Source organism: Calidifontimicrobium sp. SYSU G02091 (assembly GCF_022631395.1).
GTDB classification, from domain to species: domain Bacteria; phylum Pseudomonadota; class Gammaproteobacteria; order Burkholderiales; family Burkholderiaceae_C; genus Calidifontimicrobium; species Calidifontimicrobium sediminis.
The window spans coordinates 1-45,366 of record NZ_JALBGB010000027.1; the positions used below are offsets into that span (position 1 = coordinate 1).

Consider the following 45,366-nt stretch of genomic DNA (forward strand, 5'->3'; position numbering starts at 1 on the left):
CATGCGCGAGATCGAGGCGCACACCCGAGAAGGCGCGCTCTACTACACCGACGAGTGGCAGGCCTATGCCACGCTGAAGCTGCGCGGCGAATACGTGATGATCCGCAAGGAGAAGGGTCGGCCTGCCGGGCGAGATCACATCAACGGCATCGAGGGCTTCTGGAGCTACGCCAAGAACTGGCTGTACATGTATCGTGGCGTGCCCCGGCAATACTTCCACCTGTACCTGGCCGAAGTTTGCTACCGGTTCAATCATCGGTACGAGAACCTGCAACCCTTGCTGTACAAGCTTCTCAAGCAGATCTCCATCCAGGACCTACGTCCAATTCTGGTCCGGAAAGGTTAGGAATTACCAAAAAGAAAAGAGCCCTGCATCTCTGCAGGGCTCTCTGTGACGCCGGGACGGTGCTCGGAGGCTTACTCAGCCGTCCCGCCCTTGCGCCGACGGGCAAGCCCGAGCGCCAAGGCACCGAACCCGAGCAGAGCGAGCGTCCCCGGCTCCGGAATGACCTTCACGTTGAAATCCGCGGAGCCCGTGCCTTCGATCGACGTCAACTGCATCGTCGTCTTGAAGAAGTCGAGCACGTTCACAGTCGTGTCATTCGGATTCACGCCAGCGCCAATCGCCGCAAGCAGCACCGAATTGGCAAACGCGCTTGCTGCTGTTGGGGTCGACGATCCGTTGAGGAAGTAGTTGACGAGACTCGTCGAGCCCGTCACGTCGACCATGCCAAACACAGGCGGCGGGCCAAGGGAGACCAGAACCGCAAGTGCGTTCGTGTCGAAGTACGGTGCCGCTGCGCCACCGGTGACGTCGAGTGCGGTGAAGCCCGAGAGCAGATTCGCGGACAAGGTGCCACCGACGGTCGTGTTCACGATGTCGATGAAGAACGACCCCGCCAGCGTCAGGAACGGCATTGCAAACTCGCTGTCCGTCGCCGTGGCGCCATTGTTGATGTTGAAGTTCGGCGTACCGTCCGAGTAGAGCGTCACGGTGCCGCCCGTGAAGATCAGGCGGTTGATCGAACTGTTCGGCTCGTCGAGAAAGAAGCCGCTGAAGCTGTAGGTCAGCTCTCGTCCCGCCGGGATGAGGATTGTGTTGTTGTTGAAGCTCGAAACGAGCCCGAACCCAGTCAACTCCCCGGTGTTCAGGTTGAGATTCTGCCGGAACGACCCCGAATCCACCTCGATGATGGCGTCGGTGACCGGAATGCCCTGAACGACGGCCGCACTTGCCGGTGCAAGTGCGGCCACGGCGAGGGATACCCCCGCAAGTACTGCTTTGAACGTGCTCATCGCGCTCTCCTTGAGGCCGACAGACGGGTGGCCGATCCCCGATACGCCCTCAATGGAGCAGATCCTGTGCCAGCATTAAGAAGACTCGATAAATCAAAGGGTTAGCTTCTTTCCAGGGGCGCTGGCGTTGCTCGCGGAAGTCGAGTGTAAATTCTGCCGACGGGCCTCCCTGGGGTGGCCAGCTCCCTCCCGGCCGCACTAAGGAGCAAGGAGTGGGAATTGCTGTCCGCTGGCCAGTCGGCAAGAGACCGATGGACATCGGCAGGCAGAGCGAGTTCAGCAAGGAACCGATCATCGGGCTCCGCAGGCAAGCCGAGGCCGGCATTGCGGGTGCCCGAGATCTGCCGCAACGGGCGGCTTCAGCGACGCGACGCTCAACAAGTGGCGCTCGAAGTTCGACGGCATCGAGGCGTCCGACGCGCGCAGCGCCCGCGTGTGCTAGAGGCGGAGAACGCCAAGCTCAGGCGGCTGCTGACCGAGGTGCACTTGGCCATCCGCGCGCTCATGAGCGTCCTCGGGGTAAAGCCTGTGCATCGACTTGGCGCGCAATCGCCAGAAGGTGCGCCGCTCGTCGGCCGCCGAGCGCGTGCCGCGGCAGGTGGCGCGCGCCGTTAAAGAGGTCGCGAGCATGGATTGCCGCAGCGACAGCCGGGCCAACGGCCGCCGGCTGAAGTGCCTGACCTTGTTGGCCGAACACTTCAGCCACCAGTGCGCGGGTCTCACGGTGGACTACGGCATCTCGGGCGAGTACGTCATGCGGCTGCTAAAGCGCGTCGCGATCTTCTGCGGCCAGCCGGCGGCCGTGCGCACCGCGAGGGGCAGTGGTCAACCAGCCGGGCCCTTATCGCCTGAGGGCAATCAGGCAGCACGCCCAACTCCCGATCATCGAGCCGGGCAAGCCCGTGCAGAGCGGCTACATCGAAGGCCTTGACGGCAAGTTCCGCTCCGAATGTCTGAACAAGTACTGGTTCCAGACCCTGCAGCAGGCCCGCGAGACCATCGCCCACCCGTGGCGCGACGATGGCTGTGCAAAGCCGCACAGCGGCAGAGGGCAGACTCCGCCTTTGCGTGCTTCCCCTGGCAGCAGGGTCAAGATAACGAAAAAGGCCCGCAACAGCGGGCCTTCGAACGTCAATACCAGCCTCAGGGCGAAAAGTGGGTGCCTCAGTCCCGACGAACTGCCGCGCGCCGACGCGCCAAGCCCGCGCCAAGCAGCGCTAGACCTGCCAGCGCCAGCGTGCCAGGCTCCGGAATCTCGAGCCGCTCCGTGGAGATCGTGAACCCGAACGACAGCGGGTTGGACTGCCCCTCGACGGTCGTGAACCCCAGGCAGCCCGTGGTTGTGATCACGCCTGCCGCCGCGCAGATGGCGTTGTCGAGCAGCCCCAGCGCACCGCCGGCGATCGGGAAGATGTTGATGAAATACAGCTGCGAAGCATCCGGGTACGGGAGCACGGCGTTCAGCAGCCCGGTCTTCAAAACGAAGATGTCGTTGCAGGGGTTGCCCGGTGGGCTGGGCGCGACGCACGTTCCCGCTTGGTTGGGCGTCTCGGTGAACGCGATGTCGAAGGTCAGCGAGGGCAATGCGCCGGGTTGCGTGCCGGGCACGTTGGGGTCGTCGAGCGTCAGCGTGGAGCGCAGCACCGCGCCGGTGATCCCGCTGCCCGACGGGATCGGGAAGTTGTTGTGCGTCAGCGTGTTGCCGGTGCCGAGGAACGGTGCCACCGTCGGCGGCGTGCCGCCGCCGATGTAGGTGTCCAGCGAACCGGCGGACGGGCTGTTGCTGATGACCAGCGAGCTGCGCACGCCGCCGCTTGCCACCGTGTTGCCCCAGCTCAAGCTCAGCGGCGTCAGCACGACGTTCTGACCCCCGGTCACGGACAGCCACTCGCTCGACACGCTGTAGTTCCACGTATTCACGATAGCTGCGTGGGCCGATGAAGCGGCCGCAAGCACGATTGCCGCCAGCGTTGTCTTCCAGTGTCTTGCCATGGTCTATCTCCGAATCGTTACATCGCGCAACGTCTGGACATAGACTAAGCAAATTGCGCGCCAATCACGTCGCGGCCGTAAAATCCTCTACGGATCAAATACTTGCCTTACACAGGAGGCGTTGCTGCCGTTGTCGGCCCCGCTTGTGTAAGCAAATCCGACGCGCGTGGCGTCGCGCCTACCGGGCGTAACGAGCTGGTGAGATCAAGCGCTTCGGGTCGATCGCCTGGCGCAGCAGGTCGCTGAACCGCTCCGACGCCGTCATCTCGGCAGCGAGGTGACCCATCGAGTCGATGCCGACCCGGTATGGAGCAAACCCCTCGGCCAGCGCTTGCTCGAGGAGCGCCTCGAGGCAGGCTTGCGCCTTGGCGGCTTGACCGGCCGCCCCGCGGTCGAAGAGGATGGGTACGGTGCTGTCCAGGACGCGGTCGTTGAGCGACGTCAGCGTGAGCAGCGGCTCGATGCCGTGCGCCCGGGTCAGCGCCGCGACCATGTCGACGAGCTTTCGCGCCGATTTGCCTCGCATCGGCACCAGGGGGGCGAACCAGAGAATGCCGCAGCCGTCCCGCGCTGGATCCAGTACGCCTTGGGTCGGCCTTTGCCCACTGCGCCAGTAGGCGAGCGGCAAGGCGGTCTCGTTGGGCCGCCCGCCCACAAGATCGAGCGACCGCGCCAGCGTGCCCGCCGTGCGGGCAAGGCGCTGCCCCCAGCGGCCCGGCAGCCAGCGCACGGCGCGCGACAGTGTCCGCGCGCGTTGCGGCGTGAAGAACAGCATGCGGCTCGCGATGCCGCGGAAGGCGGCGCGCAGTTCGTGCCGGGCCGCACGCGCGGTACGCCGGGTGCCGTACACCGTCGCGAAACCGGTCCACGGTGCCACCTGGTACTGCCGGCCCATCGCCTCGATGACGGCGGGGCGGATGAGCCCGTCGGCGCCGACCGCCTCGGCGGGGTACGGTGCAGCCATCGCGAGCACGCGGTGGCGGTTCATCAGGTTGATGCCGCCGACGGTGCCGGGCAGCGTCGCCAGCGCGTGCCGCACGCGGTCCACGGCGGGTTCGAGCAGGCTGTCGTCGGCCAGCGAGAAGATGCAAGACATCACGCACTCGGGCCGCCGCGCCAGCGCGATCGACATCCGCGTGACGATGCCGAAGCCGCTTTGGGTGAACAGGCCTGCGGTGTACGGGCCGATGCCCCATTTGAACAGCCGTGCGACCTCCTCGCCGCCCAATTCGCGCAGTGCCGTGCGGTAGACGGTGCCGTCGCCGAGCACGGCCTCGAGGTCCGTCACCGCGCCGAAGTGATCGGTGTAGGGGGTGATGCCGTAGCCGCGCTCGAGCGCGTTGGCGAGCAGGCTGCACGACGGGCCGGCGCCGGTGGTGGGCACCATGTAGGGGTGGCCGCCGGCGTCGAGGAACTCGGCCAGCATGCCCTGCGTGACACCCGGCTCCACCGTTACCACGCCGAGCTCGGCGTCGAAATGCAGGATCCGGCGCAGGCCGGACAGGTCGACGATCGTGCAGCCGTCCTGCGCCGGCAAGGCCGTGCCGTAGCCCCAGTTGTGCCCGGTGCTGATCGGATAGAGCGGGGTGCCGTGCCGCTGGGCGATGCGCACCACCTCGGGCAGGTCGCCGCTGTCGGTGATCTTCAGCGCCGCTGGGATGACGCGCTTGGCGCCACCGGTATCGGCGCCGTAGGCCGCTTGGGCCTCGGCGGCTGTAAGCACGCACCGCGCACCCAGCAAGGCCCGCCATTCGCCAATCGCGCCCTCGATGTTCATGGCGTGGCCGCCGTGCTGTGAATTATTGGCTGGCGTACCCCCTCACTCGGATGGTTGCCCGGGACGGGTGCTGCGGTGGCGTGTGACATCATTCAGCGGTATGTTCTTCGGCGACGCAGGATCATTGGCACCTCTGAATCGTAACTGCCGGCCGGGCGCAGTCGCGGGGGTGAGCCGCTGCTTCGCGGTCACGCTCCCGTGTCAGGCACCTTGTGCGGCCAGAAAAAGGAACGACGTATGAATCATCGATTGGGCTTCACGGGGCGCAGCGCACGTTGGCTGCTGGTTTTCGCAGCGGTCGGTCTGTTGGTCGCGTGCAGCAGCACCCCCGACTTCCCCCCCGCCCCGCGCACTGCCGCCACCCCCGACTACCGCTACATCATCGGCGCCGGCGACAGCGTGACGGTGTTCGTCTGGCGCAACCCCGAGGTGACGACGACGGTGCCCGTGCGGCCCGACGGGCGCATCGCCGCGCCGCTGATCGACGAGATCATGGCGCAGGGCAAGACGCCGAAGGAACTCGCGCGCGAGGTCGAGAAGGAGCTCTCGAAGTACATCGTCGACCCGCAGGTCACGATCCTGGTCGGCGGCTTCGTCGGGCCTTACAGCGAGCAGATCCGCGTCGTCGGCGAGGCCGCACGGCCGCAGTTCCTGTCGTACAAGCAGAACATGACGCTGCTCGACGTGATGATCGCCGTCGGCGGCCTGACCGATTTCGCCGACGGTAATAAGGCCACGATTCTGCGCACGTCGGAGGGCAACAAGCAGTATTCGGTGCGCCTGCGCGACCTGCTCAAGCGCGGCGACGTGTCGGCCAACGTCGATGTCAAGCCGGGCGACATCCTGATCATCCCCGAGAGCTGGTTCTGACGCCCAACACGCTCTGACGCGGCCGGCCCCGTTGCGCCGCCGCCTTTGGTACCACCGGATCACGCGATGGAAGAACTCCTGAAACAGCTGCAGACCGTGCTGCGCGGGATGTGGAAATACCGCTGGCCGGCGCTGATCGTGTCGTGGGTCGTCACGGCCATCGGCGTGGCGGTGGTGCTGAAGATTCCCGACCAGTACGAAGCCTCGGCGCGCATCTACGTCGACACGCAGTCGATCCTCAAGCCGCTGATGTCGGGGCTGGCGATCCAGCCCAACGTCGAGCAGCAGGTGTCGCTGCTCAGCCGCACGCTGATCAGCCGGCCCAACGTCGAGAAGCTGATCCGCATGGCCGACCTCGACCTGAACGCCAAGACGAAGGCGCAGCAGGAGGAACTGATCACCGACCTGATGAAGGACCTGAAGATCAGCCAGGCGCGCGGCGACAACCTGTACAACCTGTCGTACCGTAACGAAGACCGCGACAAGGCGCAGCGCGTGATCCAGTCGCTGGTGTCGATCTTCGTCGAGTCGAGCCTGGGCCAGACGCGGCGCGACTCCGACGTCGCCAAGGCCTTCATCAACGAGCAGATCAAGCAATACGAGCAGCGCCTCGAGGAAGCCGAGGCGAGGCTGAAGGAGTTCCGCCTGCGCAATATCGACCGCCAGCTCGTGGCGGGCGGCGAGGATTCGCTCGCGCGCGTCAACGCGCTGGCCACGCAGCTCGACCAGGCGCGCATGCAGCTGCGCGAGGCCGAGAACGCGCGCGACGCGGCCAAGGCGCAGCTCGAGGCGCTCAAGAAGGGCGAGGGCGCTGCGCCGGTCGGCGGCGGCCTGCTGCAAAGCCCCGCGTTGGCGGTGGCCACGCCCGAGATCGACGCGCGCATCGACGCGACCAAGCGCAACCTGGATGGCCTGCTGCTGCGCTACACCGAGCAGCATCCCGATGTGGTGAGCGCGCGCCGGCTGCTCAAGGACCTCGAGGAGCAGAAGGCCCGGGAGATCGCGCGGCTGCAGGAAGAGGCCAAGGCCGCGGCCGCGAACGCACCGGCGGCTGACGGTGCGATGGGTGGTGGCTCGTTCATGGCGCAGCAGCTCGGCCAGATGGTCGCTTCGGCCGAGGTCCAGGTGGCGTCGCTGCGCGCGCGCGTGAACGAAATCGCCGCGCGCCACCAGCAGGCGATCGCGAACCTGCGCACCGCGCCGGCGCTCGAGGCCGAGCTCGCGCAGCTCAACCGCGACTACGCGATCCACAAGAAGAACTACGACGACCTCGTCGCGCGGCGCGAGTCGGCCGCGATGTCGGGCGAGCTCGAGGTGGCCGCGGGTGTCGCCGAGTTCCGCCTGATCGACCCGCCGCGCGTCAACCCGAAGCCGGTGGCGCCGAACCGGCTGCTGCTGATGCCGCTGGCGCTGGTGGCGGGGCTGGGCATCGCGGTGTTCCTGGCCTTCGCGGCGAGCCAGCTGCGGCCGGTGTTCCACGACGGCGGCGAGCTGCGGCTGAAGACGCAGCTGCCGCTGATCGGCGTCGTCTCGGCGGTGATGAGCGATGCGGCGCGCCGGCGCCAGAAGCTCGAGCTCGTCAAGTTCTGGTCGGCCTCGGGCAGCCTCGTGCTGCTGTTCATGGCCGGCATGGCGGTGATGGCCTTCATGGCCCAGCGTGCGGTGTGAGGCCCCTATGAGCAGCCTGATCGAACAAGCGGCGCAGCGTCTGGCGCAATTGCGCGCGGCCGGCGTCGAGGTGCCCGAACCGGCGCCGACCGCGGCGGCGGGCGCCGCGGCCGTCGCTGCGCCGCCGCCGGCCGCTCCTGCCGTCACGTCGCGCCGCGTCGAGCTCGACCTCGACCTGCTCGCGCGCAACGGCATCGTCACGCCGAACGCGCCGCGCTCGCGGCTGGGTGACCAGTTCCGCGTCATCAAGCGCCCGCTGCTGCAGAACGCCAGCGGCAAGGGCGCGTCGACGATCAACCACGCGAACCTGATCATGATCACGAGCGCCTTGCCCGGCGAGGGCAAGACGTTCACCGCGCTGAACCTGGCGATGAGCATCGCCACCGAGCTCGACCACACGGTGATGCTCGTCGACGCCGACGTCGCGCGCCCGGCCGTGCTGAAGAACCTCGGCCTGCCCGAGGGGCCGGGCCTGCTCGACCTCATCGACGGCTCGGTGCCGATGCACGAGGCGCTGCTGCGGACCAACGTCGACAAGCTCACCCTGCTGCCCAGCGGCACGCCGCACCAGCGCGCCACCGAGATGTTGGCCAGCGAGGGCATGCGCCGCCTGCTCGACGACATCGCCAACCGCTACCCGGACCGCATCGTCATCTTCGACTCGCCGCCGCTGCTGCTGACGACCGAGTCGCGCGTGCTGGCGACCAACATGGGCCAGATCGTCATCGTCGTGCAGGCCGGGCGCACGAAGCAGAGCGACGTGCAGGCCGCGCTCGACACGATCGAGGCGTGCCCGGTGCGGCTGATGCTGCTCAACCAGGTGCGCAGCGAGCCCGAGGCGGCGTATGGCTACGGGTATGGCTACGGTTACGGCCACGGCCGCGGCGGCGAGCCGAAGCCGGCGACGTGACGATGGCCTCGCGCCGCCGCCCGGCCGCGACGGCCTGTGCGCCCGAGCCGGCGCGCTTCTCGCGCGCCGCGCTTGCGCCGCTGTGGCGCCCCGGCAGCGTGGCGCTCGCGGCGCTGACGGCACTCGGCGTGCACGCGCAGACCGCCGGTGACCTGAAGTATTACGTCCAGCCGAGCATCAGCGTCTCGCAGACGCTGACCGACAACGGCCGCCTCGACAAGGACGGCCAGGCCGAGGCGATCACGCAGGTCACGCCCGCGGTGCGCATCAGCGCGCGCGGGCCGCGTGTGCAGGGTTCGATCGACTACGCGCTCAACGGCGTCGTCTACGCGCGCGAGAGCGACCGCAGCACGATCCAGAACCGGCTGAGCCTGAGAGGTAGCGGGGAGCTGGTCGAGAACCATCTCTATCTCGACGCCAGCGCGCAGGCGTCGCAGCAGCTGACGACGGCGTTCGGCCAGCCAACGCCCGGCGGCCTGCCGGGCGGCGACACGACGCAGGTCTACACCTACACGCTGTCGCCGTACCTGGTCGGCCGGCTGGGCAGCGTCGCGAACCTCACGGCGCGCGTGACGCACTCGCAGACGATCACGCCCGACGCGTCGCGGTTCGGCGCGACGACCGACTCGGCGCAGCTCGCGCTCAACAGCGGCTCGAGCTTCAGCCGCCTGGGCTGGGGGCTGGTGGCCACGCGCACCGTCAGCGACTACGACGCCAGCCGCCGCACCGAGGCCGATAGCGTGCTCGGCACCCTGTCGTACCGCGTGACGCCCGAGTTCGTCGTGCGCGCCAGCGCCGGCGCCGACTGGAACGACTACCGCACGGTCGACAAGACGCGCTACGACCGCTACGGTGTCGGCTTCGACTGGCGGCCCACCGTGCGCACGACCCTGTCGGCGCAGGTCGACGACCGCTACTTCGGCACCGGCTACAACGTCACGTTCCAGCACCGCACGCCGCGCACCGTGTGGACGCTGCGCGCCAGCCGCGACGCGAGCGAGATCAACGGCCGCGGCAACGCGGCGGTGGCGACCGTGTTCGACCTCCTGTACGCGCAGTTCGCGTCGATCGAGCCCGACCCGCTCAAGCGCGAGCAGCTCGTGCTCGCGTTCCTGCAGGCCAACGGCATCGCGCCCGGCACGCTGGTGTTCACCAATTTCCTGTTCGGTGCCGCATCGCTGCAGGAGACGCAGTCGCTGTCGTTCGCGCTGCTCGGCCGGCGCACGACGGTGACGCTGACGCTGACCAACTCACGGACCAGCCGCCTCGACACGCTGGCCACCGGCATCGGCGACGACTTCGCGAACACCGACTTCGTGCGGCAGCAGGGCGTCAGCGTCAACCTCGCGCACCGGCTGTCGCCGGTGTCGTCGGCGAGTCTGGCGCTGTCGCAGCAGCGCAACGAGGGCGAGCTCGACACCCAACGCACGCGCCAGCGCACCGTGACGCTGACGTGGACGACGCAGACCGGGCGGCGCAGCAATCTGTCGCTGGCGGCGCGCCACGTCTCGTTCGACAGCGACACCCGCCCCTACACCGAGAACGCGCTCGTCGGCACGTTCAGCTACCGCTTCAACTGAGCCCATGTACGAACAGTTCTACGGGCTTGCGAGCAAGCCGTTCCAGCTGAACCCGGATCCGGCGTTCTACTTCGGCAGCAAGCAGCACAGCCGTGCGAAGGCGTACCTCGAGTACGGCATCTCGCGTAACGAGGGCTTCATCGTCGTCACCGGCGAGATCGGCGCCGGCAAGACGACGCTGCTGCGCACGCTGATCGACAGCCTGCACGGCTCCAACGTGACGATCGGCAACCTCGTGACGACGCAGCTCGGCGCCGAGGACACGCTGCGCATGGTGGGTGCCGCGTTCGGCTTCAAGGTCAAGGACGTGCCGAAGTCGGAGCTGCTGATCACGCTCGAGGCCTTTTTGCTCAGCCAGACGACGCAGGGCAAGAAGTGCCTGCTGATCGTCGACGAGGCGCAGAACCTGTCGCCGAAGGCCGTCGAGGAACTGCGCATGCTGTCGAACTTCCAGTTCGGCAACCAGGCGCTGCTGCAGAGCTTCCTCGTCGGCCAGCCCGAGTTCCGCGAGATTCTGCAGCGCCCCGAGATGGAGCAGTTCCGCCAGCGCGTCGCGGCGAGCTGCCACATCGGTCCGCTCGACCGCGACGAGACGCAGCGCTACATCGAGCACCGGCTGAAGAAGGCCGGCTCGAAGGGCAAGCCCAGCTTCGACGCCGCGGCGTTCGACGCGATCCACCGCGTCAGCGGCGGCATCCCGCGGCGCATCAACTCGGTGTGCGACCGGCTGCTGCTGCTCGGCTTCCTGGCCAACAAGACGGCGCTCAACGCCGACGACGTCGCCGAGGTGGCCAAGGAGTTCGAGCAGGAGGCGTACGTGCCGCCCAAGCCCGCGGCGCCCGCCGCCGTTGCGCTGGCTGCGGGCGGCGCGCAGGCCGCCGCCGATCTCGACGTCGACCTGACGACGCTCGAGCTCGACCCCGAGCTCGCGCAGAGCCTGCAGCAGCAGCTCGCGCAGCTGAGCGCCGAGCAGAAGCTCGACCAGATGCAGCGGCTCGAGCGCAGCCTGCTGCGGCTCGAGCGGCTGCACGTGCAGACGCTCGCGCTGCTGAAGAAGCTGGTCGATGCGGCCGCGAAGCCGCGCGGGGAGGACAAGCCATGACAGGTGCGGCGCCGGCCATCGCCGACGCCGGCATCGGCAGCACGGCGGGGCTCGGGCCCGTGCTGTGCGTCGTCGGTGCGCGGCCCAACTTCATGAAGATGGCGCCGATCCTGCGCGCGCTAGCCAGCCACCGGCCGCCCATCCCGGCGCTGCTGGTGCACACCGGCCAGCACTACGACGCCGAGATGAACGACCGGCTGTTCGACGACCTGCGGCTGCCGCGGCCCGACGTCAACCTCGAGGTCGGTTCGGGCACGCACGCGGTGCAGACGGCCGAGGTGATGAAGCGCTTCGAGCCCGTCGTCGACCAGCACCGGCCGTCGTGCGTCGTCGTGGTCGGCGACGTCAACTCGACGCTGGCGTGCACGCTGGTCGCGGTCAAGAAGCACGTGCCGGTCGTTCACGTCGAGGCGGGGCTGCGCAGCCACGACCGGCGCATGCCCGAAGAGATCAACCGCGTGCTGACCGACCAGGTCGCCGACCGCCTGTACACGACCGAGCGCAGCGCCCTCGTGCACCTGCAGCGCGAAGGCGTGCCTGCCGAGCGCGTGGTCTTCGTCGGCAACGTGATGATCGACTCGCTGCTGCACCACCGCGAGCTCGCGCGCGCGCCGGCAGCGACGCTGCGCGCGCACGGGCTCGACCCCGCGCTGCTCGACCACCGCCACGGCTACGGCGTGGTCACGCTGCACCGGCCGTCGAACGTCGACGACGCGGCCACGCTCGCCGACGTGCTCGGCACGCTGGCCGCGGTCGCGTCGCAGCTGCCGCTGGTGTTCGCGATGCACCCGCGCACGCGCGCCAACATCGAGCGCTTCGGGCTGCAGCACCTCATCGATGCGCAGCGCATCGCCGTGCTGCCGCCGCAGGGCTACCTCGAGATGCTCGGCCTGATGGCCGGTGCCACCGTCGTGCTGACCGACTCGGGCGGGCTGCAGGAGGAGACGACCGCGCTGGGCGTGCCGTGCCTGACGATGCGCGAGAATACCGAGCGGCCGATCACGATCGAGCAGGGCACGAACACGCTCGTCGGCCGCGACCGCGACGCGATCCTCGGCGCGGTGGCCGAGATCCTGCTCGGCCGCGGCAAGCGCGGCCGCGTGCCCGAGCTGTGGGACGGCCATGCCGCCGAGCGCATCGCCGCCGACCTGTGGGGCTGGCTGCACGCCGGTCACGAAGCGACGCCACGATAACGGACGATGGTGCCCGCTGCGATCACCAACGCGCTGACGATCGACGTCGAGGACTACTTCCAGGTCTCGGCGTTCGCGCCCTACATCGCGCGCGACGACTGGGACCGGCGCGAGTGCCGCGTCGAGCGCAACGTCGACCGCATCCTGCAGCTGCTGGCCGACCACGGCACGCAGGCCACGTTCTTCACGCTCGGCTGGGTCGCCGAGCGCTACCCGCAGCTCGTGCGCCGCATCGTCGACGGCGGCCACGAGCTCGCCAGCCACGGCTACGGCCACGAGCGCGCGAGCGACCTCACGCGCGACGCGTTCATGCACGACGTCACGCGCGCCAAGGGGCTGCTCGAGGACGTCTCGGGCCAGGCGGTGCACGGCTACCGCGCGCCGAGCTTCTCGATCGGGCGGCGCAACCTGTGGGCCTTCGAGTGCCTCGCGCGCGCCGGCCACCGCTACAGCTCGAGCATCTACCCGATCCGCCACGACCACTACGGCATGCCCGACGCACCGCGCTTCGCGCACCGCGTGCACGGCGACCTGCTCGAGGTGCCGGCCACGACGCTGCGCCTGTTCGAGCGCAACCTGCCGTGCAGCGGCGGCGGCTATTTCCGCCTGCTGCCGTACCCGGTGTCGCGCTGGATGATCCGCCGCGTCAACGCCGCCGACGGGCAGGCCGCGGTGTTCTATTTCCACCCGTGGGAGATCGATGCGCAGCAGCCGCGCATCGACGGCATCGACGCGAAGACGCGCTTTCGCCACTACGTCAACATCCCGCGCGTCGAGCGGCGTCTCGCTCAGCTGCTGCGCGACTTCCGCTGGGGGCGCATGGACCACATCTTCCTGCGCGGTGGCGCGACGGCGCCGCTGAAGCAGGCCGCCTGAGGTGCGTGGCACGGCGATGCCGACGATCCACCGCCTCGACCCCCGCGATGCCGCCACGGCGCGGCGGTGGGACGAATTCGTCTTCGCGTGCCCGAAGGCGACGTTCTTCCACCGCAGCGCGTGGCAACGGCTGATGCGCAGCGTCTTCCGCCACGAGACGCACTTCCTGTTCAGCGAGTCGGGCGGGCGCATCGACGGCGTGCTGCCGCTGGCGCGCGTCAGGAGCCTGCTGTTCGGCCATGCGCTCGTCAGCCTGCCGTTCGCCGTCTACGGCGGCGTCGCGGCCGACCACGAGCCGGCCGCGCAGGCGCTCGAGCACGAGGCGCAGCAGCTCGCGCAGCGGCTGGGCGTCGAGCACCTCGAGCTGCGCCAGCTCGAGCCCCGCCACCCCGACTGGCCGCGGCAGGACCTGTACGTCACGTTCCGCAAGCCGATCGCGCCCGACGAGGAGGCCAACCTGCTCGCGATCCCGCGCAAGCAGCGTGCGATGGTGCGCAAGGGCATCCAGCGCGGGCTGCAGGCCCACCTCGACGACGGCGTCGAGCGCTTCTTCGCGCTGTACGCCGACAACGTCCACCGCCACGGCACGCCGGCGCTGCCCAAGCGCTACTTCCAGGCGTTGCGCGACACCTTCGGCCCCGACTGCGACGTGCTCACCGTGACCACCGCCGAGGGTCGGCCAGTGAGCAGCGTGCTGAGCTTCTACTTCCGCGACGAGGTGCTGCCGTACTACGCCGGCGACGCCGAGGCCGCGCGCGAGCTCGCGGCCAACGACTTCAAGTACTGGGAGCTGATGCGCCGCGCGTGCGCGAAGGGCCTGAAGACCTTCGACTACGGCCGCAGCAAGCAGGGCACCGGCAGCTACGCGTTCAAGAAGAACTGGGGCTTCGAGCCGCAGCCGCTGCACTACGAGTACCGCCTCTACAAGCGCGACGCGGTGCCGCAGAACAACCCGGCCAACGCCAAGTTCCGGCTGATGATCGAGGCATGGCGGCGTCTGCCGCTGGCGGTGGCGAACTGGCTCGGCCCGCACATCGTGCGCAACCTCGGGTGACGAGGTGAACCTGCTCTACCTCGTCCATCGCCTGCCGTACCCGCCCAACAAGGGCGACAAGGTGCGCTCGTACCACCTGCTGCGCCACCTCGCGGCGCGGCACCGCGTGTTCCTCGGCAGCTTCGTCGACGACCCCGACGACGAGGCGCACGCCGACACGCTGCGCCAGTGGTGCGCCGACCTGCACCTGGCGCGGCTGCACCCGAGGAGCGCGAAGATCCAGAGCCTGCCGGCGCTGCTCGGCGACGAGCCGCTGACGCTGCGCTACTACCGCGACGCCGGGCTCGCGCAGTGGGTGCGGGCGGTGGCCGCGCGCGAGCGGCTCGATGCGGTGGTCGTGTTCTCGTCGTCGATGGCGCAGTACGCCGAGGGCCTTGGGTTGCCGGTGCTCGTCGACTTCGTCGACGTCGACTCGGCGAAGTGGGCGCAGTACGCCGAGCACCACCGCTGGCCGCTGTCGTGGGTCTACCGGCGCGAGGGCGAGCGGCTGCTCGCGGTCGAGCGCGCGGTGGCGTCGCGCGCCGTGCGCGCGTTCTTCGTGACCGACGCCGAGGCGGCGCTGTTTCGCCGGCTCGCGCCCGAGTGCGCGGCGCGCGTCGTCACCTCGGGCAACGGCGTCGACGCCGACCACTTCGCGCCCGACGCCGCGCGGGGGGCGCCCTTCGCGGCCGGCGAGGTGCCGATCGTGTTCACCGGCGCGATGGACTACTGGCCCAACGTCGACGCGGTGACCTGGTTCGCGCGCGAGGCGCTGCCCGCGCTGCGCGAGCGCTGGCCGGCGCTGCGTTTCCACGTCGTCGGCCGCTCGCCGGCGCCGGCGGTACAGGCCCTGGCGGGCGACGCGGTCCACGTCACCGGCACCGTGCCCGACGTGCGGCCGTACCTGCAGTACGCCGCCGTCGTCGTCGCGCCGCTGCGCGTGGCGCGCGGCATCCAGAACAAGGTGCTCGAGGCGATGGCGATGGCGCGGCCCGTCGTCGCGGCCGCGGGCTGTGCGCAGCCGATCGGTGCACGCCTCGGCGACGAACTGATCGCCGCCGCCGACGCCCCGGGCTTCGTGCGCGAAGTCGACGCGCTGCTGCGCGATCCGGCGCGTGCGGCGGCCGTCGGCGCGGCGGGGCGCCGCCGCGTCGTCGATCACCACAGCTGGCCGGCGCAGCTCGCGCCGATCGACGCGGCGCTCGATGCGCTGCGCACGGCGCAGCCGCTGGCCGCCTGAACGCCCGCCCACGAAGGCCGCACGCATGAGCGCGATCCCCGCCGACCTGCGACTCGCCTCGCCCTGGCGCAGCGCGCTGCCCGCCGTCGTCGGGCTCGTCGTCGCGATCGCGCTGATGTACCGCGACACGCTGATGGCGATGGTCGACGTGTGGTCGCGTTCCGACACGTTCGCGCACGGCTGGGTCGTCGCGCCGATCAGCCTGTGGCTGATCTGGCGTCAGCGCGAGCGGCTCGCGGCGCTGACGCCGAAGCCCGCGCCGTGGGTGCTGCTGCCGATGGCCGCGCTCGCGCTCGCGTGGTTCGCGGCCGACCTCGTCGTCGTCAACGCGCCGGCGCAGTTCGCGTTCGTCGGGCTGCTGATCCTCGCGGTGCCGGCGGTGCTCGGCGTCGAGGTGACGCGTGCGATCCTGTTCCCGCTGCTGTTCCTGCTGTTCGCGGTGCCGTTCGGCGAGTTCACGGTGCAGCCGATGATGGAGTGGACGGCCGACTTCGTCGTCCTGGCGCTGCAGTGGACCGGCGTGCCGGTGTACCGTACCGGGCTGCACTTCGTGATTCCGAGCGGCAGCTGGTCGGTGATCGACGAGTGCAGCGGGGTGCGCTACCTGATGGCGTCGTTCATGGTGGGCTCGCTGTTCGCCTACCTGAACTACCGCTCGTACCGCAAGCGCGCCGTGTTCATGGCGTTCTCGCTGGTGGTGCCCATCGTCGCCAACTGGCTGCGCGCGTACATGATCGTGATGCTCGGGCACCTGTCGGGCAACCGGATCGCCGTCGGCGTCGACCACATCCTGTACGGCTGGGTCTTCTTCGGCATCGTGATCTTCGTCATGTTCGTCGTCGGGATGCGCTGGGCCGACCCTGACGAGCCGCCGGCCGGCGCGCCGGCGCCGGGGCTCGGTGCCGCGGCGTCGCAAGCCGCGACGCAGCGCGCGCTCGCGGTGCTGGCCGGCGCGGCGATCGTGGCGCTGGCCCCGCATGCGGCACTGTGGGGGATGCAGGCGTCGGAGCGCGCGCAGGCGGCGCCGCAGCTGCAGCTGCCGGCATCGTTCGCGGCCTGGAGTGCCGTCGAGGCGCCGGCCATCGGCTGGTCGCCGCACTTCGTGAACCCGTCGCTCGCGGTGACGCGCAGCTACAGCGGCCCCCCCGGCACCGTCACCGCGCACGTCTTCTACTACCGCGCGCAGAACGCCGAGCGCAAGCTCGTCAATTCGCTCAACGGGCTGGTCAGCCACAACGAGCGTCAGTGGACGGTCAAGCGCCCGGGCACCGTCACGGTGGACCTGGGCGGCCAAGCCGTCACGCTGCGCTCGGCCGAAGTCGTCGGGCCCGAGCGCGGCAGCGCGCTGCCGCGCGAGCACCTCGTCGTCTGGCACGGCTACTGGGTCGACGGTCGCTTCCTCGTCGGCGACCTGCAGGCCAAGCTCGCCGGCGCGGCCTCGCGCCTGCGCGGCCACGGCGACGACGGCGCCGTGATCGTGCTGCAGGCCGCCGCAGCGACGCCCGAAGCGTCGACGGCCGCGCTGCAGGCCTTCGCGCGCGACGCCCTCGGGGAACTGGCAGCCGCGTTGGAGCGTACGCAGGCCGGGCGCTGAGCGCGGCCGCGACAGAACGAATCGTCATCGAAAAGGGAGTCCTCATGAACACGGTCGCCGTCATCGGTCTGGGCTACGTGGGCCTGCCGCTCGTCGTCGAGTTCGGCAAGCACATGCGCACGATCGGTTTCGACATCGCGCAGCACAAGGTCGACGCGTGCCGGCGCGGCACCGACCCGTCGCGCGAGCTCAGCGACGAGGAGATGGCGCAGGCGCGCCACGCCGTCTACACGAGTGATCCGGCGATGCTCGGCGAGGCCGACATCATCATCGTCGCGGTGCCCACGCCGGTCGACGACGCGAAGATCCCCGACTTCCGCCCGCTGGTGGGCGCCAGCACGAGCGCCGGCCGCCACATGAAGAAGGGCGCGATCGTCGTCTACGAGAGCACGGTGTATCCCGGCGCGACCGAGGAGGTCTGCATCCCGGTGCTCGAGCGCGAGAGCGGGATGAAGTGGAAGCAGGATTTCTTCGTCGGCTACAGCCCCGAGCGCATCAACCCCGGCGACAAGGAGCACACGCTGACGAAGATCCTGAAGATCGTCAGCGGCGACACGCCCGAGACGCTGGACAAGGTCGCGAAGCTGTACGAGACGATCGTCGAGCCCGGCGTGCACCGCGCCAGCAGCATCAAGGTCGCCGAGGCGGCCAAGGTCATCGAGAACACGCAGCGCGACCTCAACATCGCGCTGATGAACGAGCTGGCGATCATCTTCGACAAACTCGGCATCGACACCAGCGAGGTGCTCGAGGCCGCCGGCACCAAGTGGAACTTCCTCAAGTTCAAGCCGGGCCTGGTCGGCGGCCACTGCATCGGCGTCGACCCGTACTACCTGACGCACAAGGCCGACATGATCGGCTACCACCCGCAGGTGATCCTGGCCGGGCGGCGCATCAACGACGGCATGGGCAAGTTCGTCGCCGAACAGACCGTCAAGCACATGATCGCCGCGGGCAGCTACATCAAGGGCGCCAAGGTCAACGTGCTCGGCCTGACCTTCAAGGAGAACTGCGGCGACCTGCGCAACAGCAAGGTCATCGACATCATCCGCGAGCTGCAGAGCTACGGCGTCGAGGTGCACGTGACCGACCCGCTGGCCGCGCCCGACGAGGCGATGCACGAGTACGGCGTCAAGCTCGAGCGCTTCGAGGACCTGCCGCGGGCGGATGCGATCGTCGCCGCGGTGGCGCACCGCGACTACATGAGCCTCGGCCTCGAGGACTTCAGCCGCAAGATGGTCAAGGGCGGCGCGTTCATCGACGTGAAGGCGGCATTCGATCCGAAGGCGTTCGAGGCGGCGGGGTACAAGGTGTGGCGTCTGTGAGCGCCGCCGTGGCATGAGTGTCAATCCTCGGCCGCTGATCGCCCACGTCGTCTACCGCTTCGACACCGGCGGCCTCGAGAACGGCGTCGTCAACCTGATCAACCACCTGCCGGACGACGCGTACCGGCACGTCGTCGTCGCGCTGACCGAGGTCACCGACTTCGCCCGGCGCATCCGTCGCGCCGACGTGCGCTGCATCGCGCTGCACAAGCGCCCGGGGCAGACCTGGTGGCTGTACCCGCAGCTGCTGAAGCTGTTTCGCGCGCTGCGCCCGGCCATCGTGCACACGCGCAACCTCGCCGCGCTCGAGGTGCAGCCCGCGGCGTGGCTCGCCGGCGTGCCGGTGCGCATCCACGGCGAGCACGGGCGCGACGTCGGTGATGTCGACGGCAGCAACCGCACCTACCAGCGCGTGCGGCGGCTGTACCGGCCGTTCGTGCAGCACTACGTGGCGCTGTCGCGCGACCTGCAGCAGTACCTGGTGGACAAGGTGCACGTGCCGCCGCAGCGCATCACGCAAATCTACAACGGCGTCGACACGCAGCGTTTCCATCCTTCCGCTGCGGGGCCCGAGCCGATCGAGGGCTGCCCGTTCGACCCCGCGCGGCACTGGCTCGTCGGCACCGTCGGCCGGATGCAGACGGTCAAGGACCAGCCGACGCTCGCGCGCGCCTTCGTGCGTGCGCTCGAGCTGCAGCCCGCGCTGCGCGAGCGGCTGCGGCTCGTGATGGTGGGCGACGGGCCGCTGCGGGCGCCCTGCGAGGCCGTGCTCACCGACGCCGGCGTGCGCGAGCTGGCGTGGCTGCCCGGCGAGCGCACCGACGTGCCGGCCGTGATGCGCGGGCTGCACGCGTTCGCGCTGCCGTCGCTGGCCGAGGGCATCTCGAACACGATCCTCGAGGCGATGGCCAGCGGCTTGCCGGTGCTCGCCACGAACGTGGGCGGCAATGCTGACCTCGTCGACGAGGGCGCGACCGGCTGGCTCGTGCCGGCGGCCGACGTCGAGGCGATGGCGCAGGCGCTGGTGCGGCTGGCGCAGGATCCGGCGCACGCCGCCGCGATGGGGCGTGCCGGCCGCGCCGCGGTCGAGGCCCGGTTCAGCCTGCAGGCGATGGTCGAGGCCTACCAGCGCGTCTATGCCGATGGCCTCGCTGCCGCCGGCGTGCTGCCGCCGCCATCGAAGGCCGATGCCACCATGGTGCCGCTGCGAACCCCATCCATCGTTAGACCTGGCGTCCACCGAGAGGAGCGCAACGAGCGATGAGGCCTGCTGCGATCCCCCAAGGCTTGCAGTGCTAGACTTGTCCAATTAAAAGGACAGGTCTCATGCGTGTCGTCACCTTCTCCGAGGCTCGGAATCGTCTGAAGCAGGTCATCGACCAAGTGGTGGACGATGCCGACGTCACCGTCATCGCTCGGCGTGACGCGCCTGATGCGGTCGTGATGTCGCTGGACACCTACAACAGCTGGATGGAGACGGTGCACCTGCTGAAGTCCCCGGCCAACGCGGCGCACCTCGCCAAGTCCATCGCCGAGCTCCGCGCCGGCGAAGCGCAGGAGCGCGGACTCGCCGATGCCTGAGCGGGTCGTCTGGACCGCGTCAGCCTGGGGCGACTACCTGTACTGGCAGAGCCAGGACCGCAAGACGCTCAAGCGCATCACCGCGTTGATCCAGGACGCGATGCGCCACCCCTTCGAAGGCATCGGCAAGCCCGAGCCTTTGCGGGAGAACCTTGCAGGCTTCTGGTCGCGACGCATCGACGATACCCATCGCCTCGTCTACACGGTCGAGGGCGACATGCTGGCCGTCGTCGCCTGTCGGTATCACTACGACTGACCCCGGCGGGGGAGGGCGCATCCAGGCCCCTCGTTCAAGGGGTCCGTGCCGTGTGTCGGAAATCATGACACCGGGCGGTGGAGGCGAAATGCGGTCACGAGTGTCATGGGCCTCGCCTACCATTGCCGCTGCGCAGGTTGCGGCACCGGACGGTGCGGCGGCGCGAATCGGGTCCCCAACTCCCCATGTGCGGCATCACCGGCATCTTCGACACCCGCGGCACGCGTGACATCGACCGCGCGGTGCTGCAGCGCATGAACGACGCGCAGTTCCACCGCGGGCCCGACGAGGGCAGCGTGCACGTCGAGCCGGGGCTGGGGCTGGGCCACCGGCGGCTGTCGATCATCGACATCGCCACCGGCCAGCAGCCGCTGTTCAACGAAGACGGCTCGGTCGTCGTCGTCTTCAACGGCGAGATCTACAACTACCAGCAGCTGATCCCCGAGCTGCAGGCCGCGGGGCACACCTTCCGCACGAAGAGCGACACCGAGGTCATCGTCCACGCGTGGGAGCAGTGGGGCGAGGCCTGCGTCGAGCGCTTTCGCGGCATGTTCGCGTTCGCGCTGTGGGACCGCGGCCGCCAGACGCTCTTCCTCGCGCGCGACCGGCTGGGCGTCAAGCCGCTGTACTACGCGCTGCTCGACGACGGCCGCCTGCTGTTCGGCAGCGAGCTCAAGAGCCTGCTCGCCCACGGGGGCCTGAAGCGCGAGCTCGACCCGCTGGCGGTCGAGGAGTACTTTGCGCTCGGCTACGTCGCCGAGCCGCGCACGATCTTCAGGCAGGCCCGCAAGCTGCCGCCCGCGCACACGCTCGCGATCCGTCGCGGGGCGCCGCTGCCCGAGCCGCGCGAGTACTGGGACGTGCGCTTCACGCTCGACAACCCGATCGCCCTCGACGAGGCCTGCGCCGAACTGCAGCACCGGCTGCAGGAGTCGGTGCGGCTGCGCATGATCTCGGAAGTGCCGCTGGGGGCGTTCCTGTCCGGCGGCGTCGACTCGAGCGCGGTGGTCGCGACGATGGCGGGGCTGTCGGCTGGGCCGGTCAACACCTGCAGCATCGCGTTCGACGACCCGAAGTACAACGAGAGCGAGTTCGCGCAGAAAGTCGCGAGCCGCTACCGCACGAACCACCGTGTCGAGACCGTCAAGTCCGACGACTTCGACCTCATCGACACGCTGGCCACGCTGTACGACGAGCCCTACGCCGACAGCTCGGCGATCCCGACCTACCGCGTGTGCCAGCTCGCGCGCAAGCACGTCACGGTGGCGCTGTCGGGCGACGGCGGCGACGAGAACTTCGCCGGCTACCGCCGCTACCGCCTGCACCTGATGGAAGAGCGGCTGCGCAGTGCGCTGCCGCTGTCGGTGCGCCAGCCGGTGTTCGGCTTTCTCGGGCGCGTCTACCCGAAGGCCGACTGGGCGCCGCGCGTGCTGCGCGCCAAGACCACGTTCGAGGGCATGGCGCGCACGTCGGTCGAGGCGTACTTCCACTCGGTGTCGCTGCTGCGCGGGCCGATGCGCGCGCAGCTGTTCAGCCCGGCGTTCAAGGCGCTGCTCGGCGGCTACGACGCGCGGCAGGTCTTCGAGCGCCACGCCGCGCGCGCCGGCACCGACGACCCGCTCGCGCTCGTGCAGTACCTGGACCTGAAGACGTACCTGGTCGGCGACATCAACACCAAGGTCGACCGCGCGAGCATGGCGCACAGCCTCGAGGTGCGCGAGCCGCTGATGGACCACCCGCTCGTCGAGTGGCTGGCCACGCTGCCGAACCACCTGAAGGTGCGCGGCCACGAGGGCAAGGTGCTGCTGAAGAAGGCGATGGAGCCCCTGCTGCCGCACGACGTGCTGTACCGGCCGAAGATGGGCTTCGCGGTGCCGCTCGAGCGCTGGTTCCGCGGCCCGCTGAAACAGCGCGTGAAGGACGCCGTGCTGGGCGAGCGGCTCGCGGCCACCGGCTGGTTCGACCGCAAGTATCTCGAGCACCTGGTGCACGCGCACCACAGCGGTGTGCGCGACTACAGCGCGCCGCTGTGGTCGCTGCTGATGTTCGATGCGTTCCTGCGCCAGGTGGTCGACGGCGGGAAGGCCGCGCCGGCGGCGCGCGTCCATGAAGAGGCGACCCCGGCATGAGCTTGCGCATCCTGCACGTCCTCGACCACTCGATCCCGCTGCACAGCGGCTACACGTTCCGCACGCTCGCGATCCTGCGCGAGCAGCGCAAGCTCGGCTGGCAGACCTTCCACGTCACGAGCCCCAAGCACACCGCCACGCGCGACAGCGAGGAGACGGTCGACGGCTGGCACTTCTACCGCACGCTGGTGCCCGCCAGCGGCAAGAAGCTGCCGGGCCTGGGCGAGGTGGAGCTGATGCGGCAGTTCGAGCGCCGCCTGCGCGCCGTGGCGCAAATGGTGGAGCCCGAGATCATCCACGCCCACTCGCCGGTGCTCAACGCCATTCCGGCGCTTCGGGTGGGCAAGGAGCTTGGCATTCCAGTCGTCTACGAGGTGCGTGCGTTCTGGGAAGACGCAGCCGTCGACCACGGCACGACCACCGAGGGCAGCCTGCGTTACCGCTTGTCGCAAGGCATGGAAACCTACGCGCTGCGCCGCGCGGCGCACGTCTTCACGATCTGCGAAGGGCTGCGCGGCGACATCGTGGGCCGCGGCATCGCACCCGACAAGGTCACCGTCATCCCCAACGCGGTCGACATCGAGAAGTTCGAGCCCAGCGGCACGCCCGACGAGGCGCTGAAGGCGCAGCTCGGTCTGCGCGGAGCCACCGTGCTGGGCTTCATCGGCAGTTTCTACGCTTACGAGGGTCTCGACCTGCTGCTGGCCGCACTGCCGCAGATGCTGGCCCAGCGCCCCGACGTACGCGTGCTGCTCGTGGGCGGCGGCCCGCAGGAGGCGGCGCTGAAGGCACAGGCGAAGCAACTGGGGCTGGCCGATCGGGTCGTCTTCACCGGTCGCGTGCCGCACGAGGAGGTGGGGCGCTATTACGACCTCGTCGACGTCCTTTGCTACCCGCGGCACAGCATGCGCCTGACCGAGCTCGTCACGCCGCTCAAGCCGCTGGAGGCGATGGCCCAGGGCCGCCTGCTGGTGGCCAGCGATGTCGGCGGTCACCGGGAACTGATCCGCCACGGCGAGACGGGCGTGCTGTTCCGCGCCGGCAGTGCCGAGGCGCTCGCGCAGGCCCTGCTCGAACTGCTCGCGCAGCGCGAGCGCTGGCCTCGGCTGCGTGCCGAGGGGCGCCGCTTCGTCGAGGCCGAGCGCAACTGGGCGCGGAGCGTGGCGCGCTATGACGCTCCGTACCAGTCGCTGATGCGCCACCCGATCGCCGCATGAATGCGCTGGCTGGCATGCGCATTTGCCTTGTTGGTCCAATGCCGCCACCCAACGGCGGTATGGCAATGCAGACGCGCCAGCTCGCCGAACTACTACGGTCCGAGCAGGTCGTCGTGGAGTTGGTGCCGACGAATCTGCCTTATCGTCCGGCGTGGGTCGGCGGAATGAAAGGGGTACGCGCCCTTTTTCGGCTCGTTCCCTACGTGACGCGACTGTGGCGTGCGGCCGGGCGGAACGATCTCATGCACGTGATGGCCAATTCAGGCTGGTCGTGGCACTTGTTCGCGGCGCCAGCGGTTTGGGTGGGGCGCGTGCGGCGCGTGCCGGTCGTCGTGAACTACCGTGGCGGCGAGGCAGCAGCGTTCTTGGATCGTGCCGGGAGGGCTGTGGCGACCACCATGCGCCGCGCGTCACGCTTGGTCGTGCCGTCGGGATTCCTGCAGGAAGTGTTTGCCTTGCACGGCATGGGAGCGGAGGTAGTGCCGAACATCGTCGACCGCAGCCTCTTCTTTCCCGGCGAACCCACTGTGCCTCCCCAAATTATCGTCGCCCGAAATCTAGAGCCGATATACGACAACGCCACAGCATTGAGGGCATTCGCCATTGTTCGAACTCGCAGACCCGATGTTCGTTTACTAATTGCCGGTACTGGACCCGAAGCAGGCTCGCTGCATCGGCTCGCCAGTGAACTTGGGATTCAGGCCGCGGTGGAGTTTGCCGGCCGCTTGGAGCGGGAGGTCATGGCACAGCGGTTGCGGGCGAGCGTGGTGTCATTAAATCCCAGTCGCGTGGACAACATGCCCAACTCCGTGCTGGAAGCCCTTGCTAGCGGGGTCCCCGTCGTCAGCACGGACGTCGGTGGCGTTCCCTACATCGTCAAGCACGGTGAAACAGCGCTGCTCGTCCCACCGGGGAATCCGACGCGCATGGCTGAAGCCATCCTGTCCCTGCTGGAGGACGCGTCGCTTGCGCAGCAGCTGCGTTCGGCCGGGCTGGCGAGCGTCGCAGCCTACACGTGGGATTCTGTCGGTCCTCGGTGGGGTCACATCTATCGGGACGCCTACCAATGTGCCTCCGCAGTTTGAGGGCTGGAGGGCTCGGCCATGCGTGACCTTTTCCTGGCCTGCGTCGTCTTCGGTGCGCTGCCGTTCATCCTCAAGCGCCCCTTCTGGGGCATCCTGATGCTGGCGTGGCTCGGCTACATGAACCCCCACCGACTGACTTGGGGTTTCATGTTCTCGATGCCGGTTGTGCAGATCGTCGCGATCGTCACGCTGATCGGCATGCTGGTCTCGAAAGAGACCAAGCGCATGGTGTGGAGTCGCGAAATCGCCGTGCTCGTGCTCTTCATCGTGTGGATGGGCATCACGACGACGACGGCCTTCTACCAGAACCTCGCGATCCAGCAGTACGAGAAGGTGATCAAGATCCAGATCCTGACCTTCATGACGCTGTTGATGCTGACCTCCGAGCGCAAGGTCCACCTGTTCATCTGGACGATCGCGCTGTCGCTCGGTTTCTACGGGGTCAAGGGCGGGCTGTTCACGATCGTCAACGGCGGTGTCTACCGGGTCCAGGGGCCTGAAGGGACGTTCATTGGTGGAAACAACGAACTGGCACTGGCGCTGGTGATGACGATCCCGCTGATGCGTTACTTGTACCTTCATGAGAAACAAAAGTTGATCAAGCTCGGCCTCGCGGCGGCAATGGTCCTGACCGCCATCGCCGCGTTCGGCACGCAGTCGCGGGGGGCGCTGGTGGCGCTCGTCCTCACCGGTGGCATCTTCTGGCTGAAGAGCCGGCACAAGTTCGTCACGGCCATTCTCATCGCCACGGCGGCTGGTGTTGCGCTATCCGTGATGCCGGCCGAGTGGTACGAGCGGATGAGCACCATCAAGACCTACCAGGAAGACGGCTCGGCACAGGGACGGATCAACCAGTGGGGCAATGCGATCAACATTGCCAACGACCGCATCACCGGCGGTGGCTTCGAAACCTGGCAGCGGCCCGTGTGCGAGCGCTACGCGCCCAACCCCAACGACTGCCGGGACGTGCACAGCATCTACTTCGAGGTGCTCGGCGAGCACGGCTGGATCGGGTTGGCCATCTTCCTGACCCTGCTGGGCATGACATGGCTGAAGTGCAGCTCGATCATCCGCCGCACGAAGAAGGATCCTGCGCTGCTGTGGGCGCGCGACCTCGCCGCGATGGTCCAGGTCAGCATGGTGGCTTACCTCAGCGCGGGGGCCTTCCTCGGGCTGGCCTACTTCGACTACATCTACCACCTGGTGGCAGTGGTCGTCGTGACGAACCATCTGGTGGGTCAGGCGACCAAGTCGGCGCCCAGCGCGGTCGGTGCCGGTCTGCCAGCCCGGCGCGATGAGGGCCTGCAGGCATCGCCGCCCGCCCGCATCTAGCGGGATCTGCGGAGGATGGTCGGCGTGTTCGCAAAGGCTTTGGCTCGCACCGTCTACCGCACGCAGGAGCGCGCGGTGCGTCGGCCCACGTTCGACTATCTGGCCGATCTGGAGCGCAGCCAGTGGCTCGATCGGGTGGACATCGAGGCGCTGCAACTGGCCAAACTGCGCGAACTGCTTGGCGTGGCCTGGTTGCATTCACCCTGGCACCGCCGCCGCCTTGAGGCGGCGGGCTTGTCACCCGGCGCTCTGACCCACCTGCACGACCTGCGACGGCTGCCCTGCATGACGAAGCAGGACGCCGCCGCGCACCACGAGGAAATGGTTTGGCACGGCGTTCCCGGTGGCGCCTTCAAGTACAACACTGGCGGCTCCAGCGGCACGCCGCTCATCTTCCACTTTGGCCGCTGGCGTCAGGCGTCGGATGCTGCGGGCCGCATGCGTGCGCGGCGCTGGTGGGGCGTCGAGCCGGGAGATCCGGAGGCTTACCTGTGGGGTGCGCCCGTCGAACTCAGCAAGACCGACTGGGTCAAGACGGTGCGCGACCGGCTGATCAATCAGCTCGTCCTCAACGCGTTCGCGATGTCGCCCGCGCGCATGGACGGCTACCTCGACGCGCTCGAACGCTTCTCACCGTGCTGCCTCTACGGCTACGCCAGCTCGGTCGCGCTGCTGGCCGCGCACGCGAAGGAGCGCGGACGGCGGCCGCGCCTGCCGCGGCTGAAGGTCGTCTGCACCACCGGCGAGCCGCTGTACCCGCATCAGCGCACGCTGATCGGCGAGGTCTTCGGTGCACCGGTCGCCAACGAGTTCGGCAGCCGCGACATCGGCTTCACCGCGCACGAGAGTCCCGACAATCCAGCCGGTGCGATGTTGCTGATGAGCGAGAGCATCATCCTCGAGGTGCTCGATGCGCAGGGCCAACCCGTGGCGCCCGGCGAGCTGGGCGAGGCGGTGATGACCGGTCTGTGCTCCGATGCCCAACCCTTCATCCGCTACCGCACCGGCGACATGGTGCGCCTTAGCGCTGATCCTGACGGCGGCGGCCGCGGCCTGCACGTGATCGCCGAGGTCGTCGGCCGACGCACCGATTTCCTGGTGCGCCCCGACGGCACCATCATGCACGCCCTCGCGGGCATCTACGTGCTGCGCGCGACCGAAGGCGTGGGCGAGTTCAAGCTCGTCCAGCACGCCGTGCGCGACCTCGAGGTGCTCGTCGTTCCCGGCCCCGGCTGGGTGGCTGAGCGTGTGCCGGCGATCGAGGCCGGGCTGCGCCAGCGTCTGGGCGACGACGTGCGCGTCAACGTGCGTGTCGTCGACGCCATCGCGCCCGAGGCCTCTGGCAAGCACCGCTACGTGGTCAGTCACGTGCCGCTGCAGGGCGAGCTGGCGCAGGCCGCCGCCATACACTGAGTCACGACCAGAACACGACCATGAACGTGATCGACCTCGTGCGCCTGCCCGCGCGCTACAAGCCCTGGCGAGCGCGCCACCTGAGTCTGGTGTGGGACAGCGTGCGCGGCACCACGGCGCCCCAGCAGCCGCACGCCGTGCACCTGGCCGCCGCCATCGACTGGCTGTGCCGCGCGCAGGACGTGCGCGATGGCCACGCCGACGCCGGCGGCGTCTCCGCCGGCTGGAGCTTCGAAGACGGCTGGCTGCCCAGCTATCCCGAGACCACCGGCTACATCATCGAGACGATGCTCGCCGCAGCCAACGCGCTCGACCGCCCCGAGCTCGTCGCGCGCGCGCAGCGCATGATCGACTGGGAGCTCTCGATCCAGCTGCCCGATGGCGCCTTTCCGGGCCACTTCGGCGAGCCGGGCAGCCGGCCGGTGATCTTCAACACCGGGCAGATCATGCACGGGATGATCGCCGGCTACACGCAGCTGCGGCGCGACGAGTGCCTGGCGGCCGCCGTGCGCGCGGGCCACTGGCTGGCCGACCAGCAGGACGACGACGGATGCTGGCGCAGGTTCGAGCACCACGACACCCCGCACGTGTACAACACCCGCGCGACCTGGCCGCTGCTGGCCACCGGTCTGATCGCGAACGAGCCCCGTCTGGTGCAGGCGGCGCGCAGGAACCTCGACTGGGCGCTAACCCAACAGACCGCCAGCGGCTGGTTCGCCACCAACGCCTTCGTGCCATGGAAGTCGCCGTTCACGCACACCATCGCGTACGCCATCCGCGGCTTCCTCGAGTCGGGCGTGCTGCTCGGCGACGAGCGCTACCTGAACGCGGCGCTGAAGGCCGGGCGCGGCATCGCCGCCGTGCAGCGCGCCGACGGCTGGCTCGCCGGCACCTACCGCGACGGCTGGGTGGCCGATGCGTCGTACGCCTGCCTCACCGGCGTGGCACAGATGAGCCTCAATTGGACGCGTCTCGCACAGGCCACCGGCGCCGATGAACTGCGCACCAACGCCCGATCGGCGCTGGCGTACCTCAAGACGACGCACCGGCTCGATCACCCCGATCCGGCGGTACGCGGCGGCATTGCCGGTTCGGCGCCGATCTGGGGCGATTACTCGCGTTTCGAGTACCCCAACTGGGCGGCGAAGTTTTTCGCCGACGCGCTGATGATGGACATGCTCGACGTGTCGGTGCCACCGGTGCCCGCGTTGGCCGCAGTGCCGACGCGGCCTGCGCCCCATGGCTGACGCGGCCTCTGCGATGCCGGGCGAGGCTGCGCGTCTGAAGGTGCTCGTGCTGTGTGGCCGCAGCCCGCGGCACCTGTACGTGGCCAACGCGCTGTGCCGCGCGGGCGACGTGCAGGCCATCGTGCAGGAGACGGGTTCGGAGTTCTCGTGGAAGAAGCTGCTCAGGCAGCTGCGGCCCGACAACTTCTTGCGCAAGGGCTGGCGCTGGCTGCGCGACCGGCGGCGCTATACCGGCGGCGGCGAGGCGAAGTTTTTCTTCGGCGACCAGCCACCGCGGCTGGATCGGCCGGAGCTGGTGCGCGAGGTGCCGCACATCAACCACCCCGACGTGGTCGCCTTGGCGCGCGAGCTGCAGCCCGACTTGATCGCCGTTTTCGGCACCTCGCTGATCCGTGGCGAGCTGCTGACCATGGGACGGCTGGGCATCGCGAACCTGCACGGCGGTCTGTCGCCCGAGTACCGGGGTGCCGACTGCACGTTCTGGGCTTTGTACAACGGCGAGCCCGAGAAGGTGGGCTGCACACTGCACTGGATCGACGCCGGCATCGACACCGGCGGCCTCATTGCCCACGTGAGCCCCGAGGTGCGGCCCGATGACGATGAACTGCGGCTGTTCTGGCGGGCGGTTCAGACGAGCGCGCAGGTGTATGCCGAGTTGCTGCGCCGTCTGGCCGCTGGCGAACGCTTCGGGCAGGTACAGCCACACAAGGGGCATCTGTACCAGGTGAAGCAGCGTGGACTGAGGCATGAGCGAGTCGTCGACCGCCGGTTGGCGCAGGGGCTGCTGCGGGGGCTCGACCTCGGCGTGCGCGTACGCTGGTACCCGGCTGCCGGCAGCCGATCCTGAGGCACGATCCGTGTCGTGGTCGTGGAACCTGCTAGCTGCAGGCGTCATGCTGGTCTTGGGCGCAGCAGTGGCCGCGGTTCTGTTGGCGTGTCGTGGCGCGATCGGCCGCGCCTGCCGTGCGCCGGTGTTCCGACGACCGATCCTCGTGCTCGAAAGCGACGACTGGGGCGCGGGCCCGCTGCAGCAGGCGCAGGCGCTGCAGGACATCGCGGCCACCTTGGCCCGGCATCGAGACGGTGCAGGAAGGCATCCGGTGATGAGCCTGGCGCTGGTGCTGGCGGTGCCGGGCGGCCCAGCCATCGCGGCCAGCGGGGCCTACCGTCGCGTCGAGCTCGACGCATCGATGCTCGCGTCCGTCCTGGCAGCCCTGAAGGGCGGGGTGGCCCGCCACGTGTTCAGCTTGCAGTTGCACGGCCACGAGCACTTTTGGCCGCCCGCGCTCACCGCCAGCACCGACCCGGCAGTGGTGGGCTGGCTGCGGCAGGCACCGCCCGCGGTCACCGAGCAGTTGCCCTCGCACCTGCAGAGCCGCTGGGTCGATGCGTCGCGACTGCCATCGGCGCCGCTGCCGGCCGCCGACGTGCGTTCCGCCGTCGATGCCGAGGTGGCGGCGTACCGCCGCATCGTCGGCGAGGCACCGGCCGTCGTCGTGCCGCCCACCTTCGTCTGGACGCGTGACGTCGAACGCGCCTGGGCCGCGGCCGGCGTCGAGTTCGTCGTCACGCCGGGCTGGCGCTCGACGCAGCGCAACGCCAAGGGCCTGCCCGATGGTGACGAGGGCCCAATCGTCAACGGCGACCGTGCCGACGGGCTGACCTACCTCGTGCGCACCGACTACTTCGAGCCTGCCCGTGGGCGCGACGCTGCGTATGCGTTGCGCGCCCTGGCCAAGGCCGTGGCCGAGGGTCAGCCGTGCATTCTCGAGAACCACCGCGACAACTTCATCGTTGACGCCGAGCAATGCCGCCGCAGTCTGGAAGAACTCGATGCGCTGTGCACGGGTGCCCTGCGCCAGCATCCCGACCTGCGGTTCCTGTCGACTGTCGAACTGGGACGCATCCTGCGCAGTGGCGACCCGCAGTGGATCGTGCAGTCTTGGCGCGAGCGACTGCCCTTCTTCTGGCAGCGTCTGCGCCACAGCGGGCGGCTTTGGAAGCTGATGCGGCTCACCGGGCTGGCGGCGCTCGGCACCGTGCTGGTCGCGACACTCGGCCGTCAGACCGCTCCCTCCGCGGCTGGCACGGCCTCATGACGTCACCAGCCGCCGGATCAACTCCACCCGCCGCTGCGGCGTGAAACCGGCCAGAATGCGCTGGCGCCCCGCCTCGCCGAGCCGCTGAGCCAGCGCCGGATCCAGCAGCAGCTGCGCGAGGCCCGCTTCCACGGCTGCCACGCTCGCGCCGTCCACGCGCAGCCCGTTCAGCCCGTCCACCACCGCCGAGCCGGTGCCGCCCGCGATACCGGCCACCGCCGGCTTGGCACAGGCGTTGGCTTCGAGGTAGACGATGCCGAAGCCCTCGGTGTCGCCCTCGATGTCGCGGTTGGGCATGGCGAACACGTCGCAGGCGTTGTACCAGCGCGGCAGGTCGTCGGGCGGGACGTGGCCCAGCAGGTGCAACCGCTCCCGCACGCCGAGTTCGGTGGCGGTGCGCTCGAGGTAGTCCCAGTCCTCGCCGATGCCGACGATGGCGTGGTGCACGTCGACGCCGCGCGCCAGCAGCCCCGGCAGCGCACGCACGACCTGGTCGAAGCTCTTGCGACGCTGCAGCCGGCCGACCGACAGGATCAGCTTCTGCGCGGGCCCGAGGCCGATGCCCGCGCGCAGGTCGTCGCAAGGCAGGCCGGGGCGGAAACGTTCGGCGTCGACCACCGGGTAGGCCATGACGATCTTCTCGGACGGAACGCGGATCAGGGAGATCAGCGTGTCGCGTGTGAAATCGCTGTTGGCCAGCACCGCGTCGGCGTGGCGCAGGGCAAAACACATCGCCTGAAACTTGCGTCCGCGTCCCCAGCCGGTCAGCTCTTCCCCGTGTGCGAAGGTGATGACACGGCTGCGCGTCAGCCGCCCGACCGCCCACGCGACCATGCCCTCGGGCAGAGCACGACCCGCCAGGACTGCCGCGAAGCGGTGGGTGAGCGCCAGCCGCATCGAGGTGACGAACATGCGCGTGTACATCGCCAGCGACTCCGGCCGCATCCACTCGTAGCGCTGCAGGTTGAGCCGGTGGATGGTGTTCGGGTGGCCGAGGTCGAAGTCGGCGTCACCGGGGACGGCAGCCGTCACGACGTGCACCTCCCGCCCGCCGAGGCGTCGGCAGTCGTCCTCGAACATCACCGCAGTGCCGCCCTTGGTCGGCAGGTACAGCTCGGTGATCATCAGCAGCGGCAGCGGGGGGGGCATCTGCTCACGCACTGGCCGGCCCAGCAGCTGTGCATACAGCGCCTCGTAGCGGTCGGCCACCGCTCCGATCGCGTAGCGCGCCGTGGCGACCTCGCGGCCCTTCGCGCCCATCTGCGGCCCGGTGGGCCCCAGTACGCGGCGGATGGCCTGCGCCAGGCCAGCGACGTCGTCCGGCGGATACAGGTGACCGGTCACGCCGTCGTCGATCAGCTCGCGGCTGCCGCTGGCGCTGGCGGCCACGCAGGGCAGGCCCGCCGCCATCGCCTCCAGCACCACATTGGGCAGTCCCTCCTTGTACGAGGGCAGCACCAGTGCATCGGCGCACTGATAGTAGGGCGCCAGATCGGCGTGGTAGTCGTGCAACGCAAAGCGTCGCGGGTGCGCTTGCGCCAGCGCTGCCAGATGGGCGCGCAGACGTCCGTCGGGGTCGTCGCGTCCCTGCGGGCCCACGGCCAGCAAGAGCGCACCGGTGCCGAACGCGTCGTGCGCGACCCACTGCTCGGCCAGCCAGCGGATGTTCTTGCGCGGGTCGAGCACGCCGACGAACAGCACGATGGGCTGACCGGCGGGCAGACCCAGCCGTGCGCGCAGCACGGGCCGCTCGTTCTCGGGCACGGCGCGGAAGCGCTCCTCGTCGACACCGTTGGGCACGTGGTGGATGCGCTGCAGCGCGATGCCGCCGTTGCGAAACTCCTGCATCAAGTCGCGGCTGATGGCCACGCACGCGCTCACGCGGCGCAGCATGAAGCGGTGGATGGCGCCAACCAGCGAGCCGCGCAGGCCGAGCAAATCGTCCCTGGCGAGGCTCGCCTTGACGATGGACTTCAGCCCGAGCAGCCGTGCCAGCGGCCCGACGAACGCGTGCGTGTAGTAGGCGCCGTGGCTGTGCAGCACGTCGAAATCCCTGCGCCGCCGCCACACGTAGCGCGCCAGGTTGATCCACAGCCGGAACTCGCGGTGCTTGCGCAGTCGCCCGGGCTCCAGCCGCTGCACCGCAAAGCCGTCGACGACGGCCGTCTCGCTCAGGCCGGGCCAGCGGTTGGTCACGAACTCGACGTGGTGGCCGCGCTGGCGCAGTTCGCGCGCGAGCGTCAACGCCTGCAGCGCGGCGCCGCTGTACTCCGGCTCGAGGTAGGCCGTGTACATCAGCACCCGCACGGGTCGCGCGGCGTTCAGGTCGGCGGCAGGGGCGTGGGTCGGGTCAGGCACCGGAGGCGGGAATGATGAGGTCTTCGTGCGCATCGAGCCAGGCGCCCAGCACCACCAGCGCCCAGACGCGGAACATCAGCCGTTCGTCGCCCGCCACGTACTGCTGCGCGTAGCGCCGCACTTCGTCGGCGCGCATCAGGCCGCGCTCCAGCCACCTTCCGCGCATGACGTATCGGCGCACCAGCGCGTGGTCGTCTGCGGCCAGGAAGCGCTGCAGTGGGAAATTGAAACCGTGCTTGGGCAGGTCCCACAGCGGGCGCGGCACGTGCCGTGCGAGCAACGCACGCAACACCCGCTTCGATTCGGTGGGCGTGTGACGGTACTGCACGGGAAGTGCTCGCAGGAAGTCAAAGACAGCGCGGTCGCAGAACGGGTAGCGGATCGGCAGGCCCGTGATGCGCTCGCACTGGGTCAGCCGCTCGCTCGGCAGGCAGGCCATCACCGCACTGTAGCGCTCGACGTGCGCGTGACGCGGGAAGCGTTCGAACGTGCGATAGAACTGCGTGTGCTCGAGCGAGGCGGGCTCGCCGCAAAGCGCCTCGATCTCGCGGGCGGTGAAGCCCTTCCAGCGGATCATCGTCTCCGCGGGATGCTCGAAGTCCACGAGCGGCGTGTAGCCCGCCAGCGGCGGCACGCGCTGCAGCCAACGGGTCAGTGCCCGGCGCACGGCGGCCGGCAGCAGCGCCGCGTACGCCACGGCGATGCGCATGTGGCGCGGGGGGTAGAACCCGATCGCGTCCTCGACGCCCGAGCCGTCGAGCACGGTGTCGAAGCGCGTGCGGCAATGCTCGAACGACAGCAGCGTGGCGGGCGTGGCCGGGTCGGCCATCGGCTGGTCCATCTGCCGAACCAGCCGCTCGAAGGCGGCAACGTCGTCCGCATGCGAGAAGCGCAGCACCTGGTGCGTGAGCCCCAGGTGCGAGGCGATCTTCTGCGCCACCGGCGCTTCGTCGAAGGCGGCGCCTTCGAAGCCCACCGTCACCGCGGTCAAGTCGGCGCGCTGGCGGCCCGCGACGGCGCACAGCAGCGCCGAATCGACACCGCCGCTGAGGAATGCGGCCGGCGACTGCGATGCTTCCAGGCACTGGCCCACGCTGCGCTGCAGGTGCTGCTCGAGCGCGTCGACCGCATCGTCGAAGTCGACGACTGGTGTGGCCAGCGCTGCCGTCTCTTCACGCAACCCCGATTCGACGCCGCGCGCCGAACACCGCACCCATTGCCCCGGCTCCACCGCCTGCACCCCGGCATACCATGCATTCGGCGCGGCGATGTCGAGGAACCGCAGGTACTCGTGCAGCGCGTGGCGCGACGGCTCCAGCGGGCGCGGCGACACACGTCGTAGCCCGTCGAGGTCGGTGGCGAAGGCGAAGCGATCCGAGCCGATCTGGCGCAAGTACAGGTCCCGGAACCCCGATGGATCGCGATACAGGTACAGCTCGCCGCGATCGAGGATCGCCAGCGTGAACACCCCCTCCAGCCGCGTCGCCAGCGCCAGAGACCAGCGCTGCCAAGCACTTCGAACCAGCGACTCCAGCGGGGCGTCGCGATCGAGCGCGAGGCTGCGCCGCAGCGCATCAGCGTTCAGCAGGTGGCCGGCGAACCACGTTTCCGGCGCTTTGGCGTTGTCGGGGGAGGCTTGCGATCTGCCGACCGAGATGGCGGCGGCGAAACATTGAGGCGCTACCTGCATGGAGAGACACGTCGTCGGACCTGCGAAGTTCACGTCAACGGTAGGCGACGACGACCGACGCCGGCACATCGCGCGAGGGCGGCCAGAGCTTGCTGAAGTCCCCAGATGCCCCGGCGGCCGCTTGCACGGCAAGCCCTGCGTACAGCGTCAGCACGTTCAGGACCGACAGAAGGCCTCGCAGCCCCAGACGCGCGATCGCGCGCAGCAGCCAGCGGATGTTGAAGCCGGCTGCGCACAGCACGGCGTGCAGTGCGTCGCCGTCGCTGCCCTTCAGCCAGCAGCGGCTCATGCCGTGGTCGCTCTTGGTGTGGCCGATCGCTGGCTCGATGGCCTGACGGCGCCTGAGCCAGCTGCGCTGCTGCGCCGTGAGGGTCTTGCTCTTGCCGCGGTGGATGACGTCGACTGACACCGCGTCGTCGACACCGCGGTAGCCCAGGTCGACGATCGCCGCCTTGGGCTCGACGCCGAGGTCTTGCAGCAGGTTGCGCGTCTGCTCGAGCTGCTCGGCCAGCGTGTGGCCGTCGTACGGGTTGCCGGGGAAGGTCCTGGCACCGACCACCAAGCCGTGCCGGTGCGTGACCGCCAGGCTGACCTTGACGCCGAATTCGAACGGCTTGCGCGCACAAGCCTCAAGCCGCTGCACTCCACCTCGGGAGCGTGCAGGGCATACAGCTTGCCCTTGTCGTGCGGGCGCTGGCTGCGGATGCGCTCGGCGCGCTCGAGCCACGGCAGCAGGCGATCGCGCGCGGCGGGGTCGAGTTGGCCGAGCTTGCGCTGCACCTCGCGCAGCAAGCCGCCCAGGATCGTGCGCTGGCGCCGCAGCACCTTCTTCAGGCGCCGGAACTGCCGCGCGTGCGCGTAGCCGGCAGCGCGCCGCCGCAGCGTCTTGCCTTCGCGCTCGTGCGTGAGCTTCAACTTGATGCCCGCGCGCTTGGCCAGCCGGGCGATCTTGTCGCGCGCGACTTCCAGCAGCCGGCTGTCGGTGGGGTGAGCGGCGGCCTTCTCCTGCACGGTCGCCTCGACGATGACGCGCTCGAGCTCGGCCTTCCTGACCGCGCCCATCTCGACGGCCGCCTCGATCGTGGACTTCAGCAGCTGCTCCACGCCGGCTCCGCCGAGCACGCGCCGGAAACGCCCGAGCTGCGTGGCGTCGCACGGCAGCCGCGGCTCGTAGTAGGTCATGCCGCTGAAGAACTGCCACACGACGTTCTCGCTCCAGCGCGCGACGAGCTCCTCGTCGCTGAGGTTGAAGGCGTGCTTGAGGTACAGCAGCGACACCATCAGGCGCAGCGGCAGTCGCGGGCGCCCCGCATGGCTCACGCCCGCGCCGGCCAGTTGCACCGTCGCGCCGAACAGGTCCGCGCCCTCGACGAGCCGCCCGGCGCGATCACGGTGCGCGAATGCTGGCGCCAGCGCCGCTTCGATCTGCGCCCACGGCATGCGCGTGGCCAGCACCGCCAACGGGTGGCGCAGGTCGATCATCGTATCCAGGCGCGCGCGCAAGAAGCCGTCGGTGGCCATCGGCAGCAGTCCCAGAACTCCCAGAAACTGCGACCTATTGGATTCGTTGCCGGGAGTTCGCGCCATCGGCCTTCACCCCGCAAAGCCAGTGTTCATGCGGGGTGCGGGGGTTTTGCAGGGCCGACGCTGTCGCGTTGCCCACCGCGCAGGCCTTCGCCCACAAGCTCCACAGCCTCCCACCACCATCTACATGAACCTGGAACTCAACGAAGACCAGGTTCTATCGGGCCGACAAAAATTCTGACGCGGGGGGGTTGTCTTTAAGCGTCTCACAGCATCTTGAGCATGATCTCGGCCTGTTCTTTCTGCATCCTTATCTGCTGCAATCCGTTCGCGTTCGCTGCGGAGTGCTTCAGGACATAGTCAAATTCACCGATTGCGCTCTGAAGATTGAACCGCTTTTCGCTCTTGTCTGAGGAGAAAAGTTTGGCCCTGTTCATGAAATTGAGTCCCCAGCAATAGTGGTTTAATCCGACTAGGCCGGGATATCTTTTGTTTAACGTATTTTTCTGCTCCGGCGTGCCGCGGAGGTGAACTTTGCATTCCTCTGGCAGTAGTAGCATCTCCTGATCTGATGGCGAGAAGGGGAGTCTCGGTTGCGACCATGCTGGTGCGAATGCCAGAAAAAAAAGGCCAAGAAATACTGCACTGATTACGTATCGAATCATGACAGAGCGCCCATTCGACTGGCTACAAGTGTCGTTTGCGAATTGCTAAATCCTTCGAGAAAGAGCGATGTCTCGCAGGAGACCGGCCCCCAGCCTGCCTTGGCCAATGGGCGACAACGCCAATAGCGTCACAACCTCCCTCAGGGCTGCAAGACGTTGTCCTTCACGGTAGCGCCACTTGGCAAAGTCGGCGTGTACACCCGCCATGCACTTGCGCCAGTAAGCACCTTGCATTCCCGCGGGCAGCAGATGCCGGTTCTTCTTCATTACCTGCACACTGGCCTTCTTCATGACTTCCAGATTGCGGCTCATGCTATCTGGACGCTTCAAAATGACGACCAGCGGCTCATCAATGCAGGCATAGCCCGTGACCGCAGCGAGGCGCATCCACATGTCCACGTCCTCCAGGCTTCGAAGCGATTCGTCGAAGCCCCCGACCCGATCAAGGAGTTCGCGGCGTGCCATGACGGCCGATCCACTTCCGGCCACATCGCCGTTGGCACCGAAGAGGCGCGGCAAGAAGGGGCCGCTGCAGGGCGTGCACGACCACATGTTCAACAGCCGCCCATCGCTGCCCTCGACCCGTGCAGTCGTCGAAACAAAGCCGATCTCAGGTCGTGACTGCAGCAGGTCAACCTGGCGCTGGAGCTTTGTGGGCATCCACCAATCGTCGGCATCCAGAAAAGCGACGAACCGCCCGCGCGACTCGCGGATGCCCGCATTGCGTGCACTCGAAAGCCCACGGTTGGACTGGCGGATGACGCGGACACTCCTGCCGTACGAGGACAACACGGCAAACGTGTCGTCCGTGCTCCCATCATCCACCGCCAGCAGCTCGAAGTCCCTGAACGACTGAGCCAGGACGCTGTCGATAGCCTTGCGGACACACCACGCCGCGTTGTAGGCGGGAACGACGACGCTGACGGCGGGCGATTGCATCTCAAGCGTCATAGCCTAGCTCGCGCATCAGCGGCGCAATCATGGGCAGGATGCGCTCGATGGCCGCGGGGTTGTGTTCTTTCCACTTTTGCTGCTTCGGTTTGCCGCTGACCACGCTTGTCGGCTGAAGGTTGGCGCACCGTGCTCGCATGTCGGCCGTGAAAGGAAGGCCGAGCTGCTCGAAGGTCTCGCGGAACATTTCAACCGGGCGCTTGAAGATGTCCTCGTATCGCAAATGGACCCACTGCTCGGGGGGAATGCTCTTCTTTGCGTCCAACGCCATGCGGTTCGCCGACAGCCACTGGAAAGCACACGCCTCCTCTAGGCTGGCGTGGTTGTACTCTCGCCAACCCGGAGCGAGAAAGAACGACCATTCCTTGAACTCCCCACCATTGATCGCTACCGGCTCGGGAAACGGGCCGAAGAACTGCGATAGCTCGAAGCGCCCGTCGCTGCGCCCAACGCGCCAGCCGTCCATCATCGAGCTGATGTTGTCGCGCCCGTCGCGCTGGATGAAGACGAACTTGGCATTCGGGAACAGCTTGTGAAGGTAGGGTATCCGCATCACGTTGATGCAAGTCTTGTCGAGCACCCAACCGCTACCGAGGCGCGTGTAGAAGTACCGCAGTGCGGCGCGCCGATGTTCTGGCCGTGCATCTTCGGCGCCAGCGGCTTCAGAAACCCAGCCGTTGGTCAACGGCCCATACAAGCTGTTCCAGAACTGCGGTATCTCCCAGCCAAAATATAAGAAAAAGCCGGAGGCGGCGAGCGTCTCGTATGTCACCGTGGTGCCGGAGCGCGAGCAGCCGACGACAAAAACTGGGTCGGGCACGGCTGGCTGGCTGATATCCCACAGCCAGCCACGGAGCTCCCAGCGGAGTTCGCGGAGATTTTTTGCGCGGATCTCCGGATCCAGAAGCTTGTGTAGGTTTCGTAAGCGAGCCACGATTCCGCCTACTCGGGCTGCCTGTAGGCTGCTAACCTAGCGGCGGCGTGGCGGCGCAGCCGCCAGTGGCCCACCAATTCCCCCAGCGCAGCGGCCGAACGCACCAAATAGAAGCGGCGCCGTGCCGAGCTCAGAGATATGCCGGCCTTAATGCCGTATTCCGCGAGTTTGCGAAAAATGTACCTTGGTACAGGGCCTCTTGCGTTCTCCGAATCAAGCCCGACGGTCGACTCCGTGCGCTTGTAGGCCTTCTTCATCAAGTAGGGCAGCGTCAGGCGGCTAGGATCGACGTAGTGGTACTGCACCATGTCCGGCACATAACGCAGCCGCGCCCCCGAGCGCAACGCGCGCAGCACCCAGTCTAGGTCTTCCGCGCCGCCCAGATCGTGACCCATAGGACCCATGTCGGTGGCGAACGGCCCCACCTTCGCAAGCCAAGGCGCGCGCGCCGCAAGATTACCGCCACCCGGTATTGCAATGGTGGGCGTCAGCTCACGGCTCGCGTCGCCCTGATCGAAGCGCGGTACGGGTAGTGGGTAAATGCGGTATGGCCCATCGTCATGCACCCAGCCGGGCTCGCTGCCGTCCCAGTCCGGAAAGATGCGGCCGCAGAGCAGGTCGGCCTCCGGGTACGAATCAGCTGCATGGCAGACAGCGGCTAGATAGCCGGAATCCACGCGGTGATCGTCATCGACGAACGCCACGATGTCGCCGTTGATGAGCGGCATGGCGGTATTGAGAGCGTTCGACTTGCCTGGCGCTGGCTCCATCAACCATGCCAGTGGCAATTGCCCTCGCTCGTGCGCATGCCGACAATAGTCGTCCAGCATCCTATGCGTGCCATCACGGCACGCGTTAGCCACCACCAGGAGGTCAACCGCCCATCGCATAGGCCGCTCCGCCGCGTTCAACGAAGCAAGCACCTTCGCGAGCAGTTGCTCACGATTGTGTGTGCAAATCAGTACGGTCAGTCGGGCCATTTCACTCTGAGCCACGCCGCGCGCCGAAAGCCCAGCCATGTATCTGGCCGTAGAAGTACGCCACATTCATCTCCTTTCTCACCGTCGCGTCAGGGCCCTGTTCCCATCGCTGAGCTACGACCGCTGCGATGGCACGTAGCAGTTGCCCAAAGATGTAGCGCGGCGGAATGCGAGATGCATCGCCACGCTTGCGTATTGCCTCCATCCGGCCCATTCGGTAGTGCAGGTCGTAGAAGTAGCGCTTGGTCAATTTCACGGCTTGGATTCGGTGGTAGATCATCGCCTCCGGCGTCCACCAGACCTTCAATCCAGCATTGAGCAGTCGCCGATAGAAGTCGACTTCCTCGCCGCCCGTGTTGTCGCGCCCCTTGCGGCCAAGCATCGAGTCGAAACCACCCACCTGCTCGCACACGCTGCGACGGAACCCGAAATTGCCGCCGTAGAACGGCGTGTCGGGGTCGGTCAGCGGCCCAACGCGCTCGAAGCGGTTCAACTCTCCCAGAAAGCCAAGCAACTCATCGCGCAGCCAAGCGGGCCTATCGTCCTCGAACATCACGATCTGGCGGCCACCGAACGCATCGGGTTCGTGGGCGTCGATCAGTCGCTCGTAGGCGCAGAGCCAGTCGCTATCGAGCGTCTCGTCGTCGTCCATAAAGAGGATGTACTCGCCGCGCGCGTCGGCAACGGCCCGATTCCGTGCATGAGACAAGCCGAGCTTCTCTTCTCGGACGACGCGCACCTGCCAGGCCGCGGGCCAGGCATGCCGAGCCAGCAGCTCCGGCGTGGCGTCCCGGCTCCCGTTGTCGACGATCAACACCTCCCAGGGCTGCTGCGGGGGTCTCAGCACGGACAGGTCCACCAGCGTGCGTGCCAACCGGTCTGCGTGGTTGTGCGTGCACATTGCCAGGGTGTAGCGTACGCTCATGGCTATCGCCCCGTGAGGCGGCTTCTCACGCGCCCCAGGTAATAGGCCGCGACTTGGGCGAGGCCGCCGTCGTTGGTGCCGAAGCGGATCTTGCGTAGCAGCATCGGGGGCGTGTCGGTGCCGTAGACGTCGATGCGCCGAATGCGCATGCGGTTCACGTCGCGCCGATTGAAGCCCGATTGGGTGGAGAACGCCGCCCGGTACCCAGCGGCCCGTGTTGCGGCCTCGACTCGATCGTCGACGTGACCGAACGGGTAGGCCAAGTAGGCCACGTCATGGCCCAGCAGCTCCGACAGGTGGGCACGGGAGCCCCGTAACTGGTCGGCAAGCTCGTCCGCTTCCAGAGTCGGCAAGCTGGCGTGGCTGCGCGTGTGCGAATGGAAGCTGACGCCGCGCTGCTGCATGTCGCGGATCTCTTCAGCGTCGAGCAGGGGGTAGGTAACGCCGGCAGGGTTGGCTGATCGCGTCCAGACGTCCTGCTGTCCGATCAGGTCGCTGACCAGGAACACCGTGAACGGCCATGCGAGCCGTTCCATCACCGGCAGCGCATGCTCGCGCACGCCGCGAAAGCCATCGTCGAAAGTCACGACGATGGCGTTGGCGGGCAGTGCTGGCCCGCCCTCGAGCCAGCTGACCAAGGCATCGGCACCGACCGCCTTAAAGCCCGCGCCGGCAAGCGCTTGCATGTGGGCTGCGAAGGTATCGGCGGCAATGGCGTAGCGTGCCTCCCAAGCGTTGCGGGCGGTACCAACGCGGTGGTACATCAGCACCGGCACGCGATCCGAAGTGTCGGCCATCGCTGCGTCAGGTCTGGGCCTCGGCGCCGGGGATCGGGACCATGTGCGGCCGGAGATGCGCGTCGAGCAGCTCCAGCGCTCGGGCATCGACGCGGGTGTCGAGCTTCAGTGCGAAGGGCGCGTCGCTTTGCAGCACCTGCGGGATCTCGTCGGCCGTGATCACGGCAACGCTGGAGGCATGCGCCTCCCGGGGCCATTTGATGAATCGCTGCACGTCATTGGCGATCTTCAGTTCCGGTGCATTCGCCAAGATGGTCGTGAAGAAGCTTTCGTCAGGTATCAGACTGGAGCGCATCCAGGACTGGTAGCGCGGGTTGTCGTCGACGAAGCGGATCAGATGCAGCAGGGCATCGCGAGTGATGTTCAGCATCTGCCGCCCCCCCTGCAACTTCAACCCTGCGGCGCCTGGCACGGGAAACCTACGGATGCCGAAGAGGGTCTTCAGCCCCCGTGGCCGAGGTGCAATGCGTACAAATGGCTGATGCGCATTCAGCCATACACGGCTGCGTTGAAGGACGGTTCGCAGTGGTGCTGGCACGCGATGCCAGTATCTGAACTTGGGCAGCTTGACGTAGCGAAACTGGAATCGGGTCGTCGCAGTGCCGGGCGGCCAGTGACCAAGATCGTCGGCGTCGAAGTGATACACAAATCCGTCCACGCCACTTGCCGCTAGCATGGCCTCGAAGTCTCGCAGCGGGCGGATGGGATAGCTCAGGCCCGTGAGCGTGACCACCCAATCGAACTGAAGATGCTGGGTGCTCCAGCGAAACGCGTGAAGGTACTGTTCGACCAGGGAGAAGTCGCCCCACTCGCCGCGGACCGGCTCAGGCACCACGTGCACGCGCCACGCTGGCGAAAACAGACCTGGGTCCAGCGGCGCGACTTGGGGGTCGTGGTGAACGGCAATCTCGGCATCCGGGCTGAGTCGGCGGATTGCCAGCGCCAAGCGCGCCAACTGTGGCTGGTGATCGTGCGAGAAGACGAGATAGAGGACCTTCATGCCGATGAGTTTCGGTTTGCGCTGTCATCGCCGCGGTCGCGCACGGCGATCAGCCGAGCGTACAAGGGGGCGGGCAGGCAGGCGCTGGCCACATGCGGGATGTCTCGCCAAGAAAAGCTGCGGGCTCGCGCAACGTGCCGGAACAGATGCTGCGCGGACGCTAGGTCGCGCTTCCATACGGCGCGGTACGCCTGACGCAACACCTGTCCCTCCGTCAGGTCTAGGAGCCGCTCCTTGGACATGTGCGCCACGAGTTCCGGGTTGCTGCTGATGAAGGAGCGCTGCGCTTCCAGCGCATCGAGCACTTGTCGCCACTTCACCGCTGAGACCTGACCTGCGCCATGCCAGCGATAGAAGGCTAGCACCGCCGGCACCCTGACCATGCGGCGCGTCAGCGCCAAGGCCCGCAGCCAGAAGTCGTAGTCCATCGACGCGAAGCGCCGCTCGGAGAAGCCGCCGAGGCGCTCGACGACCGAGCGCTGCACCAACGCCGCGTGGATCGGCCAAGGGCAGGTGCGGATGAAGTGCGCTACCGGGTCATCGGCCTCGTAGGCCGGAGGCACATAGGGTGCCGAGTGGATCCCTTCACCGACGTTCTGCCAGCCGCAGTACGCAATGTCTGCCTTGGCGACGGTCATCGCGTCGTACAGCTGCTGCAGCGCGCTAGGATCCCACCAGTCATCTGCGTCGAGGAAGGCGACCATTTCCCCCCGCACGTGCCTCAACGCGAGATTGCGTGCAGGGTAGGGCCCGACACGCTCGGCACGCAGCCTTGTGATCCGGCCGGGATGCTTGGTCGCCAGCCGAGCCGCCACGTCCGCCGAGCCATCGGTGGAGCCGTCGTCAACGAGGACGACCTCGACCTCACCGTAGGTCTGCCCCAAGGCGGACTCGAGCGCTTGCTCCAGATAGCGGGCGGCGTTGAAGCACGGCATGACCACGGAGATGAGTGGCCGTGCGGTGTGCGCTTCGCTCGACAACGGGTTCATGGGCTCAACTCGTCACGGATTACTTCCAGCCACGCGCGCCCCCATTTCTGGTCGGGTTCGACGTAGTTGCCCTCGGCCCACTCGTTCCAGGCCTTGAGGAAAACGATGCGCTCCTGCGGCGGATGCTCTGCCACGCGCACGATCGCCTCCCGCAGCAGGCCGCGGAACTTCTCGGGCGTGGCGTCGTGAAACACAAGCCCGCGCATCCCACTGCGCGGCGTGTTGTCCCAGTTGGGCAGCACTAGGGGGTAGTCGCGCCATTCCGGCCTGTTTGAACGCAGCAGGCTGGGCAGAATCTCTTCGTAGTCCCAGATCGTCAGCTCATGCTTGTTGCCCTCCAGCGCCAGCTTGAGCTTGGTTAAAAGATAGCGGCGTGGGATGCGCCCGTCCCGCTTGGGCAGCGCCTGCATCGTGGAGGCGTCGAGGCCGCGCGAGCGGGGGTCCCACTTCTCGTCGCGATGCGAGACGCCAATGAGGTGCAGACCCGGCAGCCCGGCCCGGGCCGCACGCTCGCGCCAGAAGTCTGTCACCTTAAGCACTTCGGGTATGTCGTCGGGCTTGTAGATGACGAAGATCGGCTTGCCCTCGACGGTCAGGTATCTCGGGTCGGTGAAGGCCTGCAGCAGCCAGTCGAAATGGGCGGCGTGGTCGTCGAAGCCCGGGTAGACCTGCTCGATCAGCGTGTCGGTGGTGCCCTGCCACGCAGTGTTCCAACTGTGGTTGGCCCAACACAGGCAGAACGGGAAATCGGGTTCCCGCAGCCGCAGGATCTCGTCGACGGGGCGCTCAAGCATGCGACGGCCGCCGAACCAGTAGTGGTAGTAGCAAAAGCCCTCGACGCCGTACTCCCGCGCCAGATCGGCCTGCGCCTGCCGTGCCTCGGGCAGCCGCAGGTCGTAGAAGCCCAGGTCGGCCGGGACATGCGGTTGGTAGTGCCCCGGAAAGAGCGGCTGCGCCTTTGCGACGTTGGTCCACTCGGTGAAGCCCTTGCCCCACCACGCGTCGTTCTCCGGGGTCGGATGAAATTGAGGCAGGTGAAACGCGATCAACCGCGCTCGCCGGGTCAGAGGGGTCATTTCTTTGCAAACCGGTATTTCAACGCGGAGCGCGCCGGCAATTCAATCCAGTGATAGGTCAGGAACGCCAAACCCAGCGAAAGCGATGTCAGGACCATGACCTTCAGGGCGTAGACGTTTACCGGGCTGTAAAGGCTGGCCAGCCCGCTGAACAGGTGGTCTCCGTACATCCAGTAGAGACGATAGAAAATCCAGTGGGTCATGTATAGCGAGTATGACAAAGTTCCCAGAAGCATTAGAGGCGACTTTGAAAGAAGCCGAGATAATGGTCCAGTGCCTTCAGCCGTTGCCAAAATCAAGCAAGCCAGCGCCGCGATGATGATTGACTGGCTCCAATTCAAATGGAGGGCGACTGCTGCGAGCACTGCAGCTGCTATCTGCATCGTTGAAATGACCATCGAAAGTCGGTCACGGTACCGCTGCCAAAGCTGATGCAGGAGGATGCCGGCTACAAAACCAGCAAGGCACCGAAGCAGGGGCTGTTGCTCGCCAATGTCACGATAGTTGACAAATGTGTGGGCGTAGATGGCAGCCGCCGCGAAAGAGAGCGCTGTGATTGCAATGACCTTCTGGGGTCCTTCGTCATTTCGTGTGGAACACAACACTCACAATGCTCCCCTGGTTGTTGAGCCCGGTGGGCATGTGTGCAGGCCGCTTGTCGG

At 67.9% G+C, this 45,366-nt stretch carries 40 protein-coding genes and 1 pseudogene; 25 read left to right on the forward strand and 16 right to left on the reverse strand.

Annotated elements, in window-relative coordinates; all coding sequences use genetic code 11:
- The coding region (locus MOJ79_RS14805; RefSeq protein WP_241924846.1) for a transposase at positions 1-346 on the forward strand (346 nt) is incomplete at its 5' end.
- Positions 347-417: 71 nt separating this feature from the next.
- Here MOJ79_RS14805 and MOJ79_RS14810 read toward each other — a convergent pair.
- Entirely contained in the window at positions 418-1,296 is an 879-nt protein-coding gene (locus tag MOJ79_RS14810; protein WP_241924847.1) for a PEP-CTERM sorting domain-containing protein, read from the reverse strand.
- A gap of 538 nt (positions 1,297-1,834) precedes the next feature.
- Between MOJ79_RS14810 and MOJ79_RS14815 the strand changes: the two genes are divergently transcribed.
- Together MOJ79_RS14815 and MOJ79_RS14820 are read left to right on the forward strand one after the other, a co-directional pair.
- Positions 1,835-2,227 carry a hypothetical protein gene (locus tag MOJ79_RS14815; RefSeq protein WP_241924882.1) on the forward strand — a complete coding sequence of 131 codons (393 nt, stop codon included), beginning with the start codon at positions 1,835-1,837 and terminating at the stop codon, positions 2,225-2,227.
- Positions 2,199-2,576, forward strand: coding sequence for an integrase core domain-containing protein (locus MOJ79_RS14820; protein WP_442863131.1), 378 nt, complete (start codon positions 2,199-2,201; stop codon positions 2,574-2,576). Before MOJ79_RS14815 ends, MOJ79_RS14820 begins: the two co-directional genes overlap by 29 nt.
- Here MOJ79_RS14820 and MOJ79_RS14825 read toward each other — a convergent pair.
- Positions 2,461-3,288 (reverse strand): THxN family PEP-CTERM protein, encoded by an 828-nt coding sequence (locus MOJ79_RS14825; protein WP_272885394.1) that lies wholly within the window; start codon positions 3,286-3,288, stop codon positions 2,461-2,463. The two genes, MOJ79_RS14820 and MOJ79_RS14825, sit on opposite strands and share 116 nt — an antisense overlap.
- 178 nt (positions 3,289-3,466) lie before the next feature.
- Positions 3,467-5,065, reverse strand: coding sequence for an FAD-binding oxidoreductase (locus MOJ79_RS14830; RefSeq protein ID WP_241924848.1), 1,599 nt, complete (start codon positions 5,063-5,065; stop codon positions 3,467-3,469).
- Between the two features lie 237 nt (positions 5,066-5,302).
- On the opposite strand from MOJ79_RS14830, the gene MOJ79_RS14835 reads away from it, so the two are divergent.
- The 22 genes from MOJ79_RS14835 to MOJ79_RS14940 all read left to right on the forward strand — a co-directional run bounded on the left by MOJ79_RS14835 (position 5,303) and on the right by MOJ79_RS14940 (position 30,815).
- Entirely contained in the window at positions 5,303-5,935 is a 633-nt protein-coding gene (locus MOJ79_RS14835) for an XrtA/PEP-CTERM system exopolysaccharide export protein (RefSeq protein WP_241924849.1), read from the forward strand.
- 66 nt (positions 5,936-6,001) lie between these two features.
- Positions 6,002-7,603: an XrtA system polysaccharide chain length determinant gene (locus MOJ79_RS14840; RefSeq protein ID WP_241924850.1), complete on the forward strand. Its 1,602-nt coding sequence runs from the start codon at positions 6,002-6,004 to the stop codon at positions 7,601-7,603.
- Between the two features lie 7 nt (positions 7,604-7,610).
- Positions 7,611-8,513: an XrtA-associated tyrosine autokinase gene (locus MOJ79_RS14845; protein ID WP_241924851.1), complete on the forward strand. Its 903-nt coding sequence runs from the start codon at positions 7,611-7,613 to the stop codon at positions 8,511-8,513.
- A gap of 2 nt (positions 8,514-8,515) precedes the next feature.
- A complete protein-coding gene (locus tag MOJ79_RS14850; RefSeq protein ID WP_241924880.1) occupies positions 8,516-10,093 on the forward strand; it encodes a TIGR03016 family PEP-CTERM system-associated outer membrane protein in 1,578 nt (525 codons plus the stop codon).
- Positions 10,094-10,097: 4 nt separating this feature from the next.
- Complete coding sequence (locus MOJ79_RS14855) at positions 10,098-11,195, forward strand: XrtA/PEP-CTERM system-associated ATPase (RefSeq protein ID WP_241924852.1); 1,098 nt, start codon at positions 10,098-10,100, stop codon at positions 11,193-11,195.
- Positions 11,192-12,388: a non-hydrolyzing UDP-N-acetylglucosamine 2-epimerase gene (wecB, locus tag MOJ79_RS14860; RefSeq protein ID WP_241924853.1), complete on the forward strand. Its 1,197-nt coding sequence runs from the start codon at positions 11,192-11,194 to the stop codon at positions 12,386-12,388. The genes MOJ79_RS14855 and wecB overlap by 4 nt, the downstream gene beginning before the upstream one ends.
- Positions 12,389-12,394: 6 nt before the next feature.
- Positions 12,395-13,264, forward strand: coding sequence for an XrtA system polysaccharide deacetylase (locus MOJ79_RS14865; protein WP_241924854.1), 870 nt, complete (start codon positions 12,395-12,397; stop codon positions 13,262-13,264).
- A gap of 16 nt (positions 13,265-13,280) precedes the next feature.
- Positions 13,281-14,318, forward strand: a complete 1,038-nt coding sequence (locus MOJ79_RS14870) for a FemAB family XrtA/PEP-CTERM system-associated protein (RefSeq protein WP_241924855.1) — start codon at positions 13,281-13,283, stop codon at positions 14,316-14,318.
- A 4-nt stretch (positions 14,319-14,322) separates the two neighbouring features.
- Complete coding sequence (locus MOJ79_RS14875) at positions 14,323-15,537, forward strand: TIGR03087 family PEP-CTERM/XrtA system glycosyltransferase (RefSeq protein WP_241924856.1); 1,215 nt, start codon at positions 14,323-14,325, stop codon at positions 15,535-15,537.
- Between the two features lie 25 nt (positions 15,538-15,562).
- Positions 15,563-17,131 carry an exosortase A gene (xrtA, locus tag MOJ79_RS14880; protein ID WP_241924857.1) on the forward strand — a complete coding sequence of 523 codons (1,569 nt, stop codon included), beginning with the start codon at positions 15,563-15,565 and terminating at the stop codon, positions 17,129-17,131.
- A gap of 44 nt (positions 17,132-17,175) precedes the next feature.
- Positions 17,176-18,456 (forward strand): nucleotide sugar dehydrogenase, encoded by a 1,281-nt coding sequence (locus MOJ79_RS14885; RefSeq protein WP_241924858.1) that lies wholly within the window; start codon positions 17,176-17,178, stop codon positions 18,454-18,456.
- A 13-nt stretch (positions 18,457-18,469) separates the two neighbouring features.
- Positions 18,470-19,720 carry a TIGR03088 family PEP-CTERM/XrtA system glycosyltransferase gene (locus MOJ79_RS14890; protein ID WP_241924859.1) on the forward strand — a complete coding sequence of 417 codons (1,251 nt, stop codon included), beginning with the start codon at positions 18,470-18,472 and terminating at the stop codon, positions 19,718-19,720.
- 62 nt (positions 19,721-19,782) lie between these two features.
- Positions 19,783-20,037, forward strand: a complete 255-nt coding sequence (locus MOJ79_RS14895; protein ID WP_119352625.1) for a type II toxin-antitoxin system Phd/YefM family antitoxin — start codon at positions 19,783-19,785, stop codon at positions 20,035-20,037.
- Entirely contained in the window at positions 20,030-20,293 is a 264-nt protein-coding gene (locus MOJ79_RS14900; protein WP_241924860.1) for a Txe/YoeB family addiction module toxin, read from the forward strand. The genes MOJ79_RS14895 and MOJ79_RS14900 overlap by 8 nt, the downstream gene beginning before the upstream one ends.
- Positions 20,294-20,478: 185 nt before the next feature.
- Positions 20,479-22,422 carry an XrtA/PEP-CTERM system amidotransferase gene (locus MOJ79_RS14905; RefSeq protein WP_241924861.1) on the forward strand — a complete coding sequence of 648 codons (1,944 nt, stop codon included), beginning with the start codon at positions 20,479-20,481 and terminating at the stop codon, positions 22,420-22,422.
- 2 nt (positions 22,423-22,424) lie between these two features.
- A complete protein-coding gene (locus MOJ79_RS14910; protein WP_241924881.1) occupies positions 22,425-23,639 on the forward strand; it encodes a TIGR04063 family PEP-CTERM/XrtA system glycosyltransferase in 1,215 nt (404 codons plus the stop codon).
- On the forward strand, positions 23,636-24,724 hold the full coding sequence (locus MOJ79_RS14915) for a glycosyltransferase family 4 protein (protein WP_241924862.1): 1,089 nt from the start codon (positions 23,636-23,638) through the stop codon (positions 24,722-24,724). Before MOJ79_RS14910 ends, MOJ79_RS14915 begins: the two co-directional genes overlap by 4 nt.
- Before the next feature lie 18 nt (positions 24,725-24,742).
- Positions 24,743-26,056 carry a putative O-glycosylation ligase, exosortase A system-associated gene (locus MOJ79_RS14920; RefSeq protein WP_241924863.1) on the forward strand — a complete coding sequence of 438 codons (1,314 nt, stop codon included), beginning with the start codon at positions 24,743-24,745 and terminating at the stop codon, positions 26,054-26,056.
- A gap of 15 nt (positions 26,057-26,071) precedes the next feature.
- Positions 26,072-27,469 carry a phenylacetate--CoA ligase family protein gene (locus tag MOJ79_RS14925; RefSeq protein WP_241924864.1) on the forward strand — a complete coding sequence of 466 codons (1,398 nt, stop codon included), beginning with the start codon at positions 26,072-26,074 and terminating at the stop codon, positions 27,467-27,469.
- 20 nt (positions 27,470-27,489) lie between these two features.
- Positions 27,490-28,716: a prenyltransferase/squalene oxidase repeat-containing protein gene (locus MOJ79_RS14930; protein WP_241924865.1), complete on the forward strand. Its 1,227-nt coding sequence runs from the start codon at positions 27,490-27,492 to the stop codon at positions 28,714-28,716.
- Positions 28,709-29,563, forward strand: coding sequence for a formyl transferase (locus tag MOJ79_RS14935; RefSeq protein WP_241924866.1), 855 nt, complete (start codon positions 28,709-28,711; stop codon positions 29,561-29,563). The genes MOJ79_RS14930 and MOJ79_RS14935 overlap by 8 nt, the downstream gene beginning before the upstream one ends.
- A 46-nt stretch (positions 29,564-29,609) precedes the next feature.
- A complete protein-coding gene (locus MOJ79_RS14940) occupies positions 29,610-30,815 on the forward strand; it encodes a hypothetical protein (protein ID WP_241924867.1) in 1,206 nt (401 codons plus the stop codon).
- Here the strand turns inward: MOJ79_RS14940 and MOJ79_RS14945 are convergent.
- From MOJ79_RS14945 to MOJ79_RS15005, 13 genes and pseudogenes are all read right to left on the reverse strand, one after another.
- Positions 30,810-33,173, reverse strand: a complete 2,364-nt coding sequence (locus MOJ79_RS14945) for a glycosyltransferase family 4 protein (RefSeq protein WP_241924868.1) — start codon at positions 33,171-33,173, stop codon at positions 30,810-30,812. The genes MOJ79_RS14940 and MOJ79_RS14945 overlap by 6 nt on opposite strands.
- Entirely contained in the window at positions 33,166-34,863 is a 1,698-nt protein-coding gene (locus MOJ79_RS14950; protein ID WP_241924869.1) for an asparagine synthetase B family protein, read from the reverse strand. The genes MOJ79_RS14945 and MOJ79_RS14950 overlap by 8 nt, the downstream gene beginning before the upstream one ends.
- Before the next feature lie 34 nt (positions 34,864-34,897).
- Positions 34,898-36,390, reverse strand: a pseudogene (locus MOJ79_RS14955) (IS5 family transposase).
- A 263-nt stretch (positions 36,391-36,653) separates the two neighbouring features.
- Complete coding sequence (locus MOJ79_RS14960; RefSeq protein WP_241924870.1) at positions 36,654-37,052, reverse strand: hypothetical protein; 399 nt, start codon at positions 37,050-37,052, stop codon at positions 36,654-36,656.
- 45 nt (positions 37,053-37,097) lie between these two features.
- Complete coding sequence (locus MOJ79_RS14965; RefSeq protein WP_241924871.1) at positions 37,098-37,991, reverse strand: glycosyltransferase family 2 protein; 894 nt, start codon at positions 37,989-37,991, stop codon at positions 37,098-37,100.
- Position 37,992: 1 nt separating this feature from the next.
- Positions 37,993-38,937, reverse strand: a complete 945-nt coding sequence (locus tag MOJ79_RS14970) for a sulfotransferase family protein (protein ID WP_241924872.1) — start codon at positions 38,935-38,937, stop codon at positions 37,993-37,995.
- A gap of 8 nt (positions 38,938-38,945) precedes the next feature.
- The gene (locus MOJ79_RS14975) at positions 38,946-39,917 is read right to left on the reverse strand and encodes a glycosyltransferase (protein ID WP_241924873.1); all 972 of its coding nucleotides are present in this window, start codon (positions 39,915-39,917) and stop codon (positions 38,946-38,948) included.
- Position 39,918: 1 nt separating this feature from the next.
- Positions 39,919-40,842 carry a glycosyltransferase family 2 protein gene (locus MOJ79_RS14980; RefSeq protein ID WP_241924874.1) on the reverse strand — a complete coding sequence of 308 codons (924 nt, stop codon included), beginning with the start codon at positions 40,840-40,842 and terminating at the stop codon, positions 39,919-39,921.
- Between the two features lie 2 nt (positions 40,843-40,844).
- Positions 40,845-41,639, reverse strand: a complete 795-nt coding sequence (locus MOJ79_RS14985; protein ID WP_241924875.1) for a polysaccharide deacetylase family protein — start codon at positions 41,637-41,639, stop codon at positions 40,845-40,847.
- Between the two features lie 7 nt (positions 41,640-41,646).
- Positions 41,647-42,639: a beta-1,6-N-acetylglucosaminyltransferase gene (locus tag MOJ79_RS14990; RefSeq protein ID WP_241924876.1), complete on the reverse strand. Its 993-nt coding sequence runs from the start codon at positions 42,637-42,639 to the stop codon at positions 41,647-41,649.
- On the reverse strand, positions 42,636-43,628 hold the full coding sequence (locus MOJ79_RS14995) for a glycosyltransferase family 2 protein (RefSeq protein WP_241924877.1): 993 nt from the start codon (positions 43,626-43,628) through the stop codon (positions 42,636-42,638). The genes MOJ79_RS14990 and MOJ79_RS14995 overlap by 4 nt, the downstream gene beginning before the upstream one ends.
- Positions 43,625-44,704 carry a glycosyltransferase WbsX family protein gene (locus MOJ79_RS15000; protein ID WP_241924878.1) on the reverse strand — a complete coding sequence of 360 codons (1,080 nt, stop codon included), beginning with the start codon at positions 44,702-44,704 and terminating at the stop codon, positions 43,625-43,627. Before MOJ79_RS15000 ends, MOJ79_RS14995 begins: the two co-directional genes overlap by 4 nt.
- Complete coding sequence (locus MOJ79_RS15005) at positions 44,701-45,309, reverse strand: acyltransferase family protein (protein WP_241924879.1); 609 nt, start codon at positions 45,307-45,309, stop codon at positions 44,701-44,703. The genes MOJ79_RS15000 and MOJ79_RS15005 overlap by 4 nt, the downstream gene beginning before the upstream one ends.
- Positions 45,310-45,366: the final 57 nt, after the last annotated feature.

Bases quoted from the DNA above. Each gene is read 5' to 3' on its own strand.
- MOJ79_RS14865 (WP_241924854.1), top strand. From the start codon at position 12,395: ATGGTGCCCGCTGCGATCACCAACGCGCTGACGATCGACGTCGAGGAC.
- MOJ79_RS15000 (WP_241924878.1), bottom strand. From the start codon at position 44,704: ATGACCCCTCTGACCCGGCGAGCGCGGTTGATCGCGTTTCACCTGCCT.
- MOJ79_RS14990 (WP_241924876.1), bottom strand. From the start codon at position 42,639: ATGAAGGTCCTCTATCTCGTCTTCTCGCACGATCACCAGCCACAGTTG.
- MOJ79_RS14915 (WP_241924862.1), top strand. From the start codon at position 23,636: ATGAATGCGCTGGCTGGCATGCGCATTTGCCTTGTTGGTCCAATGCCG.
- MOJ79_RS14810 (WP_241924847.1), bottom strand. From the start codon at position 1,296: ATGAGCACGTTCAAAGCAGTACTTGCGGGGGTATCCCTCGCCGTGGCC.
- MOJ79_RS14825 (WP_272885394.1), bottom strand. From the start codon at position 3,288: ATGGCAAGACACTGGAAGACAACGCTGGCGGCAATCGTGCTTGCGGCC.
- MOJ79_RS14995 (WP_241924877.1), bottom strand. From the start codon at position 43,628: ATGAACCCGTTGTCGAGCGAAGCGCACACCGCACGGCCACTCATCTCC.
- MOJ79_RS14905 (WP_241924861.1), top strand. From the start codon at position 20,479: ATGTGCGGCATCACCGGCATCTTCGACACCCGCGGCACGCGTGACATC.
- MOJ79_RS14935 (WP_241924866.1), top strand. From the start codon at position 28,709: ATGGCTGACGCGGCCTCTGCGATGCCGGGCGAGGCTGCGCGTCTGAAG.
- MOJ79_RS14835 (WP_241924849.1), top strand. From the start codon at position 5,303: ATGAATCATCGATTGGGCTTCACGGGGCGCAGCGCACGTTGGCTGCTG.
- MOJ79_RS14890 (WP_241924859.1), top strand. From the start codon at position 18,470: ATGAGTGTCAATCCTCGGCCGCTGATCGCCCACGTCGTCTACCGCTTC.
- MOJ79_RS14940 (WP_241924867.1), top strand. From the start codon at position 29,610: ATGCTGGTCTTGGGCGCAGCAGTGGCCGCGGTTCTGTTGGCGTGTCGT.
- MOJ79_RS14930 (WP_241924865.1), top strand. From the start codon at position 27,490: ATGAACGTGATCGACCTCGTGCGCCTGCCCGCGCGCTACAAGCCCTGG.
- MOJ79_RS14855 (WP_241924852.1), top strand. From the start codon at position 10,098: ATGTACGAACAGTTCTACGGGCTTGCGAGCAAGCCGTTCCAGCTGAAC.
- MOJ79_RS14950 (WP_241924869.1), bottom strand. From the start codon at position 34,863: ATGCAGGTAGCGCCTCAATGTTTCGCCGCCGCCATCTCGGTCGGCAGA.
- xrtA (WP_241924857.1), top strand. From the start codon at position 15,563: ATGAGCGCGATCCCCGCCGACCTGCGACTCGCCTCGCCCTGGCGCAGC.
- MOJ79_RS14885 (WP_241924858.1), top strand. From the start codon at position 17,176: ATGAACACGGTCGCCGTCATCGGTCTGGGCTACGTGGGCCTGCCGCTC.
- MOJ79_RS14900 (WP_241924860.1), top strand. From the start codon at position 20,030: ATGCCTGAGCGGGTCGTCTGGACCGCGTCAGCCTGGGGCGACTACCTG.
- MOJ79_RS14830 (WP_241924848.1), bottom strand. From the start codon at position 5,065: ATGAACATCGAGGGCGCGATTGGCGAATGGCGGGCCTTGCTGGGTGCG.
- MOJ79_RS14895 (WP_119352625.1), top strand. From the start codon at position 19,783: ATGCGTGTCGTCACCTTCTCCGAGGCTCGGAATCGTCTGAAGCAGGTC.
- MOJ79_RS14840 (WP_241924850.1), top strand. From the start codon at position 6,002: ATGGAAGAACTCCTGAAACAGCTGCAGACCGTGCTGCGCGGGATGTGG.
- MOJ79_RS14975 (WP_241924873.1), bottom strand. From the start codon at position 39,917: ATGGCCCGACTGACCGTACTGATTTGCACACACAATCGTGAGCAACTG.
- MOJ79_RS14980 (WP_241924874.1), bottom strand. From the start codon at position 40,842: ATGAGCGTACGCTACACCCTGGCAATGTGCACGCACAACCACGCAGAC.
- MOJ79_RS14965 (WP_241924871.1), bottom strand. From the start codon at position 37,991: ATGCAATCGCCCGCCGTCAGCGTCGTCGTTCCCGCCTACAACGCGGCG.
- MOJ79_RS14985 (WP_241924875.1), bottom strand. From the start codon at position 41,639: ATGGCCGACACTTCGGATCGCGTGCCGGTGCTGATGTACCACCGCGTT.
- MOJ79_RS14925 (WP_241924864.1), top strand. From the start codon at position 26,072: ATGGTCGGCGTGTTCGCAAAGGCTTTGGCTCGCACCGTCTACCGCACG.
- MOJ79_RS14920 (WP_241924863.1), top strand. From the start codon at position 24,743: ATGCGTGACCTTTTCCTGGCCTGCGTCGTCTTCGGTGCGCTGCCGTTC.
- MOJ79_RS14850 (WP_241924880.1), top strand. From the start codon at position 8,516: ATGGCCTCGCGCCGCCGCCCGGCCGCGACGGCCTGTGCGCCCGAGCCG.
- MOJ79_RS14960 (WP_241924870.1), bottom strand. From the start codon at position 37,052: ATGATTCGATACGTAATCAGTGCAGTATTTCTTGGCCTTTTTTTTCTG.
- MOJ79_RS14870 (WP_241924855.1), top strand. From the start codon at position 13,281: ATGCCGACGATCCACCGCCTCGACCCCCGCGATGCCGCCACGGCGCGG.
- MOJ79_RS14845 (WP_241924851.1), top strand. From the start codon at position 7,611: ATGAGCAGCCTGATCGAACAAGCGGCGCAGCGTCTGGCGCAATTGCGC.
- wecB (WP_241924853.1), top strand. From the start codon at position 11,192: ATGACAGGTGCGGCGCCGGCCATCGCCGACGCCGGCATCGGCAGCACG.